Origin of the sequence: Geomicrobium sp. JCM 19039, from assembly GCF_000698145.1 — a bacterium.
Lineage (GTDB): Bacteria > Bacillota > Bacilli > Bacillales > Marinococcaceae > Geomicrobium_A.
Map to the genome: position 1 here is coordinate 1 of NZ_BAXB01000022.1, position 57,671 is coordinate 57,671.

Annotated in this window: 46 protein-coding genes, 1 tRNA gene, 11 pseudogenes and 1 other annotated feature (1 of these 59 running past the window's edge); of the genes and pseudogenes, 52 read left to right on the plus strand and 6 right to left on the minus strand. The window is 44.5% G+C overall.

Annotation, left to right across the window (positions count from 1 at the left end; all coding sequences use genetic code 11):
• Positions 1 to 758: 758 nt before the first annotated feature.
• From JCM19039_RS25895 to rsmI, 9 genes are all read left to right on the plus strand, one after another.
• Positions 759 to 938, plus strand: a complete 180-nt coding sequence (locus tag JCM19039_RS25895; protein WP_255343692.1) for a sigma factor G inhibitor Gin — start codon at positions 759 to 761, stop codon at positions 936 to 938.
• 64 nt (positions 939 to 1,002) lie between these two features.
• Positions 1,003 to 2,406, plus strand: coding sequence for an aminotransferase class I/II-fold pyridoxal phosphate-dependent enzyme (locus JCM19039_RS16930; RefSeq protein WP_042429496.1), 1,404 nt, complete (start codon positions 1,003 to 1,005; stop codon positions 2,404 to 2,406).
• Positions 2,399 to 3,034 (plus strand): dTMP kinase, encoded by a 636-nt coding sequence (tmk, locus tag JCM19039_RS16935; protein ID WP_042429421.1) that lies wholly within the window; start codon positions 2,399 to 2,401, stop codon positions 3,032 to 3,034. The genes JCM19039_RS16930 and tmk overlap by 8 nt, the downstream gene beginning before the upstream one ends.
• Before the next feature lie 63 nt (positions 3,035 to 3,097).
• Positions 3,098 to 3,427, plus strand: coding sequence for a cyclic-di-AMP receptor (locus tag JCM19039_RS16940; RefSeq protein WP_042429422.1), 330 nt, complete (start codon positions 3,098 to 3,100; stop codon positions 3,425 to 3,427).
• 21 nt (positions 3,428 to 3,448) lie between these two features.
• Positions 3,449 to 4,432 (plus strand): DNA polymerase III subunit delta' C-terminal domain-containing protein, encoded by a 984-nt coding sequence (locus JCM19039_RS16945; RefSeq protein WP_042429424.1) that lies wholly within the window; start codon positions 3,449 to 3,451, stop codon positions 4,430 to 4,432.
• Entirely contained in the window at positions 4,433 to 5,248 is an 816-nt protein-coding gene (locus JCM19039_RS16950; protein ID WP_042402348.1) for a stage 0 sporulation family protein, read from the plus strand.
• Positions 5,249 to 5,275: 27 nt separating this feature from the next.
• Positions 5,276 to 5,638 carry a DNA replication initiation control protein YabA gene (yabA, locus tag JCM19039_RS16955; RefSeq protein WP_042402351.1) on the plus strand — a complete coding sequence of 121 codons (363 nt, stop codon included), beginning with the start codon at positions 5,276 to 5,278 and terminating at the stop codon, positions 5,636 to 5,638.
• 62 nt (positions 5,639 to 5,700) lie between these two features.
• The gene (locus tag JCM19039_RS16960) at positions 5,701 to 6,762 is read left to right on the plus strand and encodes a GIY-YIG nuclease family protein (protein WP_042429426.1); all 1,062 of its coding nucleotides are present in this window, start codon (positions 5,701 to 5,703) and stop codon (positions 6,760 to 6,762) included.
• Positions 6,719 to 7,552, plus strand: a complete 834-nt coding sequence (gene rsmI, locus JCM19039_RS16965; protein ID WP_042429428.1) for a 16S rRNA (cytidine(1402)-2'-O)-methyltransferase — start codon at positions 6,719 to 6,721, stop codon at positions 7,550 to 7,552. Before JCM19039_RS16960 ends, rsmI begins: the two co-directional genes overlap by 44 nt.
• Before the next feature lie 129 nt (positions 7,553 to 7,681).
• On the opposite strand, the gene JCM19039_RS16970 is transcribed toward rsmI, so the two are convergent.
• The gene (locus tag JCM19039_RS16970) at positions 7,682 to 7,978 is read right to left on the minus strand and encodes an AbrB/MazE/SpoVT family DNA-binding domain-containing protein (RefSeq protein WP_042429430.1); all 297 of its coding nucleotides are present in this window, start codon (positions 7,976 to 7,978) and stop codon (positions 7,682 to 7,684) included.
• A 264-nt stretch (positions 7,979 to 8,242) separates the two neighbouring features.
• Positions 8,243 to 8,492 (plus strand) — a binding site (T-box leader).
• 49 nt (positions 8,493 to 8,541) lie between these two features.
• Here JCM19039_RS16970 and metG point away from each other — a divergent pair.
• From metG to treR, 11 genes and pseudogenes are all read left to right on the plus strand, one after another.
• Positions 8,542 to 10,523: pseudogene (metG, locus tag JCM19039_RS16975) on the plus strand (methionine--tRNA ligase).
• 46 nt (positions 10,524 to 10,569) lie between these two features.
• A pseudogene (locus tag JCM19039_RS16980) lies at positions 10,570 to 11,350 on the plus strand (TatD family hydrolase).
• Positions 11,340 to 11,891: a ribonuclease M5 gene (gene rnmV / locus JCM19039_RS16985; RefSeq protein ID WP_042429499.1), complete on the plus strand. Its 552-nt coding sequence runs from the start codon at positions 11,340 to 11,342 to the stop codon at positions 11,889 to 11,891. The pseudogene JCM19039_RS16980 and the gene rnmV overlap by 11 nt, the downstream one beginning before the upstream one ends.
• Positions 11,888 to 12,742, plus strand: coding sequence for a 16S rRNA (adenine(1518)-N(6)/adenine(1519)-N(6))-dimethyltransferase RsmA (gene rsmA, locus JCM19039_RS16990; protein ID WP_042429431.1), 855 nt, complete (start codon positions 11,888 to 11,890; stop codon positions 12,740 to 12,742). Before rnmV ends, rsmA begins: the two co-directional genes overlap by 4 nt.
• Positions 12,743 to 12,802: 60 nt before the next feature.
• Positions 12,803 to 13,674, plus strand: a pseudogene (gene yabG, locus JCM19039_RS28150) (sporulation peptidase YabG).
• A 237-nt stretch (positions 13,675 to 13,911) separates the two neighbouring features.
• On the plus strand, positions 13,912 to 14,166 hold the full coding sequence (veg, locus tag JCM19039_RS17000) for a biofilm formation stimulator Veg (RefSeq protein WP_042429433.1): 255 nt from the start codon (positions 13,912 to 13,914) through the stop codon (positions 14,164 to 14,166).
• 105 nt (positions 14,167 to 14,271) lie between these two features.
• Positions 14,272 to 14,454 (plus strand): small, acid-soluble spore protein, alpha/beta type, encoded by a 183-nt coding sequence (locus tag JCM19039_RS17005; RefSeq protein ID WP_042402447.1) that lies wholly within the window; start codon positions 14,272 to 14,274, stop codon positions 14,452 to 14,454.
• Positions 14,455 to 14,626: 172 nt separating this feature from the next.
• Positions 14,627 to 14,953 (plus strand): annotated as a pseudogene (locus JCM19039_RS25900) (PTS glucose transporter subunit IIA); the annotation flags it as partial.
• Between the two features lie 132 nt (positions 14,954 to 15,085).
• A pseudogene (gene treP, locus JCM19039_RS17010) lies at positions 15,086 to 16,533 on the plus strand (PTS system trehalose-specific EIIBC component).
• Between the two features lie 14 nt (positions 16,534 to 16,547).
• Positions 16,548 to 18,167 (plus strand): alpha,alpha-phosphotrehalase, encoded by a 1,620-nt coding sequence (locus tag JCM19039_RS17015; protein ID WP_052398893.1) that lies wholly within the window; start codon positions 16,548 to 16,550, stop codon positions 18,165 to 18,167.
• Between the two features lie 18 nt (positions 18,168 to 18,185).
• Positions 18,186 to 18,875, plus strand: a complete 690-nt coding sequence (gene treR / locus JCM19039_RS17020) for a trehalose operon repressor (RefSeq protein ID WP_307190288.1) — start codon at positions 18,186 to 18,188, stop codon at positions 18,873 to 18,875.
• Between the two features lie 1,178 nt (positions 18,876 to 20,053).
• Here treR and JCM19039_RS17025 read toward each other — a convergent pair.
• Positions 20,054 to 20,347, minus strand: coding sequence for a DUF3892 domain-containing protein (locus JCM19039_RS17025; protein ID WP_042429434.1), 294 nt, complete (start codon positions 20,345 to 20,347; stop codon positions 20,054 to 20,056).
• A 128-nt stretch (positions 20,348 to 20,475) separates the two neighbouring features.
• On the opposite strand from JCM19039_RS17025, the gene ispE reads away from it, so the two are divergent.
• The 3 genes from ispE (at position 20,476) to JCM19039_RS17040 (ending at position 22,611) form a co-directional block, all read left to right on the plus strand.
• The gene (gene ispE, locus JCM19039_RS17030; RefSeq protein WP_042429436.1) at positions 20,476 to 21,333 is read left to right on the plus strand and encodes a 4-(cytidine 5'-diphospho)-2-C-methyl-D-erythritol kinase; all 858 of its coding nucleotides are present in this window, start codon (positions 20,476 to 20,478) and stop codon (positions 21,331 to 21,333) included.
• Between the two features lie 67 nt (positions 21,334 to 21,400).
• Positions 21,401 to 22,225 carry a pur operon repressor gene (gene purR, locus JCM19039_RS17035; RefSeq protein ID WP_042402372.1) on the plus strand — a complete coding sequence of 275 codons (825 nt, stop codon included), beginning with the start codon at positions 21,401 to 21,403 and terminating at the stop codon, positions 22,223 to 22,225.
• 5 nt (positions 22,226 to 22,230) lie between these two features.
• Positions 22,231 to 22,611: a RidA family protein gene (locus JCM19039_RS17040; protein WP_081834582.1), complete on the plus strand. Its 381-nt coding sequence runs from the start codon at positions 22,231 to 22,233 to the stop codon at positions 22,609 to 22,611.
• A gap of 201 nt (positions 22,612 to 22,812) precedes the next feature.
• Here the strand turns inward: JCM19039_RS17040 and JCM19039_RS17045 are convergent, their stop codons facing one another.
• Positions 22,813 to 23,235 (minus strand): DUF4362 domain-containing protein, encoded by a 423-nt coding sequence (locus tag JCM19039_RS17045; protein WP_052398894.1) that lies wholly within the window; start codon positions 23,233 to 23,235, stop codon positions 22,813 to 22,815.
• A 516-nt stretch (positions 23,236 to 23,751) separates the two neighbouring features.
• Here JCM19039_RS17045 and spoVG point away from each other — a divergent pair.
• The 8 genes and pseudogenes from spoVG to spoVT all read left to right on the plus strand — a co-directional run bounded on the left by spoVG (position 23,752) and on the right by spoVT (position 32,579).
• Positions 23,752 to 24,044: pseudogene (gene spoVG, locus JCM19039_RS17050) on the plus strand (septation regulator SpoVG).
• A gap of 150 nt (positions 24,045 to 24,194) precedes the next feature.
• Positions 24,195 to 25,559 (plus strand): bifunctional UDP-N-acetylglucosamine diphosphorylase/glucosamine-1-phosphate N-acetyltransferase GlmU, encoded by a 1,365-nt coding sequence (gene glmU / locus JCM19039_RS17055; protein WP_042429439.1) that lies wholly within the window; start codon positions 24,195 to 24,197, stop codon positions 25,557 to 25,559.
• 22 nt (positions 25,560 to 25,581) lie between these two features.
• Positions 25,582 to 26,532 carry a ribose-phosphate diphosphokinase gene (locus tag JCM19039_RS17060; RefSeq protein ID WP_042429442.1) on the plus strand — a complete coding sequence of 317 codons (951 nt, stop codon included), beginning with the start codon at positions 25,582 to 25,584 and terminating at the stop codon, positions 26,530 to 26,532.
• Positions 26,533 to 26,664: 132 nt separating this feature from the next.
• Positions 26,665 to 27,309 (plus strand): 50S ribosomal protein L25/general stress protein Ctc, encoded by a 645-nt coding sequence (locus tag JCM19039_RS17065; RefSeq protein ID WP_042429444.1) that lies wholly within the window; start codon positions 26,665 to 26,667, stop codon positions 27,307 to 27,309.
• Positions 27,310 to 27,387: 78 nt separating this feature from the next.
• Positions 27,388 to 27,947 (plus strand): annotated as a pseudogene (gene pth, locus JCM19039_RS17070) (aminoacyl-tRNA hydrolase).
• Between the two features lie 63 nt (positions 27,948 to 28,010).
• The gene (locus JCM19039_RS17075; protein ID WP_042429446.1) at positions 28,011 to 28,241 is read left to right on the plus strand and encodes an anti-sigma-F factor Fin; all 231 of its coding nucleotides are present in this window, start codon (positions 28,011 to 28,013) and stop codon (positions 28,239 to 28,241) included.
• Positions 28,242 to 28,309: 68 nt separating this feature from the next.
• Positions 28,310 to 31,859: pseudogene (mfd, locus tag JCM19039_RS17080) on the plus strand (transcription-repair coupling factor).
• 180 nt (positions 31,860 to 32,039) lie between these two features.
• Positions 32,040 to 32,579 (plus strand): stage V sporulation protein T, encoded by a 540-nt coding sequence (spoVT, locus tag JCM19039_RS17085; protein ID WP_042429449.1) that lies wholly within the window; start codon positions 32,040 to 32,042, stop codon positions 32,577 to 32,579.
• A 155-nt stretch (positions 32,580 to 32,734) separates the two neighbouring features.
• Here the strand turns inward: spoVT and JCM19039_RS17090 are convergent, their stop codons facing one another.
• Complete coding sequence (locus JCM19039_RS17090; RefSeq protein WP_042429452.1) at positions 32,735 to 34,231, minus strand: methyl-accepting chemotaxis protein; 1,497 nt, start codon at positions 34,229 to 34,231, stop codon at positions 32,735 to 32,737.
• Positions 34,232 to 34,316: 85 nt separating this feature from the next.
• On the opposite strand from JCM19039_RS17090, the gene JCM19039_RS17095 reads away from it, so the two are divergent.
• Positions 34,317 to 34,988, plus strand: a complete 672-nt coding sequence (locus tag JCM19039_RS17095; protein ID WP_042429453.1) for a GntR family transcriptional regulator — start codon at positions 34,317 to 34,319, stop codon at positions 34,986 to 34,988.
• 34 nt (positions 34,989 to 35,022) lie between these two features.
• On the opposite strand, the gene JCM19039_RS17100 is transcribed toward JCM19039_RS17095, so the two are convergent.
• Together JCM19039_RS17100 and JCM19039_RS17110 are read right to left on the minus strand one after the other, a co-directional pair.
• Entirely contained in the window at positions 35,023 to 36,156 is a 1,134-nt protein-coding gene (locus JCM19039_RS17100; RefSeq protein ID WP_042429456.1) for an MFS transporter, read from the minus strand.
• Between the two features lie 1,991 nt (positions 36,157 to 38,147).
• Positions 38,148 to 39,743 carry a glutathione ABC transporter substrate-binding protein gene (locus JCM19039_RS17110; RefSeq protein ID WP_042429459.1) on the minus strand — a complete coding sequence of 532 codons (1,596 nt, stop codon included), beginning with the start codon at positions 39,741 to 39,743 and terminating at the stop codon, positions 38,148 to 38,150.
• Positions 39,744 to 39,835: 92 nt separating this feature from the next.
• Between JCM19039_RS17110 and mazG the strand changes: the two genes are divergently transcribed.
• From mazG to JCM19039_RS17210, 20 genes and pseudogenes are all read left to right on the plus strand, one after another.
• A complete protein-coding gene (gene mazG / locus JCM19039_RS17115) occupies positions 39,836 to 41,329 on the plus strand; it encodes a nucleoside triphosphate pyrophosphohydrolase (protein WP_042429461.1) in 1,494 nt (497 codons plus the stop codon).
• Complete coding sequence (locus JCM19039_RS17120; protein ID WP_042402396.1) at positions 41,326 to 41,595, plus strand: RNA-binding S4 domain-containing protein; 270 nt, start codon at positions 41,326 to 41,328, stop codon at positions 41,593 to 41,595. Before mazG ends, JCM19039_RS17120 begins: the two co-directional genes overlap by 4 nt.
• A gap of 847 nt (positions 41,596 to 42,442) precedes the next feature.
• Positions 42,443 to 42,748 (plus strand): sporulation protein YabP, encoded by a 306-nt coding sequence (gene yabP / locus JCM19039_RS17125; protein WP_042429463.1) that lies wholly within the window; start codon positions 42,443 to 42,445, stop codon positions 42,746 to 42,748.
• Between the two features lie 32 nt (positions 42,749 to 42,780).
• Positions 42,781 to 43,319: pseudogene (yabQ, locus tag JCM19039_RS22490) on the plus strand (spore cortex biosynthesis protein YabQ).
• A 42-nt stretch (positions 43,320 to 43,361) separates the two neighbouring features.
• Positions 43,362 to 43,763 carry a septum formation initiator family protein gene (locus tag JCM19039_RS17135; RefSeq protein WP_042429465.1) on the plus strand — a complete coding sequence of 134 codons (402 nt, stop codon included), beginning with the start codon at positions 43,362 to 43,364 and terminating at the stop codon, positions 43,761 to 43,763.
• Between the two features lie 102 nt (positions 43,764 to 43,865).
• The gene (locus JCM19039_RS17140) at positions 43,866 to 44,264 is read left to right on the plus strand and encodes a S1 domain-containing RNA-binding protein (RefSeq protein WP_042402405.1); all 399 of its coding nucleotides are present in this window, start codon (positions 43,866 to 43,868) and stop codon (positions 44,262 to 44,264) included.
• 141 nt (positions 44,265 to 44,405) lie between these two features.
• Positions 44,406 to 44,482, plus strand: a tRNA-Met gene (locus JCM19039_RS17145).
• Positions 44,483 to 44,768: 286 nt separating this feature from the next.
• Positions 44,769 to 47,267, plus strand: coding sequence for a stage II sporulation protein E (spoIIE, locus tag JCM19039_RS17150; protein WP_042429468.1), 2,499 nt, complete (start codon positions 44,769 to 44,771; stop codon positions 47,265 to 47,267).
• Positions 47,268 to 47,336: 69 nt separating this feature from the next.
• Entirely contained in the window at positions 47,337 to 48,077 is a 741-nt protein-coding gene (locus JCM19039_RS17155) for a VWA domain-containing protein (protein WP_042429470.1), read from the plus strand.
• Positions 48,037 to 49,026 carry a hypothetical protein gene (locus tag JCM19039_RS17160; RefSeq protein WP_042429472.1) on the plus strand — a complete coding sequence of 330 codons (990 nt, stop codon included), beginning with the start codon at positions 48,037 to 48,039 and terminating at the stop codon, positions 49,024 to 49,026. The genes JCM19039_RS17155 and JCM19039_RS17160 overlap by 41 nt, the downstream gene beginning before the upstream one ends.
• Positions 49,027 to 49,048: 22 nt before the next feature.
• Complete coding sequence (locus JCM19039_RS17165) at positions 49,049 to 49,810, plus strand: threonine/serine exporter family protein (protein ID WP_042402412.1); 762 nt, start codon at positions 49,049 to 49,051, stop codon at positions 49,808 to 49,810.
• 7 nt (positions 49,811 to 49,817) lie between these two features.
• Positions 49,818 to 50,270 carry a threonine/serine exporter family protein gene (locus JCM19039_RS17170; RefSeq protein WP_307189820.1) on the plus strand — a complete coding sequence of 151 codons (453 nt, stop codon included), beginning with the start codon at positions 49,818 to 49,820 and terminating at the stop codon, positions 50,268 to 50,270.
• Positions 50,254 to 51,645, plus strand: a complete 1,392-nt coding sequence (gene tilS, locus JCM19039_RS17175) for a tRNA lysidine(34) synthetase TilS (protein ID WP_042429475.1) — start codon at positions 50,254 to 50,256, stop codon at positions 51,643 to 51,645. Before JCM19039_RS17170 ends, tilS begins: the two co-directional genes overlap by 17 nt.
• 28 nt (positions 51,646 to 51,673) lie before the next feature.
• A pseudogene (hpt, locus tag JCM19039_RS17180) lies at positions 51,674 to 52,215 on the plus strand (hypoxanthine phosphoribosyltransferase).
• A 66-nt stretch (positions 52,216 to 52,281) separates the two neighbouring features.
• A complete protein-coding gene (locus tag JCM19039_RS28155) occupies positions 52,282 to 52,590 on the plus strand; it encodes an ATP-dependent metallopeptidase FtsH/Yme1/Tma family protein (RefSeq protein WP_042429477.1) in 309 nt (102 codons plus the stop codon).
• Positions 52,587 to 54,332 carry an ATP-dependent zinc metalloprotease FtsH gene (gene ftsH, locus JCM19039_RS17190; protein WP_081834585.1) on the plus strand — a complete coding sequence of 582 codons (1,746 nt, stop codon included), beginning with the start codon at positions 52,587 to 52,589 and terminating at the stop codon, positions 54,330 to 54,332. The genes JCM19039_RS28155 and ftsH overlap by 4 nt, the downstream gene beginning before the upstream one ends.
• Before the next feature lie 73 nt (positions 54,333 to 54,405).
• Positions 54,406 to 55,196: pseudogene (locus JCM19039_RS17195) on the plus strand (type III pantothenate kinase).
• Entirely contained in the window at positions 55,193 to 56,074 is an 882-nt protein-coding gene (hslO, locus tag JCM19039_RS17200; RefSeq protein WP_042429479.1) for an Hsp33 family molecular chaperone HslO, read from the plus strand. The pseudogene JCM19039_RS17195 and the gene hslO overlap by 4 nt, the downstream one beginning before the upstream one ends.
• Before the next feature lie 98 nt (positions 56,075 to 56,172).
• A complete protein-coding gene (gene cysK, locus JCM19039_RS17205; RefSeq protein ID WP_042429482.1) occupies positions 56,173 to 57,105 on the plus strand; it encodes a cysteine synthase A in 933 nt (310 codons plus the stop codon).
• 116 nt (positions 57,106 to 57,221) lie between these two features.
• Positions 57,222 to 57,671, plus strand: partial view of an aminodeoxychorismate/anthranilate synthase component II gene (locus JCM19039_RS17210; protein WP_042429484.1) — the 5' portion only. Its footprint extends 141 nt past the window's final position; the window shows 450 of its 591 coding nt (coding positions 1-450); it begins with the start codon at positions 57,222 to 57,224; its stop codon lies off the right edge, out of view.

Below are 57,671 nucleotides of genomic sequence, written 5' to 3' on the forward strand. Positions count from 1 at the left end.
GGCAAAAGGTCATCGATGGGGGATTCTGTTTCCAATCCAAGCGCTTTGAAAGCAAAACACGTGATCACAGGGAAATTGAATGTTCATCCATGCGAATCCCCTCGTAACACGCTTACGATGGGATTTGACATTGAATTGCGGGGGGAGATTGTCAAAAATCCCCCATTGCACTCGCACCGAGGCCGGGCGCGGTGTGAAACTTGCCCATAGCCCCTCCTATGATGATTTGTCTTCTTTTCCGCGTTTCGTGGGTGCAAATCGTACCATAGAAATCAGAAATCCTCCCATTAATGAATCTATGGTAAGATTTTAGCCAAACCGACTCTCCAATTCCAGGAAATCATCCATAGCCTACAGGCACTCACGCGTAAAAGCTTGAGCGGTGTTTTCAACGAGCAAATTCCCTGAATACTGCATGCAAGTAGGTTAGTCATGTATGAGTCTTCGAAAATAACTGTCTACACTGTGGACTGAGTAGTCATTTCAGAAACCTTCTTCGGCGTATAAAACTTCAGTGGTCAAAATTATATGTGCACGCTCCCTCGTCTAAGTGAACAACCGAATCCCCCCAAAAAATAAAATAATTATCGCAAACAGGCACATTCACGGTCATTAGCCATATGCTTAAAGAGAACGTGAAATCTCCAAAATGAATGAATTCCCAGTAAATGTCCTCAAACGATCCCGGTATAGATCTATTAAAATTGGAAACACTAAAACCGATACCAGAATTTAAGGGAGAGATGAGGATGAATACGATGGAGCATCGGTGTGGGGTTTGTGAAAGTCACGGAAAAGACGGCTTTCATCTTTTATCTATGTGGCTTTGTAAGGACTGTGAACGTGCGATAGTAACGTTAGATGTTGAGGACCTGGAATATGATTGGTATGTTCAGCAACTGAGAAAGAGTAAAATGAATGTATTGTTGGCTCATTAAGTGAGGCTGTACCCATTCTTTGTTATAATGAAACAATGATTGCATAACAAAAGGATTGACGATGATGAACACTCCAATACTCCAAAAACTTATTGAGCATGCTCATAATCAACCGGTATCACTTCACGTACCTGGTCATAAAAATGGCGAATTGGCAGAAGGGGACTATGGACGTTTTTTTGAGCAAGTGATGAAACTAGACGTAACTGAACTGCCTGGCTTTGATGATTTACATGCTCCAAGTGAGTGCATTTATGAAGCAGAACAGCTGGCAGCAGAGCAATATGGAAGTGCGCGGACGCGCTTTCTTGTTGGCGGTTCTACCGTCGGGAACCTTGCGATGCTGTTGGCGTTTTGTAATCGTGGTGATACGGTGTTTGTGCAGCGCGATTCTCACCAATCCATTGTTCATGGTTTGGAACTGGCGGGTGTACAAGCTGTGTTTTTGCGGTCTGATCTTGATGAACAAACCGATTTAAGCCGGGGTATTGGTCGAGCGACGTTGGCATCGGCTTACAAGGCTTACCCTAACGCTCGTGCACTAGTCATGACGTCCCCTAGCTATTATGGCTCTGTCGGCGAGTTAGAGGCTGTTGTGAACCTCGCAAAATCGTATGGCCTGTCTGTGCTCGTTGATGAAGCTCACGGGGCACATCTACATATTGATTCAATGTTTCCACGTTCAGCGCTTGAAGTGGGGGCAGACGCTGTTGTACAATCTGCTCACAAAACGTTGCCTGCATTAACGATGGGTGCGTATCTACATTTGCGCAGTCTAGACGATGAATGGAAGATAAATGGATGGCTAAAACGACTGCAAACGAGTAGTCCATCATACATTATCATGGCTTCATTAGACGCAGCACGTGCTTATGCACGTACGATGAAACAGCGTAAACCTGCACAAGCGCTTAGCCGCTTTCACTCGAAAGTGCAGACTAAGATCCCAGGTGCATCCGTGTCCACGGAGGACCCTCTTAAATTGCTTATGTATGTTCCAGAGGGCTATACCGGGGCAAACTGGGAAAAAGAGTTTCATAGACAAGGAATTTATCCTGAACTCAGTAACGAACAGTTTGTACTCTTGATCCTCCCGATACAGATGAGTGAATCCTATGAACATGAACTGCTTCATGTTTTGGGGAAATTGTACGATGAACAGACGCTACCTCAAAAGAAACAGCGGTTTACCCCTGATTATCCAGAAACGAGTATGATCTCGTTTGAAAGTATCGGTGAAACCGCGACAGAATATATCCATGTAGACCAAGCAGTAGGAAGAACGATTGCAGAAGAAGTTGTTCCCTATCCACCGGGAATTCCTTTATGGATTGTCGGGGAGCGTATTGATGAGAGCAGGCTAGTGTTTTTACTGGAGTGGTGTAAAAGTGGTGGTCGTGTTCAAGGTGGAAATCAGTTGCGGAACGATGAATTACTCGTGGTGAAAGAAGAGGTTACATATGAATAAAAAAGGGTTGTTTATCACATTTGAAGGTGGAGAAGGGGCAGGGAAATCAACGGTATTGAAAGCTGTAGCCGAGCGCCTTGAAACGAATGGTTATCGCGTTGTGACAACGAGAGAGCCTGGAGGTGTGAAGCTTGCAGAAAATATTCGGCATTCACTTTTGGATGACCCGTCGCTTGACATCGATCCAAAAACCGAAGCACTTTTATTTGCAGCGGCAAGAAGGCAACATCTTGTAGAGAAGATTATTCCAGCGTTAACTGAGGGAGCCGTTGTCCTCTGCGACCGCTTTGTGGATAGCAGTCTAGCCTACCAAGGAGCTGGCAGGGGGATTGGTGTAGAGGCAGTCCGTCATATTAATGAGTTTGCGGTGGAGAAGTACATGCCAGACGTCACGTTGTTATTTGACTTACCTATTCAGCTTGGACTGGACCGAATCAAAGGAAATAAAAGAGAGAGCAATCACCTCGATGAAGAGGGAGCTCTGTTTCATGAGACTGTGAGAAGAGCTTACCATCAACTTGCGTCACAAAATGAAGAACGGTATCGTATGATAAAGGCAGATGCCCCTATTGGGGCAGTCATTGAAGAAACTTATTCTGTCATTCAATCTGCACTAGACCGTGTATAGGTCAATCCAGTATGATAAGGACAAGAGATGCGCATGAGTGCATTGTAAAGGGAGGAAAACAGCGTGAAATTAATTGTATCCGTTGTTCAAGATAAAGACAGCAACCGCTTATCAACAGCTCTTGTAGAGAATGATTACCGAGCAACGAAGCTCGCTTCAACTGGCGGTTTTCTAAAAGCGGGAAACACGACGTTTCTCATTGGGGTTGAAGACGATCTTGTTGCCGATGTTTTGGATATCATTAAAGAGAACTGTGAAAGTCGGGAACAACTGGTTGCGCCTGTCTCTCCGATGGGTGGAAACGCTGATTCTTATGTACCTTACCCTGTCGAAGTACAGGTTGGCGGAGCCACTGTCTTCGTGTTGGACGTCGACCAATTTGAACAATTTTAAGTTTGGAAGGGGCGTCGACCGATGACTTGGGATCGATTGCGAAGCCGCCAGCCTGTTGTTGCAAAGCTCTTGCAGCAAGCGGTTGTACGAGAGCGGCTTCCTCACGCATATGTTTTTGAGGGCGAAGACCGTTTGGAGCATCGAGAAGCGGCTTCGCTCCTTTGTCGTGCATTTTTATGCAGGTCAACAGAAACGAAGCCTTGCGGAGTTTGCCATGATTGCAAAAGAGCGGAAAACGGAAGTCATCCAGATGTAACGACAATCCAGCCGGATGGCCTTTCCATAAAAAAGAACCAAGTAGAGCTATTGCAAAAAGAATTCGCCTATAAAGGGATGGAATCTCCTCGCAAAGTATACGTCATCGAGGACGCTGACTTAATGACGGCGAGTGCTGCTAACAGCTTACTCACCTTTTTGGAAGAACCTGAGGGGGAGACGTTAGCGATTCTTATGACACGAAATCTGCATTTTTTACTGCCGACGATTGTTTCAAGATCTCAAATTCTATCTTTCTCACCGTTATCTGATGTTGAACGACAAAAAAACCTTGAGGCTGCTGGGGAGAAACCGGTGCTTGCCGCTCTTCGAGCACGAATTGGAGACAAGCCTGTTGATCTTCCTGAAGAAGAGCGAACCGCGTGGATTGTACACGGGCGTCAGGTAGTGATACAATTGGCGGAAGAGGTTCTTCAGCGACCTCAGCAAGCAAGGTTAATCTTACAAGAAAAATGGCACAGTCATTTTAAAGATAGGAATCACATTGATACGGGACTAGACCTTTTCCTATTTTGGTACCGTGATGTACTTTACATGAAGTGGGAGAGAGAAGACTTAGCGTATCCGGATCAGGCCGAGCGTTTACGTGTAGAGAGCTTGCATCGTTCAGAAACCATGCTTGCTTCCAATATGAAAGCGGTTATGGAAGCGAAGAAATACTTGTCTGCAAACGTAAATCCGCAGCTGATTATGGAACGTCTCTTGCTTCGTATTCAGGAGGGATCATAATTGCACCAAGTGATTGGGATTCGATTTAAGAAAGCAGGGAAGATTTATTATTTCTCACCTGCAGAATTTGACATTCACGTTGGCCAATCTGTGATCGTTGAGACCGCACGAGGTGTGGAATATGGGGTTGTTGTCCTCGGGGTAAAAGAAGTAGATGATGACGATGTTGTACTTCCCCTCAAGAAAGTGCTGCGAATCGCAACGGATGAAGATACGGCCAGGGTGATCGAGAACGACACACTAGCAAAAAATGCACATGACGTATGTTCAGATAAGATTAATGAACACGAGTTAGATATGAAGCTCGTCAGTGTAGAATATACATTTGACCGTAATAAAGTGCTGTTCTATTTTACAGCGGACGGCAGAATTGACTTCCGCGAACTCGTGAAGGACCTTGCCTCGGTTTTTCGAACGCGGATTGAATTACGTCAAATCGGAGTTAGAGATGAGGCGAAGATGCTCGGTGGCGTTGGACCGTGTGGATTGGTTCTATGCTGTTCAACATTTCTTGGTGATTTTGAGCCTGTCTCCATTAAAATGGCAAAGGATCAGAATCTCTCGCTCAATCCTGCAAAGATATCTGGATTGTGCGGCCGACTCATGTGTTGTTTGAAATACGAGAATGACGAATATGAGCAGGCGAAGAAAGAGCTTCCAGATGTAGGCGAAAGAATTCATACCGTTGACGGTAAGGGCAAGGTCACGGGTTTGAATATGCTTGAGCGCATCGTTCAAGTCGAATTGTTTGATGAAGAACGCACCTTGGAATATTCCTTAGAAGAATTGATTGAACAAGGTTCACTAACCGGCTAAGCTGCCACAAGAGGGTGGGAGACGAACGTGGCGAAGAAAGAAATGTTTTCACAAGTTATCCATATGGAGAAGCAACTCCTTGCCTTCCATGAAGAATTGCGGGAATTAAAGGAGCAGCTTGCTTCATTGATTGAAGAGAATCAAGGGTTGGTTACGGAAAACCGACTGCTGCGAGAGCGGCTTGAACATGAAGGAATTAAACAGCCCTCCCAAGACGAGCAGCGACCGCCCGCAGATGATGGACAAGGGGAAACCGTCCCGCCCGGAGAAGGCTATGATAATCTTGCCCGTTTGTATCATGAAGGTTTTCATATTTGTAATTTGCATTATGGCAGCTTACGAACGGATGGAGATTGCTTGTTTTGTCTTTCATTCTTCCAAGCGAAGTAAAAATCTCTATGTAGACGACCCGACACGACATGTGCCGGGTTTTTCTTTTGAGGAGTCAAGCTATGGAGTTATTATCGAGAGAGAGAATCGATTATATTTACAGAAATCGCCTTAAAATTATTCAGAGTAAGGAACGCCTTGCGTTTAGTATTGACTCCGTATTATTAGCGCGTTTTGTTTCGGTAAAGCGAACACGAGGACGCATGCTCGATTTATGTTCAGGAAATGGCGTTGTGCCACTCGTACTCACGATGCGAAGTGAGGTACCGATTACAGCGGTGGAAATTCAAGCGGATGTGGCCGACATGGCAAAACGCAGTGTGCAAATGAACGGGCTAACGGAACAAGTTGATGTGCGTGTGTTTGACTTAAAAACGATCAAAGACGAAATGCCACATGGAACATTCGACGTAGTTACGTGCAACCCTCCATATTACCAGGACTCGCTCAAAAATGATGCCAAGCCTTTTACGATTGCTAGACACGAGGAAGCGTGTACGATTTATGATGTGGCACAAGCGGCAGCTTATGCTCTTAAACATAAAGGCAAAGCGGCATTTGTGTTTCGACCAGAACGCATTCATGAGCTTTTTCAAGCGTGTGCAACGGCAGGTTTAGAGCCGAAAAGACTACAGTTTATTCATCCCAAACAAGAGGCCCAGGCAAACATTGTCCTTTTGGAAGCGGTCAAAGGTGGTAAGCACGGGGTAACGACATTACCGCCTGTTTTTGTGTACGAAAATGGCGAGCATACGACGTCTTTTACTCGGGCATACGAGGGGCAATCGTTTGCCTATGAACGCATACAGTGCAAAGCGAAACGAAGAAGCCATTTTGTGTATATGCTGGAGTGCAAGGATGGTTCGTACTATACAGGATACGCACGTGATGTATGGGCGAGACTGAAGATGCATATCGAGGGAAAAGGGGCAAAGTATACACGTGGACGAGGTCCATTTACGTTAATTCACCAGGAAGCGTTTGATACGAAGCGAGAAGCGCTACAAGAGGAATGGCGATTAAAACAATTAACGAAGCGCGAGAAAAGGGCGTACATATTAGAAAGAAGGAGGGGTGTTTATGCACCGGGGCACATTATACCTCGTTCCTACACCGATCGGTAATTTAGAAGATATGACGTACAGAGGTGTACGTGTGTTGTCTGAAGTCGACCTCATTTGTGCAGAAGATACGAGACAGACAAGAAAATTGCTCACGCATTTCGACATTCCTACACAGACGATTAGTTTACACGAGCATAATGAACATGCTCGTATTCGCGGGTTAATTGAGCAGTTGCAAGCCGGTAAAGATGTGGCCATTGTTAGTGATGCTGGAACACCGCTTGTATCTGATCCAGGGGCTAAATTGGTTGCACAGTGTATTGAAGAAGGAATTGTTATTACTCCTCTTCCTGGAGCTAACGCAGCGCTTACAGCTTTCATTGGATCGGGCCTCGGGGGCGGCGCTTTTTATTTTCATGGATTTTTGCCTCGGAAAAAGAAAGAGATTCGAGAGCAACTTGAACATTTACGCCACTTAAAAGTACCGATTATCTTTTATGAGTCTCCTCACCGAATGAATGCGACGCTTGTAACGATGGCAGAAGTTTGGGGAGAAAGAGAAGCGGTCATCGGTCGAGAGCTCACGAAGCGTTATGAAGAGTTTGCTAGAGGTAAGGTGAAAGATCTAGGTCGTGATGAATGGCGAGGTGAGATTTGCTTTGTCGTTGCGGGTGCAGATGAATCGGAACAGGCAGAAACAACCGACTGGTGGGAAGGGCTTTCGATTCGTTTGCATGTGCAAGCCTATGAAGAGCAAGGAATGCAAAAAAATGCAGCAATGAAACAGTGTGCACTTGATCGCAACATCCGCAAAAAAGAAGTGTATAACGACTATCACGGACTTAGCTAACCGGCGTATAGACTGTTCTATGAGAAGTTCTGAGATGGAAAGCGGCTCAAAAAAGCAAAAACCACACCATACTTATTGAGCCAATAAAAAAGAGCTACCCATGGATTTGGGTAGCTCGACTTATGATATTTATAGAGCCGTTGACTTTGAATTGTCCAAGTACTCTTGAAGCGAACCAATTACTTCGCGTGCCCCGTCCGGGCTAAGTATAATCTTGCCGTCAGCAATTGAGATATTTTCGTCAGAGACTTCGCCTGTGACTTGACAAGTCATATTCGGCTTATATTTCTTTAGAATAATGCGGTCGTGATCCACATAAATCTCTAACGCATCTTTCTCTGCAATATCTAATGTACGTCGTAACTCGATTGGAATTACCACGCGGCCAAGCTCGTCAACCTTGCGAACGATGCCAGTTGATTTCATTGCTTAGAATCTCCTCCTTGCGAGCGCAAATGTATATTCGTGTCACAATTTGACACTTTTTATCTCTATGTGTGCAATCATACCAGTATAGTAAAATCAAGTCAATATAATAATCTTAAAATTCAAATGCGATAAAATGGCTATATCTCAAGTGTTTCTGCATTTTCTGAGACAGCACGAGTGTTTGATATGGTATATGTCTGTTGACTTTAGGGAATCACTGATGTATAATTATAAATTAAGTTTGTAGTTTTTCAACGAATAAACATGCCGATGAATGGATGAGTAAACAATAACGAGTGTTCAGAGAGCCGGGTTGCTGGGAACCGGTCACAAACGTATTGTTGAAGATGGTCCGCGAGGTTTTGCATTTTAAGCGTAACGCGTGAGGAATGCACGGTTCACCGACCGTTAGCAGGTGTGTAGCTAATTGTAACTGATTAGCGCTGTTGAGCTTCTCTATCAGGAGAAGAAAGCAGGGTGGTACCACGTGAGTCCAACTCTCGTCCCTTCACATAGGGACGGGAGTTTTTAGATTTGATGAATAGATGGAGGCAAATACAATGAGTAACAAACCAACGTATTATGTGACGACACCGATTTATTATCCGAGTGGAAAGCTTCATATCGGTCATGCGTATACGACTGTAGCCGCTGACACGCTTGCACGTTACAAGCGTTTGCAAGGCTATGATGTGATGTTTTTGACGGGCACTGACGAACACGGCAGAAGATTGAAAGAAAAGCGAAAGAAGAAGGGGTTACACCGATTGATTTCGTGGATGAAATTGTCGCAGGCATTCGTCAGCTTTGGGACAACCTGGACATTTCTTACGATGATTTCATTCGTACGACAGAAAACCGTCATAAACACTCCGTTCAACAAGTAGTGGAACAGTTAAAAGATCAAGGTGACATCTATTTGAGCGAATATGAAGGCTGGTACTCTGTGCCTGATGAGACGTATTACACAGAATTGCAGCTGGAAGATCCGGTAAAAGATGAAAACGGCAAAATTATCGGAGGTAAAAGTCCAGATAGCGGGCATCCGGTAGAACTTGTTCGTGAGAAATCGTACTTTTTTAAAATGAGCAATTACGCAGAGCGTCTGCTTCAATATTACGAGGACAATCAAGACTTTATTCAGCCTGAGGCTCGCAAAAAAGAAATGATCAACAACTTTATTAAACCAGGTCTTGAAGACCTTGCCATCTCTCGGACAGCATTTTCGTGGGGAGTACCGATTAAAAGTGACCCTGAACACGTCGTGTACGTTTGGATTGACGCTTTACTTAACTACATCACAGCGCTTGGTTATGGGACGGACAAAGACGAAGCTTATCACAAGTTTTGGCCAGCTGATGTGCATATTGTTGGGAAGGAAATCGTTCGTTTCCATACCATTTATTGGCCAATCATGTTAATGGCGTTAGACGTGCCATTGCCAAAGAAAGTTTTCAGTCACGGTCATTTACTCATGAAAAATGAGAAGATGTCGAAGTCCAAAGGCAACGTCGTGTATCCTGATGCGCTTATCGAACGTTACGGGCTTGATGCAGTACGTTATTACCTCTTGCGTGAAGTACCGTTCGGTTCAGACGGTGTATTCACACCAGAAGCTTTTGTTGAGAGGATTAACTATGACTTAGCCAACGACCTTGGCAACTTATTAAATCGAACGGTTGCGATGATTAATAAATATCTTGATGGTGAAATTCCAGAGTATCTAAAAGATGGCACCGGTTATGATGCTTCGTTACTTGATGTGGCTGACGCAACGATCGAAAAAGTGGAAGCGCATATCGAAACGATGGAATTCTCAGTTGCCCTCACCGCCATTTGGCAATTCATCAGTCGTACGAACAAGTACATTGATGAAACACAACCGTGGATGCTCGCTAAAGAAGAAGGAAGTGAAGAGCTTCGCGCTGTGATGTACCATTTGGCCGAATCGCTACGAATCATTTCTGTTTTGCTCAAGCCGTTCTTTACAGAAGCACCAACGGCAATTGCACAACAACTTGGATTTAGTGACCAAGAAGATCTTGGCACTTGGTCATCGCTCAAACAGTTTGGTTCTTTACCTAAAGGCACACATGTCGTGAAGAAAGGGACGCCGATTTTCCCACGTCTTGAGATTGAAAAAGAAGTGGACCATATTAGCGGGCTAATGGCAGCGCCAAAAGCCGACGAAGCGGAAGCTGAAGAGGAAAAGGGCGCGAACCTTATTACGATTGATGACTTTAAAGCGGTCGAGCTACGGGTTGCACAAGTCACAAAAGCAGAGCCGGTGAAAAAAGCAGACCGGTTGTTAAAGTTGCAATTGGATCTTGGTGGTGAGACGCGTCAAGTCGTTTCAGGTATCGCTAAAGATTACACAGCGGATGAACTTGAAGGGAAAAAGATCATTTGTGTAACAAATCTTACCCCTGTAAAGCTGCGTGGTGAGCAGTCTCAAGGGATGATTCTTGCTGGAAAAGCGGAAGACACATTAAAATTGGTCACAATCGATGGCGATCTTCCGAATGGAACACTCATATCTTAATTGATGAAAAGCCGGGCACGCCCGGCTTTTTAAAAAGGAGTTAACGATGGTTGAATTGTTTGATACACACGTGCACGTAAACGTGCACCAGTTTGATGATGATCTTGAAGACGTGCTTACCCGTGCACGAGAAGCCGGTGTGAAGTGGATGAATGTCGTCGGGTTCGATCGTGAAACCATTACCCGAGCGATGGCACTCGTAGATGAATATGAGTTTTTGTATGCGACGATTGGATGGCATCCAGTCGATAGTGTCGACTTTACCGATGAAGATCTTGAATGGATGGAATCGTTGACGGAGCATCCGAAGGTCATAGCTATCGGTGAAACGGGGCTTGATTATCATTGGGACAAATCACCGGCAGCGGTTCAGAAGGAAGCATTTATAAAACAAATCCAGCTTCATAAGCGAGTCGGACTTCCTCTTGTTATTCATGGTCGAGAAGCCCAAGCAGATATTGCTACGATTCTTGAACAAGAAGGGGTCGGTCCGGCAGGGGGGATTATGCATTGCTTTAGCGGAGATGAAGAAACAGCAAAGCGTTGTTTAGATGCGGGCATGCATATTTCTTTTGGGGGGCCGGTTACGTTTAAAAATGCGCAGCTACCGAAAGATGTTGCGCAGATGGTGCCGCTAAATCGATTGCTTATTGAGACCGATTGTCCGTTTCTCGCTCCCCACTTACCGGGGAAAACGAAATGAGCCGGCCCATGTGGCGCTCGTCGCTGAAAAAATTGCTGAACTAAAAGGTGTTACCGTAGAGGAGATCGCTGAGATTACGACAGCCAATGCAAAACGACTTTTTGGACTTACCGATGAAAATTAAAGAATGCATTGTCGTAGAAGGCAGGGACGACACGGTTGCAATCAAGCGAGCGGTCGAGGCAGATACGATTGAAACAGTAGGTTCAGCTGTGCCTGCGCAAGTGATCGAGCGAATTAAGCTTGCTATGATACGTCGAGGCATCATCGTCCTTACAGATCCCGATTATCCTGGAGAGCGAATTCGGCGGATCGTGACCGAAGCGGTACCCGGTTGCAAACATGCATTCATTAAGAAAACCGATGCGCTATCTGCAAATAAAAATAGTGTCGGGGTAGAACATGCGTCTCCAGAAACGATACGAGAAGCGTTGAGGAATGTTCAGACCATTGGTGAAATACCTGCGTATGATCCAGTGACGATGGCTGATATTCGCGAAGCTGGCTTATTAGCAGGTGAGGATGCCAGGTCTCGAAGAGAGAAAGTTGGATCGGAATTAAATATTGGTTATGCAAATGGAAAGCAATTTGTAAAGCGGCTGAATGTGTTTCAAGTCGAACGTGAGGAATTTTTGGCTGCTTTAGAAAAGGTAGGTTTACGATGAAAGAAATTGCAACCCCTACAAGAACAAAGGAGATTGTGGAACGCTACAACCTAAAAGCGAAAAAAAGTCTTGGACAGAACTTTATGGTTGATGCTCAGCTACTCGGCAAAATGGTTGATCATACAGGTTTAACAGAGAGAGACGGGGTCATTGAAGTGGGGCCTGGCATCGGAGCGTTAACCGAGCAGCTAGCAAAGCGCGCGAAGAAGGTTATCGCATATGAGATTGATCAGCGCCTTTTACCCGTTTTAGACGATACCCTGTCTTCATATGACAATGTAGACATTCGACATGAAGACTTTTTGAAGTCAGATCTTACGCAAGTGTTTAAAAAGGATTTTTCGGATGTAGACAATGTGTATGCGGCAGGCAATTTACCGTATTATGTTACAACGCCCATTCTTATGCGCTTTCTTGAGGAGAGATTGCCGATTGAAACATTAACCGTCCTCATTCAAAAAGAAGTAGGCGACCGTCTCGCCGCGAAGCCATCGACGAAAGCTTACGGATCGTTGTCGATCGCCGCGCAATATTATGCGGAGACAGAAGTCATATCAGCGGTGCCACCGCAAGCTTTTATGCCAAGACCGAATGTCGATTCTTCGATCATTACGTTTCGCATTCGCAAAGAAAAAGCTGTGCAAGTAAACGATGAAGCCTTCTTTTTCAAGTGCATTCGCGCATCGTTCGCTCAGCGCAGAAAGACGCTCCGAAATAACCTGAATCATTGGCTTGGAGACAAAGAGCGGGTAACCGAAGCTTTGGGGCGCTCAGAGATTGATGGAGCACGACGAGCTGAGACGTTAAGCATTCAGGAATTTGGTAAATTGGCAGATGCTTTAAATTCTTAACCATTCGTTTCACCTCTTTCATGGCAAATGCATAGTGTACCGTATGGAGGAGGAGTCACGATGAGCTTACAAGTTGGTGATCTTGTTACGCGAATCTCCTATGGTGAAGATGTTTTGTTTCGTGTGACGGCGGTTGATGACAAGGATAATATTGAACTAAAAGGTGAAGAGTTAAGGCTCGTAGCCGATGCCCCGCTGGCGGATTTGAAAAAGGTTGACGATGATGAGCGTTCGGAATTTGAGGAAGAAGAGAAGAAAAAAGAAGAGCAATGTTATCGGCTATTCCGACAAGATAATCGATTGATGCGTGAGAAAAATGAATATGAGTTGTCATCGGCATATGCGACCCCGAATCCCCAATATTTTGAGATGAGGGTCGTGTTCTGCACATGGATGGCGACGCTTCGTATTTGCAGAAATGCACGACGATGTATGACCGTCTCGGCATTCCGGTATACGGTGCGCATATGAGGGAGACGGATATGCCGCAACAAGTCGCGTCACTACTTGAGATGGTACAGCCGGATATCCTCGTGATCACGGGGCATGATGCCTATACGAGAACGAGGGGAGATTCGAATGATCTGAAAGCTTATCGTCACTCCAAAGCGTTTTTACAAACGGTACGTGAAGCACGAAAGGCTGTCCCTAATCTCGATGATCTCATCATTTTTGCAGGTGCGTGTCAGTCGTATTTCGAAGGGCTCATCCGCGCAGGAGCGAATTTTGCGAGTTCACCATCACGGGTGAATATTCATGCTCTTGATCCTGTTTATATTGCTTCAAGAGTGAGCATGACACCTTTTTTAAATCGCGTGCACTTAAATGAAGTGCTTCGCAACACGATTACGGGTGAAGATGGGCTCGGTGGCATCGACACAAAAGGGGTATTAAGAAGAGGCATTCCCTTGAAAGAACAACAAAATTTATAACACTAAAAACCTGTCATAGATCATTGCTTTGTGCATGAAACGGCAGGTTTTTGCTATTTTCTCAATGATTTTTGAATAATACGAGGAAATTTCGGCAAAATAAGAGGAATCTTACCGTTCGACAAATTAAACAGTTGACATGCAGGGCTTTTCACTGTTAAAATTTAATATTTTGTATCGGTTTGACGTTTCATAAAAATTGTGGTAAAATTACTACTAGTGAGGTGGGGTGACATAATGGGTAAAACGTTAGTGGAAATTAAGCAGTCGCTTGAAGAGAACGTCGGTAAGCGTATCACACTGAAAGCGAACGGCGGACGCCGCAAGATCGTCGAACGCTCAGGCATGTTAGAAGGAACGTACCCCTCAGTTTTTATTGTGAAATTAGATCGGGACAAACACAAAGTTGACCGTGTATCTTACAGTTATACAGACGTCCTGACAGAAACCGTGCAATTAACGGTTTGTGAAGACCAAGAATTACAAGCATAATATTTTTACTTAAGCTGCCATTTCTTACAGAAATGAGCAGCTATATTTTTGTCTTTTTGGCCGATGCTATGTGTGTACGGGATTATTGAAAAGGAGATGGTTCCGTTGAGCCGTCATCGTAGTATCATGTCATACGCACTCAAAGAAGAAATCGCAAAAGAATTGGGATTTTATGATACCGTCCAACAAGAAGGTTGGGGCGGAATCAAGGCTAGAGATGCTGGAAACATGGTAAAACGAGCTGTTGAAATGGCAGAAGAACAACTCGCTTCAAGGCAGCAGAAATAAACCGTACACGCCCAGTGAAATCAGCGATGATTTCACTGGGTTTTTTACGTCACGATGAATCTGATGAGTGACATTTCAAAAATAATTGTGAAAGCCCTTGCAAAGTAAACATATCCACGGTATAGTTGAGCAACTCTAACTTGTATATACAAGTTAAAAAGGAGGTTGAAACATGAGCGTACAAAAGTTAATCGCGCCACTTTCAGGTAGTATTCTCCGGTTGGAGGATGTGCCAGACCCGACATTTGCAGAAAAGATGATGGGCGAAGGAATTGCAATTGAACCGAATGAAGGAGAAGTCGTTGCACCTGTCGATGGTGAAATTGTGCAAGTATTCCCAACGAAGCACGCGGTTGGATTACGGACAACCGAAGGGTTGGAAATTCTCATACACGTCGGTATCGATTCCGTCCAGATGGATGGAGAAGGGTTTGAGGTTCATGTAAAAGCAGGCGACGCTGTTCGTGCTGGCGATCGTTTACTTACATTTAGTCTTGAGTTATTGCGAAAAAAAGCCTCGAGTACGATTACGCCGGTTGTGATCACAAACAGTGATGCGGTAGACTCAATCGAATGGAACTCTGAAGAACAACAAGCGACAAAAGGAAAAACCGAACTACTTACTGTACATGTGAAACAAAATAAATCTGAAAAGAAGAAAAAGACAAAAGGTGACTATACCGAAGAAGCAAAACGAATTGTTGAAGCGGTAGGCGGAGAGGAGAACATCATCGCCGCCACTCACTGTGTGACTCGTCTTCGATTTGCCTTAAAAGATGACGCTCATGTAGACAGAGATGCACTTGATGAGATGGATGTCGTGCAAGGGCAGTTTCTTACAAATGGTCAATATCAAGTCATTATTGGGCAAGGAACGGTAGATAAAGTTTATAAAGCCATCGTTTCTGACACGAATATTGAGGAAGCATCTAAAGATGAAGTGAAACAAGCGAGTGGAAAGAAACAAAACGTTATTCAAAGAGGCGTTCGTGTTCTTGCTGATATTTTTATTCCGATCTTACCGGCTATTGTCACTGCTGGTTTGTTAATGGGGTTAAACAACATTCTCGCCAACCCGGGTATCTTCGGTGAGCAATCGGTCGTGGAAATGTTTCCGCAATGGGCTGATTTTGCAGACATTGTGCATCTCATTGCCAACACAGCATTTACGTTCTTACCCGCACTCATAGGTTGGTCTGCCGTCAAACGTTTCGGTGGCAGTGAACTTCTGGGTATTGTTCTTGGACTAATTCTCGTTCATCCGGATCTATTAAATGCGTGGGCGTACGGAGAGGCTCAAGCGGCGGGGGACGTGCTACATGGACGATATTCGGTCTAGAAATTGAGCAGATTGGATACCAGGGCCAAGTGTTACCGGTACTTTTTGCGTCTTGGATTTTAGCAAAGATTGAGATCTTTTTACGTAAACGTGTTCTTGATTCACTGCAACTGCTCGTTGTTGCACCGATTGCACTGCTTGTAACCGGTTTTCTCACGTTTTTATTTATCGGTCCAGTAACGTTCACACTAGGGAACTTACTAACCGATGGATTAGTTACTGTATTTGACCAGCTTGAAATAGTTGGTGGTCTCGTTTATGGTGCGGTGTATGCACCACTTGTTATTACGGGGATGCACCATACATTCTTAGCAGTAGACCTTCAACTTATTGGAACGTTAGGGTTTACATTCCTTTGGCCAATTCTCGCATTGTCGAACATTGCGCAAGGATCGGCAGCACTTGCGGTCATGCTTGCGACCAAAGATGAAAAGCTAAAGGGATTAGCAGGAACATCAGGTTTATCTGCATACCTTGGGATTACAGAGCCAGCGATGTTTGGTGTGAACTTGCGTTTTCGCTATCCGTTTGTAGCGGCCGTGATCGGCTCAGCGATTGCAGCAGCTTGGATTACATCGCAAAATGTTGTCGCAAACTCCGTTGGGGTCGGTGGAGTTCCAGGATTCTTATCGATTACGAGCTCAGGTTGGATCGCTTTCTTTATTGGGATGGCAATCGTTATCGTCGTTCCTTTTACGATTACGTATTTATTAGCAAAACGAAAAGGGTTTGAAGAATAGAAAGTAGGGTTAGGATGAACGGGAATTGGTGGAAAGAAGCGGTCGTTTATCAGATTTATCCACGGAGCTTCAATGATACGACTGGCAGTGGCACTGGGGATTTAAACGGAGTAACAAAGCGGCTAGATTATCTAAAAGATCTCGGTGTTGATGTTGTTTGGCTGACCCCAGTTTATAAATCGCCACAACATGATAACGGTTATGATATTGCGAATTACTACGAGATTGATCCATTGTACGGCACGATGAAAGACTTTGATGAGTTACTCAACGAGACTCATGCACGTGGTATGAAACTGATTATGGATTTGGTCGTTAATCACACTTCAACTGAGCATGATTGGTTCCAAGAAGCAAAGAAATCAAAAGATAATCCATACCGAGATTACTATATATGGCGTGACGAACCGAACAACTGGGAATCTAAATTCGGTGGTTCTGCGTGGGAATGGCATGAAGCGACTGGACAATACTATTTGCATCTATTTGATAAAACCCAAGCAGATTTGAACTGGGAAAACCCAAAGCTACGAGAAGAAATTTATCGGATGGTTGAGTTTTGGGGCAAAAAAGGTATCAATGGATTTCGCTTGGACGTTGTTAACTTGCTATCGAAAGGCGAAACTTTTGAGGATGATCATGTTGGGGATGGTCGACGTTTTTACACCGACGGTCCGAGAATTCATGAGTACATCCATGAAATGAGCACTCGTGCATTTTTGCCTTATGGTATGATGACGGTAGGAGAAATGTCATCCACAACGCTAGAACAAGGGGTTCTTTACACGCGCCCTGACCGTCAAGAGTTGGACATGATCTTTCATTTTCACCACCTTAAAGTAGATTATCCCGACGGTGAAAAATGGACCAAAGCACCGATTAATTTCGAGCAATTAAAAGAGATTTTTACGAAGTGGCAAGAGGGAATGGATTCTGGCGGTGGTTGGAACGCGGTATTTTGGAGCAATCATGATCAACCGCGCGCGGGTTCGAGATTTGGTGACGGCTCCCCTGAAGCGGCCAAAATGTTAGCGACAACCATTCATCTTCTAAATGGGACACCGTATATATATCAAGGTGAAGAGCTCGGCATGACAAGTCCGGCATTTAAAACCATTGAGGAATATCGAGACGTGGAAACACTCAATGCGTATGATCTGCTCAGAGAACAAGGCGTTCCTGAGAAAGAGGTTCTGTCAATTCTCGCGAGTAAATCCCGTGATAACGGAAGAACGCCAATGCAATGGAGTGGCGAAAAGCCTCACGCCGGATTTACAAACGGTACGCCATGGATTGGTCTTGCAGACAACTGGGAGACGATCAATGCAGAGAATGCCATCAATGATTCTTCGTCTGTATACTATCATTTCAAGCAGCTCATTCAACTGAGAAAGAAACATCCGATCATCCAATCAGGAAGCGTTCAATTCCTCGATCATCTTCACCATGCACTGTTTGCTTATGAACGAGTGTTAGATGACAAGCGGCTCGTTGTCGTGAGTAACTTTTCTAGTGAAGCGGTGGAAGTTCCTTTACAGATACACGAGGTGCTCATCTCTCATCTGCCTATTCAGAGCGTTGATGACCAGAAGTTTGTATTACCTGGTTATGGTGCAATAGCTTTTTTTGCATAGTTGAAGGAGCGAGAAGGTATGGAGAGAAAATATATAAGCGTGTACCAAGAACTAGCGAATGCGATACGCCAAAACGTATTCGAACCAGGTACACTGCTTCCTTCCGAGCATGAGCTGACCGAACAGTTCACAACATCTCGGGAAACGGTTCGAAAGGCACTAAACTTGCTCGTTCATTATGGTCTCATACAAAAGGTTAGAGGCAAAGGTTCGGTCGTATTAGATTCACAGCCGTTTGATCTTCCGGTTTCTGGAATTACGAGTTTTAAGGAATTGACTGAAAACATGTCCATACGAGCGGTAACGAACGTCGATCGAATTGAATCGTTACCTCAAGATAACGACATGCACAAGAAAATGGACATCCCCCCGGATACGCCGGTATGGCAAGTCGTTCGAACGAGGGAAATTGCTGGAGAAGTTGTGATTGTAGACCGAGATTGTTTCATTGAGGATGTAGTTCCGAAGCTCAGCCTAGAAGTTTGCGAACAATCCATCTACGAGTATGTTGAAAATGAGCTAGGTCTCACCATTGCTTTTGCACATAAGGAGATCGTCGTCGAGTTGCCTACAGCCGAAGACCACCGGTTACTCAGCCTAAACGGTGCACCGAACGTCGTCGTCATTCGTAGCCTCGTTTATTTGGGAGACTCGAGTGTTTTTCAATATACGGAGTCGCGGCATCGCCTGACAAGTTCCGTTTCGTAGACTTTGCTAGAAGAGAAAAATGAAAAACAGAGGAAGCGGTTACCGCTTCCTCTGTTTTTCGTATTGGGTGGGCGTGATCGAACGTGAATGTTCTTACATGATTAAAACAACGCTCTATATAACTTGAACGAAAGAAATTCACTGAATCCGATGACCGAGATCGGTCTTTACAGGCAAACGACCCCCTATTGTCTGTTGAAGTTCATCTCACTCAACAACTTCGTTGCCGATCGTTGTTCGTCACTGCAAAGATTGCGGACAACACGGAAAACGTTGGCCGAAGGGTATAAAGATGTGGTCTAGAGTCACCACCTGGCGCAAGGAATATTATGACCTATCACTTATGTGACAATCCAGCCTCAAACCGGGCACTTTCGGCCCTCAACGGTCACATATATCGCGATTTGTGACCGTTGACTCCGTTTATGTGCGGATTCACGTTTAAAATGATGATATTTCTTTCCCAAGTGTCACTTAAATGAATATATGGGGCATTTGGACTTTTTTCCACACCGTAACCAGTAGGCAGAAACGTGAATCGTGTCGCCCTTATGCTCTGGAGTGCAACCATCCGCCAGCAGTGAAAAGCAACAACAAACTGTGCAATTAGGAAAATGTTTAGTTCATTCCATATAAATCATTTTATGATGATCTAAATCGTTTTTTGCGGTTTTCAGCAGCTTCGGTGGCGACGGTCGCTCATTTTTGGGAATTTCTAGGGAATTGGTGATCTAGATCACCTCCGAAACAATGGTAAGCTTGGTAAAGTGGAAACTGTGCTCGAGTTGCGACCGAACTGTTCTCAAGTTGGGGAAAATTGCAGGAAAAGCGGTATATTCTCAAAAACTAGGTAACAGAATGAGCAAACTCGGTAACAGATTACAAAGTCACGTGTGCATCCCCGCCCTTAAGTACCCAACCTCAAGAGCTAGCAACCATCGGCACCAGAGGTGCCGAACATAAACCAAACGAACGTCGGCATGACTCATGCAGACGTTCGTTAGTCTTTGTGACAAAAAGGGTCGTAGATTCTCTTACGACGAGCGAAGGGAACGGAGGTTTGATGCGATTACAACATTAAGAACTAGTTAATTTCTTTAGTACAACGGATATAGAGCGCACAATGCTGAAAATGAGTCGTTCTGTTGGAAACGGGTACTGTTTACGCCTGCTACAGTCTAAAAGGTATCCAATGAATTCAAGTTGTTGCTCTTATCGCCGTCAGGCTCACTTCGCAAGATGTCTCTGCCGTACCGTTGGAATACATCAACGTGGGCGAGAGTGCCGGCTTTTGCCTCTTGGAGTGCCGATGGGTAATCTAGTTCCCTTCCTCTGTTTGTCTTAAAGGCAATCAGGTTGCCGTCCTCATTCTTTCGCACGGCAACGATTTGCTCTTGATCCGAACCAATGTCCGGTTCGGTCGTTCGTGCTTCGTTTTTGTAACGTTCATAAGCATCTTCAAAATCTGTCATCCTTTGACCTCCTTTCACCATAGTGTGTGCTGGTTATTTTGGATTTAACCCCTGTCCTGTACATGCCCTTTATTTTCGACTAGAATAAAGGAAAACCAAGACCATCTTGTGAAAGAAGGAGAATGACGTTGAAATGTTCGTTAAAGGCACCGGCGAAAATCAACCTTTCTTTAGATGTGCTTGCCAAACGCGAAGATGGATTTCATGAAGTAGAAATGATTATGACAGAAGTTGACCTTGCTGATCGGATCGATCTTACGAGCCGGAGAGATCAGCAAATTGTCATTCAGACGCATGCAGGCTATATTCCTGCAGATCGTCGTAATCTCGCGTATCAGGCGGCAAGTCTTTTGAGAAAAAGGTATCGTATTTCAGCAGGTGTAACGATTTATATACAAAAGAATATTCCTGTAGCGGCTGGACTGGCAGGGGGAAGTAGTGATGCGGCAGCGGTGTTGCGCGGACTGAATCAGATGTGGGGATTGAAGCTTTCCAAAGAGCGTCTGGCAGAACTTGGCTCGGAAATCGGCTCGGATATTGCGTTTTGTGTTCATGGTGGCACTGCTAGAGCGACAGGGAGGGGCGAGAAGATTGAACATTTGCCTGCGCCCCCTGCTTGTTGGGTCGTTCTCGCGAAACCTCCGATCGGTGTTTCGACAGCAGATGTGTACGGCCGGGTCCGAGTGACGAACCCAGATCCCGCGAACACAGGTAGCCGAGCAATTGAACAAGCCATTCGTGATCAAGATTATGCCCAGATCTGTACGCACCTTCACAATGATCTCGAACAAGTGACGATGAAACTTTATCCTGAAGTCGGGCAGATCAAAGAACGGATGCTTGAGTCAGGAGCAGATGCGGCACTAATGAGCGGGAGTGGACCGACTGTATTTGGGCTCGTTAATAGTGAAGGGAAAGTTCATCGCGTATACAATGCATTGCGTGGTTTTTGTGACCAAGTGTATGCTGTGCGGCTAATCACGTGAGCAACTTGAGAAAATACGTATAATAATGGTAAAATAATCTTTAATATTCGTGTTTTCGGAGGTTCTGATGAAAAAATTAAAAAGAAGCGGTCGTCTTGTTGATATGACACATTTCTTGTTGCAACATCCGAATCAACTCATTCCTCTTACCTATTTCTCTGAAAGGTATCAGTCTGCGAAGTCTTCAATTAGTGAAGATTTAACGATTGTGAAGAGTATATTTGAGAGCGAAAAGACAGGGTACTTAATAACGGTACCTGGGGCGAGCGGAGGGGTTCGTTATGAACCTGCAGTACCCGCAAAAGAGGCCGAAGAACTCGTTCAGTCCCTATGCCAGAAACTTCAGGATCCAGAGCGGCTGTTGCCTGGCGGTTATTTGTATTTGATGGACATTCTCGGGCGTCCACGATTGATGAATGATATTGGACGTTTATTTGCAGGACTATATCGAGAAACACAAGTCGATGCCGTTATGACAGTAGCAACGAAAGGGATACCCCTTGCGTATGCCATTGGGAATCATCTTGATGTGCCTGTCAGCATCGTCCGTAAGGATCACCGGGTGACGGAGGGCTCGCTTGTTAGTATTAACTATGTGTCAGGCTCATCGAAGAGAATTCAAACGATGTCTCTCGGTCGCAGAAGCATCCAAGAAGGAGCAAAGGTCCTCATTGTTGATGATTTCATGAAAGGCGGCGGAACCGCTCAAGGAATGGCAGAGCTTCTAAAAGAGGTTAAAGCAGAACTTGTCGGTACAGCTGTTCTTGTAGAAGCAACGACCGATGAGCGAGTGGTTCAAGACTACATTTCATTAATCTGCCTAGAAGAAGTGAATGAACGCACGAAGAAGATTATTGCAAAGCCGGGGAATTTTGCTAAACATTTACGTTAGGGGAGATCGAAGATGAAAAAGTTTTTACAAAAGACGCACCTGAAGCGATTGGACCGTATTCTCAAGGGATGATCGTTAACAACCTTTTTTACAGTTCAGGCCAAATTCCTCTCACAAAAGAGATGGAAATTGTTGAAGGTGGTATTGAAGAGCAAACGCACCAAGTGATGGAAAACGTGCAGGCGGTTCTAAAGGAGGCCGGTTCTTCACTTAACAATGTCGTAAAGACGACGGTGTTTATTAAGGACATGAATCAATTCCCACAAATTAACGATGTGTATGGACAATATTTCAGTGACCACCAACCGGCCAGGTCTTGTGTTGAGGTCGCTCGGTTACCTAAAGATGTGCTCATTGAGATTGAAGTTATTGCCCTTGTTTCCTAAACATTAACGCCTCCATATCATAAGAATATGGAGGCTATTTATCGGTGTTAACACTTATCGTGCATAATTATTATATTATTCGGTAAATTAAAATGCAGATAATATAGAATCATCTCCAGCAATTCTATTATAAATATGAGTCAACCTATCTCCCTACGTAATATTGACGAAACGTTAATGGACTCAACTTTACCACCCGAATTAGTTTTCAGTTATTATAAGCCCGATGGTCTCTAATTCATGATCACAACCAATTACGCGATAGGATGTCTCGTTATCTTGAGTATTGGCTTCAATCTCTTCACACGTAACTGTAAAAGTACCGTACGGCTTTGCATACTCATCATGCCGATCGTTATAAGTGACTTCTAAACCATTGTTTTCATATACGAGGTCAATAAAGATTGGGTCACCCTCGTCTGTGAACTGAGTAACTCTCACTTTGTCACTTTCGCCGAGTTCCATATTTACTATAAACTCCTCTAATAAATGGACGTTTTCACCTTCTGGAGCAGCCCCCGGACCACTTACCACCTCGTTATTTTCTATTGCATCTTTTGCAGTATAACGACAGCCTCCGAGAAGTATGATAAGAAAAAATGAAAGGCCCGTCTTGTTGTTCATAATATTACCACCGACTTTTTATAGTAACATTACCATGCAAAAAAATTAATTTAGTGATTTTTAAACTTTAATTAACTAAAGATCATACCGAAAATCCTCGTACAATAACTGTAACAGTGTACGAGGATTTTCATTTAGAACGATTTTAGGTGCATTTCTAATTTCTTCAACCGCTCATGCGCACAAGTTAAAGGTACTACGGCCTACTTGCCGAAGCACAACCTGTTACGTTTTGGACCGGAGTGTTATTACTTCCCTCCTCATGGCGTAAGTAAGCTAATGCTGACTTTTAGGCAGGACTGAAATTATTTGCCTGTAGTAGAAACGTTAAAACCTACAATGTAGCTCGGTATCGTCTGTAGTTCGTCTCTTTTCGGAAATTTCTGCGAACAAATCGTGAATATTTTTTGAAAGTTAGCAGGAATTCAAGTTCCCGATGTTGAAAGGTATTGCCCAGAGCCAAAATAAAAACGCTCACAACTAGAATTTTGTGAAGTAGGAGAAGGTGGTGAAAGGATGGAAGTAACAGACGTAAGACTTCGCAGGGTTAGTACAGCTGGACGCATGAGGGCCATTGCATCGATTACTTTCGACCAGGAATTTGTTGTACACGACATTCGTGTCATTGATGGGAACAACGGATTGTTCGTTGCAATGCCAAGTAAGCGGACCCTGATGGAGAGTTTAGAGACATCGCCCACCCGATTTCTTCTCGGACACGCGAGAAAATCCAAACTGCGGTACTGGATGAATACGAGCGTCAAGGTGATTTAGAAAATGTAGAATATGAAGAAGCGGGTGCTTCTTAATCAATGAAGACTCTGTACAAGCCGTTGTACAGGGTCTTTTTTCGTGTACTGAGACTGTTCCCATCTGTTGAAAATAAAGCGCATATAGGATATATTCATACGAGATACGAGCGCGTTACATGTTAAAGATTTAAATGTGGAGGTCGTTGAATGAGTAATCGATATGCAGTTATTCTCGCTGCGGGTCAAGGCACTCGAATGAAATCGAATTTGCCAAAGGTTTTGCACACGGTGTGTGGAAAATCAATGATTAACCATGTCATTGATCAAGTACAATCGGCAGGTTTTGACCAGACAACCGTTGTGATTGGCCACAATGGGGAAGATGTGAAACAAGCGGTCGGAAATTCAAGTGAATTTGTATGGCAAAACGAGCAACTAGGAACAGGTCATGCGGTTAAGCAAGCGGCTCCCCTTCTTGCGGGAAAGAAGGGAACAACGCTTGTCATTAGTGCGGACACGCCGATGATTTCTGCAGCAACGATGCAAGCGCTAAGCGACCATCATGAGCATAGCAGTGCAAAGGTAACCGTGTTGACTGCTCGAGTTGGTGATGCAACCGGCCTCGGTCGAATTATTCGTGACCCAGAAACTGGTGATGTACAAAGGATTGTAGAACATAAAGATGCCTCTTTGAAAGAACGCGGCATTTCAGAGATTAATACAGCTACGTATTGTTTTGACAATGAAGCGCTTTTTTCCGCACTGGAAGAAGTAAAAAATAACAACGCACAGTCAGAGTATTACTTGCCTGATGTGTTAGAAATCCTTCGAAATCGTGGTGAGCGGGTCGCAGCCTGGGAAACTTATGACGGTGCAGAAGCGATGGGTGTAAACGACCGTCTTGCGTTATCGCAAGCAGAGAAAGTCATGCAAAAGCGCATCAATGAAGCGTGGATGAAACAAGGCGTGACGATGATTGATCCTGACCAAACGTATATTGCTGCTGATGTTGAGTTAAGCGCAGACATTCTTTTGGAACCAGGCACTGTAATACGAGGAAACACGGCAGTTGGAGAAGGGTGCACGATCGGTCCGCACACAGAGATTACAGACAGTCGAATCGGAATGAATACGAACATTAAACAATCGGTGATTTCGAACAGTGAAATCGGGAACGAAGTGAACATTGGACCATTCACCCACATTCGACCAGAAACGGTTGTTCATGATGAAGTGAAGCTTGGGAACTTTGTTGAAGTAAAGAAATCAACGGTCGGTAAACGCTCAAAGGCCAACCACTTAAGCTATATTGGGGACAGTCAAATCGGGCAAGATGTGAATGTTGGCTGTGGTGCGATTACCGTCAATTATGATGGGAAGAACAAACACCTCACTACCGTTGAAGATGGTGCGTTTATCGGATGCAACGCAAATTTGGTCGCACCGGTTACGGTCGGAAAAGGCGCATTTGTTGCTGCAGGATCTACCATTACAGAAGATGTGCCAGCGAGCGCTCTCGCGGTTGCAAGAAACCGTCAAACTAATAAAGAATCGTACATGGACAAAAAATAACAATTGTGGAGGACAAATTCTCATGACGACGTATGATGATTCATCGTTAAAGATTTTTACGTTAAATTCCAATCCTGCATTGGCAGAAGAGATCGCAGAACATATCGGAGTACGCATGGGAAAAAGTTCAGTCAAGCGCTTTAGTGATGGCGAAGTACAAATGAACATTGAAGAGAGTATACGTGGGGATGATGTGTACCTTGTTCAATCGACATCGAACCCTGCAAACGAACATATGATGGAGCTTCTCATTATGATTGACGCATGTAAACGAGCATCAGCGAAAACAATCAATGTCGTCATGCCGTATTACGGCTATGCTAGACAAGACCGCAAAGCGAGATCAAGAGAGCCGATTACTGCAAAGCTCATGGCGAACCTTCTAGAGACAGCCGGAGTAACGAGGTTGTTAACTTTTGATTTGCATGCATCCCAAATTCAAGGGTTTTTTGACATCCCCGTAGACCAGCTCCTCGGCTCCCGTATCCTCTCTTCTTATTTTAAAGACAAGAATTTAGATGACCTTGTCATCGTCTCACCAGATCATGGCGGTGTTGTACGTGCACGTCGTATGGCCGACATGATGGATGCCCCAATCGCCATTATTGATAAGCGGCGCCCGCGACCAAATGAAGCAGAAGTGATGAACATTGTCGGAAACATTGACGGCAAAACGGCGATTATTATCGATGACATTATAGATACTGCAGGTACACTGCAAATTGCTGGTGATGCATTGATCAAACAAGGAGCAAAAGAAGTCTATGCTTGCGCGACACACCCAGTATTCTCAGGCCCAGCCATTTCTCGTCTAGAAGATTCACAGATTAAAGAAGTCGTTGTAACGAATACAATTGTGCTCCCAGAAGAAAAGCAAATTCCTAAAATCAAGCAGTTATCCGTCGGATCATTAATGGCAGATGCGATTGTACGTGTTCATGAACAAACGTCAGTAAGCACATTGTTTGACTAAACAACTGTTCATTTGCAACAGTTCGTGAATCATGCTAGCATATAAGCTTAGAGGGATACAGTTTTAGTACACATGTTTTAGGGAAAATATAAACAGTACTAGGAAAATAAATGACGAGGTGACAATAGAACAATGGTTAAATTACAAGCACATTCTAGAGAAGACTTGCGTCGTTCTGTAACGCGGAAGCTAAGAAAAGACGGCTACGTACCAGCTGTTCTTTACGGAAAGAAAACAGAAAGCACAGCGGTTTCTGTACCAAGCATTGAATTTATGAAAACGCTCCGTGAAGCGGGTCGTAACGGTATTATCGATTTGTTCGTTGACGGAGACGGCAAGAAGCACCAAGTCATGGTTCACGACGTACAAAACGACATCTTGAAAGGTGACACGACGCATATCGACTTTTTCGAAGTGGACATGAAGTCAGAGCTTGATGCTGACGTAGCCGTTAATCTTGTTGGTGACGCACCAGGTGAAGCTGAAGGTGGCGTTCTCTCACACATGATGTTTACAATTTCTGTACGCGCATTGCCAACAGAGATTCCAGAGCAAATTGAAGTCGATATTTCTGGTCTTGGAATTGGTGACTCAATTGCAGTTGCAGACCTTAAGTCTGGTAAGAACTTCGAATTCAATAACGATGACGAAGAAACAGTTGTAGCTGTACTTGCGCCAACGATTGAAGAAGAGCCAGCTGAAGGCGAAGAGACTCAAGAAGAACCAGAGCTTGTTGACAACGATGAAGATGCTGGTGAAGGTTCTGACGAACAATAGAATTATATGCGGAGCACAAGGCATAGCCTCTTGGTTATGCCTTTTTCGCATCACAAAAAACGAGGAAGGAAGAGTGCAGTGAAACTAATCGCCGGTCTAGGAAATCCCGGACTGAAATATACGAAAACGAGACATAATGTTGGGTTTATGGCAGTAAACGATTTAGCAGCGGCGTGGAATATCAAACTAAAAAGCATACTGCTTTTCGGGGTGAATATAATGAGATCAATGTGAACGGAGAGAAGGTCGCGCTATTAAAACCGCTCACATTCATGAATCGTTCTGGCGAATCGATTAAAGCTGTCATGGATTTCTATAAACTTAGCCCAGAAGACTTGCTCGTTGTTTACGATGATTTAGATTTGCCAGGAGGCACGGTTAAATTCCGTAAATCAGGTGGACATGGGGGTCATAATGGCATCCGCTCAATTATTGACCATTTAGGTACGAAAGAATTCAATCGGGCTCGAATGGGCATCAGTCGACCTCCTGAAGGCGTCCAGGTGGTCAATTACGTGCTGTCCAAATTTAGCAAAGAGGAAAAATCGAGCATTGAAGAGGCGAAGCAAATCGTCGTTCAGGCAAGCAAAACATGGTCGGAGAATGATTTTGATCGGGTGATGAACAGCCATAATTGATGTATATCTGTCTCCTTAATCGTTGAAACTAACGATAAAACAGAAGATAAGGAGACAGCGATGATGGTTGTATATTATCGATGCCGACAGTGTTTAAAAGAAATGGGTAAAGTGTCGTCAGCAAAAGCAACGCAGTATAACTTAGGGTTTGATGCGCTAACAGAAGAAGAACAAGCGGAAATGATTTCGGCTGACCAAGACGGTCACGTACATGTAGAGTTACTCTGTGAGCATTGTCATCAGATGACGGCAAATAACCCTGATCTACACGCGCAAACGAACTGGTACCACTAGGTCGAAAGCGTGGGCGAGTGTAGATTGTATGTTGAATTGTTTGAAAGTTCAAGAGGAGGACCGGCTTCATGAAAGCGATTGAAGAAAAGCTGCGCGTAAACCAACACATCCAAAGCGTTGCAGACGGTTTGATGAAGGGATGCGCGAACAGCTATTAACAGGCCTGAGCGGTTCAGCGAAAACGTTATTGTTATCCGGTCTTTATGATCAGGGCAGCAAACCACAAATATTAATTACGTACAACTTGTTGCAAGCGCAAAAATGGCAAGAAGACTTAAGTGATCTCGTCGGTGGGGACAACGTATACTTATACCCAGTAAATGAGTTAATCTCTTCGGAAATTGCGATTGCAAGCCCAGAGATGAGAGCGCAGCGCATTGAAGTCATGAATGCGTTTTTTGCTGATTTTAAAGGAATTGTCATTGTCCCTATCGCTGGACTCAGAAGACTTCTGCCCCCTAAAGATTTATGGCAAAAAAGTCAGTACACACTCACTGTAGGCGAAGATATTGAGGTTGAATCCTTTTTGGCTCACTTACAGGCGATGGGCTACACCCGAGTTGATCTCGTTCAGACACCGGGTGAATTTAGTGTGCGCGGTGGAATTATAGATATCTATTCATTAACCGAAGAGTACCCGCTACGCATTGATTTATTTGATACAGAGATTGACTCGATGAGGTTTTTCAATGCCGAGGACCAACGGTCTCTTGAAGAGATTACGACGGTGCGTATCGGACCTGCCGAAGAGACGATTATGTTTGATGAAGAGTGGGACCGAGGCTCATAAGTTGCACAGCGAGATGCAGCAAACGATGAAAAAGGTGAAGGATGAAGAAACGCGCGACAAATTAGAGCAAAACCTTACGTACGAAATTGACCAGCTTAAGGAGCGAATTCGCTTCCAAGGGTTGTATAAGTATGTGTCTTATTTCTATGAAACGAGCAGTACGCTCATTGACTATTTGCCTGAAGACGCAACGATTTTCGTTGACGAGATTAGCCGTGTGCAAGAGACGGCTGAACGTTTAGATGGAGAAGAGTCTGGCTGGAAGCTCACGATGTTAGAGCAAGGGGAAGCTCCTCACAACTTGCACCTGTCTACCGACTTCCAAGGGCTGCTTCAAGCGATGCATCAACAAGTCGTGTACTTCTCAATATTTATGCGCAATATCCCAGGTGTGCAACCTCAAAACGTCGTGAATGTAAACTGTAAAGCCATGCAGCAGTTTCACGGACAAATGCCGGTGTTGCAAAGTGAGATGGACCGTTGGATGAAAGCGGAGTTTACCGTCGTATTTATTGCATCCGATGAGGACCGGGCAAAACGTCTACAAAGTGTGTTGAGTGATTATGACATTCACGCCTCCACGGTTTCAAGGGACACGTCACTCCAACCTTCTCAGGCGTATATTATTGAAGGGGACTTACACAACGGCTTTGAATTGCCATTTGATAAATTTGCGCTCATTACCGAACGTGAAACATTCACGAAAAAAAGTGACCAAATCGCGACGTAGACAGAAACTTTCAAACGCTGAGAGAATCAAAAGTTATTCAGAACTAAACATCGGCGACCTCGTTGTACATGTAAGCCACGGGATCGGGAAGTACCTAGGGATTGAAACTCTCGCTGTAAACAATATGAACCAAGACTACGTGCACATTTCCTATGCAGGTAACGATAAACTTTATGTACCTGTTGAGCAAATTGATCAAGTTCAAAAATATGTAGGTTCCGAAGACAAAAATCCGAAAATATATAAACTCGGTGGTCAAGATTGGAAGAAAGTAAAACGTAAAGTTCAATCGTCGGTTGAAGACATTGCCGATGACCTAATCAAACTATATGCGGAACGAGAAAGTTCTAAAGGGTATGCGTTCCAAGAGGATAGTGCGGAGCAGCGTGAGTTTGAAAATGCGTTCCCGTACGAAGAGACAGAAGACCAAGTGAAAGCCATCGGTGAGATTAAGGAAGATATGGAACTCGAACGACCGATGGATCGATTGCTTTGTGGAGATGTAGGTTACGGGAAAACTGAAGTGGCAATACGTGCAGCGTTTAAAGCAATTATGAGTGGCAAGCAAGTGGCACTACTGGTACCAACGACCATCCTTGCTCAGCAGCATTTTGACACGTTTACGGAGCGCTTTGCTGACCATCCCATTAATATTGGCTTGTTAAACCGCTTTCGAACGAGAAAACAACAAAATGAAGCAATTCGCTCGCTCAATGCAGGCGGTCTAGATTTGGTCATAGGAACTCACCGCATTCTGTCAAAAGACGTTCAGTTTAAAGATTTGGGTCTTCTCATCGTCGATGAGGAACAGCGGTTTGGGGTGACTCATAAAGAGAAGATTAAACAGATGAGGGCAAACATTGATGTGCTTACGTTAACGGCGACACCGATTCCGCGTACGCTGCACATGTCAATGCTTGGGGTGCGAGACTTGTCGCTCATTGAGACGCCACCTGAAAACCGTTTCCCGGTACAGACGTATGTGTTGGAATACAATGCATCTCTTGTAAAAGAGGCGATCGAGAGAGAAATTAGTCGGGGAGGACAAGTGTACTTCCTCTACAATCGTGTAGATAATATTGAACGAATGGCCGAAGAGATTTCAATGCTCGTGCCGGATGCGGACGTGTCTTATGCGCACGGGCAAATGAATGAACGAGAACTCGAGTCGGTCATGATTGATTTCTTGGAAGGGCATAAAGACGTGCTCATTACGACGACGATTATTGAGACGGGTGTCGACATTCCAAATGTAAATACGTTAATTATTGCTAATGCTGACCAAATGGGATTGTCACAACTGTACCAAATTCGAGGACGAGTCGGACGGTCCAATCGAGTGGCGTATGCATACTTTACGTACAAGCGCGATAAAGTGCTCACTGAAGTTGCGGAGAAGCGTTTACAAGCGATCAAAGAATTTACAGAACTTGGTTCAGGTTTTAAGATTGCGATGCGAGATTTGTCCATTCGTGGGGCGGGGAATCTGTTAGGTGCAGAACAGCATGGCTATATAGACTCGGTCGGGTTCGATATGTATTCCCAGATGTTAAAAGAGGCCATTGATGAACGCAAGTACAAAGGCTCTAAAGAAGAAGGAAAGCCAAAAGCAGATGATATGCAGCTAGATATTAAAGTGGAGGCGTATCTTCCAGAAACGTATATTAAAGATGCAAAACAAAAAATCGAAATGTATAAACGATTCCGGAGCGTCTATACATTTGATGAATTATCAGACCTTCAAGATGAAATGATCGATCGCTTCGGAGAGTATCCAGATGAGGTTCGTTCTTTATTTTCTGTTGCAACGGTCAAGTTGTATTGTTTGCAAGAAGGTGTCTCTTCTGTGACAGAGACGAATGGGAAGTGTACGATCCTTTTCTCTGAAGAAGCTTCAAATGAAATAGACGGTGCTGAACTGTTCCGTGTTGTCAATGAAATGGGCAGAGATGTTGGGGTAGGAACCGAAGGGAAAAGTATAAAGATCAATATTCAGAAGCGGAAGATGAGTTCGCTCGTCTACATTACATTACTTGAGAAGCTCATGGCGCGAATTCCAGATATTAAAAAGCGGAATACACCACAAAACGTTTCGTAACGGGAGTCGGCGGAATTTATTTCCGTCGATTTTTCCTATTATGGCAGGCTTTCTAAAGAAAAAGGGAAATTTATTTCTTTATGGGTGAATAGTTCTTTTTTGGTTACGAATACTAAAAACAGTCATGAGAGCCAAATCATCGCTGTAGTAGAGAAACCATATTGAAAGAGAGGCATTTCCATGAAAGCTACTGGTATTGTTCGTCGCATTGACGACCTTGGTAGGGTTGTAATCCCAAAAGAAATTCGGCGCACGTTGCGCATTCGTGAAGGTGATCCTTTAGAAATATTTGTTGATCGTGACGGTGAAGTCATTCTAAAGAAATACTCACCGATCTCAGAGCTAGGTGATTTTGCAAAGGAGTATGCAGAGGCGTTGTATGATAGCTTGGGGCATCCGATTCTCGTTGCTGATCGAGACTCTTATATTGCCGTATCTGGCGGATCGAAAAAAGATTATGCGAACAAGAGCATTGGGGATATTGTGGAAGATTCGATTAACAATCGCTCAACGAATGCAGCATTTGAGCCTGGGGACTATAATTTAGTAAGTGATCATCGCGATAATATGCAAGGGTATGTTGTTGCGCCAATCATTGCAAGTGGGGATCCTATCGGTGCTGTCGTTATGATTGCAAAAGAAAAGCCGCCCGAGGAAAGTGTCGCACGCATGTTAATTGAAACAGCTGCAGGCTTTCTCGCACGGCAAATGGAACAATGATACCGAACTTATTAATTTTTCAGCTGGTATCCCTTTACAGATTCGGCCTGTTCCTTTATCATTGTAAGTAACATATCGATTCACCCCAAATATCATAACCCAAGGAAGCAGGCCATTGTCATCGTGGTCTGCTTTTATCGTTCTTAGTAGAATGTTTACCCACTGTGAGAATTCTTAAACATACGATCATGAATTAAGCGCTCTAGCGCTTGGTTTTGGTCATCCAGTTCTTCGAACTGTGTCTCGATGGTTTCTACATGCCCTCTTTGTTCTTCCACGCTGGCAACAACTTCTTCCATTGCAGTGAGAGACTCATCGCTAGAAGCAGCAACTTCGGATAACTCGTCAGTAATCGTAAGAGAAGTTGATGTTAAGTGCTTCACAATTGAATTTAGCTCACTTGCATAGTCTGAGAAGGTGTGGGCATGATTAAGTAGCACCGATATGCTCTCCTCGTTTTCCGCCGTTATTGCAAGGCTTACTTGCATCGCTTTTGTACTTTCCCGCACCTCTTCTTGAACCCTCATTGTTTGCTCCTCAATTTCTGTTAACATGTTGCGAATCTCTTCGGTCGATTGTTTTGAATTGTTGGCGAGCTTTTTGATTTCGTCTGCAACGACCCCAAAGCTTTTGCCGTGTTGTTTGGCACGAGCGGCTTCTATAGCAGCATTAAGTGATAAAAGGTCGGTTTGTTCAGCGATTTGATCGACGGTTTCTAAAATGCCGCCAATGTTTCCAGACATATTGGTGAGTCGTTCCATCGATTCGGTTGTTGTATCCATTCGTCCTTGTAACTGTTGAATTTCTGTTTTTAATCTCCCGATTCGCACTCGCTGCGCTTTCGTTTCCTCCAAACTTGCTTGAGACGCTTTATTTGAACGCGCAGCTGCCCCACCTAGATGTTGCACTTGTTCGTCTTGTTTTGTCATCATGTCATTCATCGTGTTTACGCTAAGTGATTGTTGCTCGATGCCAGCAGATACCTCATTGAAAGCGGTCTCAATTTCTGAAGTGACTTCTCGGGTAGATTGAACATTCGATTTCACCCGCTGGCCAAACGTAGAAATCGCCGCTTGTGTGCGTTGAATTGATTGGAGAAGCTTTTGCATTTCAACGTTGCTATCTTTGGCGCGAGCGGCTTCTTTCGCCGTTTCTTGTTGCATCGTTGAAGCAATGTGAGCTTGGAACATTAAGATAATGGTTGTTAAAATGATGTATAAGTTTAACGAGAATAAAATGTCGAATCCCAGCCCTTGGAACATGGAGTCATTAAATGAGATAAAAAAGAAGTTGGTTAAACCAAGATTCAATACTCCCGATATTCCGATTAATGAATAACGATTGTATAATGAGACGACCGCCAAACTAATAAAAATGATGAGCAAATTCGACAGCTTCGGTGACGTGGCTGTTAAAATAAGGCTGAAGATGGAGATGAACACGACGACAAGATATGGAACGGTTCTTGGTATCCATTTTTTGTACGCACTGACGGTAATAATGAGTACGAGTATTGCTCCAGAGAAAGCATAAGCGACAATGCCTTGGACAGGGACACCGCTAATGAAATTGTTTGCGAGGCCTAATAGATATAGAATAATAAGCAGATTAGAAAGCATTCGATTGCGTGAAATGAGTGTCTCTCGATTCATACATATACCCCCGAAGTTGATCGTTTACTAGTACTTATATCGGAGAATCCCCAAATAATTCAAGTATAAATAGGAGGTAAGACCCATGAGTCCTATAAAAAAATCATTGCCTTACTACATCCAGCTGTATCATGAGATGAAACGGATGATCTATCAACAAGAGCTACCGCCAGGAGAGCGAGTGAATGAGAGTAAATTGTCGAAAGACCTTGGTGTGAGTCGTTCGCCTATTCGGGAAGCGATGCGCTTATTGGAAAAAGACGGCCTCGTTATTGATGATGAATCTGCGGGATTTATCGTTTATACGTTTAAAAGCGCAGACGTGAAACATATATATCAAATTCGTTCAGCATTGGAATCCCTTGCTGTGCAGTTGCTCATTGAACAGGCGACTGCAGCTGAGCGGATAGGAATTGGAAACTTGCTGGAAGACATTGATGATCATATTCATAAGAACGATACGGACCCGAAGATTATTGATATGAATCAGCAGTTTCATGAAATGATTGCCGCAGGGAGCCAAAATCCATACTTGGTCAAACAACTGCATTCCATTAAAGTGTTGACGTATTATTTTCGGGTATTGAATTTCGAAGGGGCAGGCAGGGCTTGTCGAATTCAACAAGAACATCGTGCAATTTATGAGAAAATCGAGCAGTCCGACGGGGCAGGTGCTGCTTATGAGATGCAAAAGCACCTCGCCCAAGATTTACAACATTTACAACGTGTGATTAATAAAGACGACAGCGGGGTGTAAGCATCCCACTGTCGTCTTTTTATGAAGCATCAAATTATTTCCCGGGAAAGGTGTATCGCCACCAGAACGCGACCGCGAACAATGTGAACGCCCCGGCGAGGTATAGAAGGCGAATGTCTACAAGTTCGGAAATAATGCCGACAAGTAGCGACCCGACGCCGAACGCCAGCATAGAAAGTGCGTGTTCGGCCGCGTAAACGTTGGCGAACAGCCCTTCCTCAACCTTCGCTTGGTAAATCGTTTGGGTGCCGACATTCTCTAGCTGTAAAAACCATCCAAGCCCAATCATGACGATGAGGGCAACAACGGGAACGGTATTTATGCTAAATAATAAGGTGAGTATTGCAGAGCCTAAAAACCCTACAAATACGATACGAGCCAAGTGGTGCTGTACAAACTGGTCGTATCGTTGCAACAAGACGCCTGCGACCATTAGTCCGATAAATAAGCTCGCATTTAGCATTCCCCACCAAGCTTCAGAAACCGCTAAAACCTCTTCGGTAAACACGTAGAGTATCGCGGCAATCCAGATGACACTAATGATCGACGAGAAAAAGGATATGCCAGTCGTGTGGCGAAGCCACCGGGTTTGTAAAATCGTTACCCACCCTTTCTTCAATGGGGCGAAAAAGGACTCCGTCGATCCTTCCTCGTTCGCGAAAACGTCGGGCAGACGTCTCATTAGAATAAAGAAACAAACCGTAGCGATCGTATAGACGGTGAGCACGATCAAAAGAACGAGTTGTGAATGAGTCATCGCCAGTAGGACGCCACCAAGAGCCCAACACCCCATTTCCGTCGTTTCATTTACAACGGCAGCTTTACTGTTTGCTGCAACACGCTTGGAAGGGTCCACGATCCGAGGGATGAGTGTGTAGCTACACGGATCTGCCCACGCATCAAAGCTTGCGAGCAAGCCGATAACAATAAACCAGACGGGTACTGGAGCGAAAGGTACCGCCCATAGCAATGCCAACATGAGAACGACTTTCGTTCCTTGCGCAATAGCTAGTAGATGAGTTAACGTGACACGTTGAAAGAGCAGAGGGACGATGAGGCTTGATAGAAAGCGCACCCCTGTAATCGTGACGGGTATAAGACTCATGATAAATGGTGACGTGGTTTCAGCATAGATGATATGCATCAAGCTAACGATGTAAAGGACCATCCCCGCTTGATTGAACCTCTGCCGCTAACAAGTAGGGCGAACGTGTGGTTACGCATGGAACGTAAGCCTCCTTTTCGTCTTCATTGTTTAGCCAATGAGTAAAAGGAAGGCTTGTTTACATCGGAACACCCCTCTCTATAAAGGCGTAGCTCAGTTCATTCATCGCATTGAATCACATTGGATTCACCTCGTCATATGTATTGCATACAGTTTAGCACGAAACACCAAGACAATTTAAGAAGAAAAAAAGTAGGAGTTGTAACTGCATCAACCCTTCTTTCCATACACTCATCGCCAGATATTCGACCCCTCTTTTTGTTCACGAAGGCCAACAAGTCGTTAGCACGAGTCATTCCGAAGACCCTTCGGTTGATCTTCGGCACCTCTGGTGCCGAGTGTGACTAGCTCTTGAAGTTTATGTAGATAAGTGAAGTTCAGTATAGAAACGAACGTTCATAGAGTGCCCTTTATTAGGTGAATTGCGGTGTTTTAAAGTGGTCTAGATCGCCACCCCCAAAGAAATTCCCAAAATGAGTGCCTGTCGCCACGGCTTGTGCAGAAAATCGTGAAAAAAAGTTCTATGTAAGTTGAACTAAAGAATTTCTTTAAGAACCAATCGTAAGCTTGGTAAAGTGGAAACTGTGCTCGAGTTGTGATCAAACTTGTTCTCAAGTTAAAAAAAATCGCAGGAAAAGCGGTGTATTCTCATAAACTCGGTAACAGATTACCGGGTCATGTGTACATCCTCGCCCCAAAGTACCCACATCCTGTCGGCGCGAGCCGCGCCGAACCGAGTGCGGTTTCGTTTCGGCCCGGCGGGGCCGATGTGTCGTTGGCACTTCAGCTGGAATCTGCGCTCCAGTTGGAACAAACTGCGCAGGAGTTTGGCGAAACCGGCGCTAAAATAAGAGAAAAGCGCAGATGGGGAAAACTTGCGCGCAGAACGGTCGTTCGTCTTGCCCGCATGTGCCGCCATCCTCTACGGGAGCGGGTTCAAAGAACCATCTTTTGCATTTCCAAGCCAAAAACCTGGCATCCTGTCGGCGCGAGCCGCGCCGAACCGAGTGCGGTTTCGCTTCGGCCCGGCGGGGCCGATGTGTCGTTGGCACTTCAGCCTGGAATCTGCATGCAAGTTGGCACCGCGCTACCCCTCCAACCCAGCAGTTCAAATCTGGAAACCCACCGTTTTAACGCGATCTATATAAGTTGAACGAAAGAAATCCACTGAATTCGATGATCGAAATCGCTGTTTGCAGGTGAATGTCTACCTATCATCTTTTGAAGTTCATCTCACCTCGACAACTTCGTTGCCGACCGTTGTTCGTCACTGCAAGGGTTGCGGGCAACACGGAAAACGTTTGCCGAAGGGTAAAAAAGTTCGGACCGACGATCACCACCTGTCACAAGCATGCGATGACCTGTCACGTATGTGACAATCCAGCCCTCAAACCGAGCACTTTCGGCCTTCGACGGTCACATATATCGCGATTTGTGACCGTTGATTCGGTTTATGGGCGCATCCACGTTTAAAATGATGATTTTTCTTTCTCAAGTGTCACGTAAATGAATATATGGGGCATTTGGACTTCTTTCCACACCGTAACCAGTAGGCGAAAAGTGAACCGTGTTGCCCTTATACTCTGGAGTGCAAGCATCCGTCTGAAGTGGAAAGCAAAAAAAACTGCGCAATTAGGAAAATGTTAAGTTCATTCTATATAGATCGTCAATCTCCTGAAATTCCCCAAATGTCGCACACCTGGAGGCTTATATGAGCAAACACCACCTTAACCGCGGTAGAGTGCAGATGCAACCGTAAAAGACTTTAATATCAAGGCTTCCCACTAGCATTGCTCGCTTATTATCTCTTCGGCCATGCGTACGACAAATCGTCGTTTGTTCATCTTTATAACACAAAATCGACCGAACTCCATGTGGAGTTCGGTCGATTTCTTAACCTATCTCAGTCGCCTCAATATAAATTATATCTCGGTTTAGTATCCGCCAGCATCTCCAGAAATAGAAACGTTACTGAAGTCATAGATGCCGTTATTTTGTAATACAAACCCATCAACAGAGTCAGAAATTCCAGTAATATAATCGTTGTGAACAGTGAAGATTTGTGGCGCGTCGTTAATGATAATTTGTTCAGCTTGTGCGTACAAGTCTTCACGAACTTCATCATCTGTTTCGCGACGTGCTTCGTCAAGAAGCTCGTCAACTTCTTCATTCACATAGAAAGAGTTATTCCCTTCAGAACCTAGGTTATCTGAGTGGAAGTTCGGGTGCATGGCATAGTCTGCATCTGCCGTTACTGTAGACCAACCAGAGATGAAGATCTCGGTATTACCAGAGTTCATCGCCTCTAGATACGTACCCCATTCCATCATTTCAATGCTAATATCGACACCAATTTGACCAAAGTAATCTTGAGCGACTTCGGCTAATTGAATACGTGAGTGGTTTTCATCGTTCGTGTACAGTGTTGCAGAGAATCCATCTTCATAACCTGCTTCAGCAAGAAGGTCTGCTGCTGCATCAAGATCGTGTTCAATGGCTTCAGTATCTTCACTATAGCCAAATGTAATCGGGCTTAAAGGTCCTTTGGCTACTTGACCGTAACCGGAGTATAAACCTTCTACAATCGCTTCACGATCAATGGCCATCGCAAGTGCACGACGTACGTCAGGGTCATCAAATGGTTCTACGTCAGTGTTAAAAGCAATCGATTGGAATCCGAGTTGTTCTTGAGACAAGAGAGATGCACCATTGATGTTATCAACACTTGCAGCATTTGCAGGTTCAATTTGGTCAATGAAATGCACTTCGCCTTGATCGAGCATTCCCATTCTCGTGCTCTGTTCAGGAACAACATTGAAAGAAACGGTGCTTACTTGTGGCTCATCGCCCCAGTAATCTTCATTTTTTCCTAAATCAATCGCGTTTCCTTGCTCCCAGTGCTCAAGTTGGAATGGGCCAGTACCATAAGCTTCAGTACCGAGCAACACGTCACCATTGTCGTGGCCTTCAATCGCTTGCGGGCTAATAATCGCAGCGGCACTATGTGTAAGGTGGTCATCAAGCGATGCAAATGGTTCACTTAATTCAAAATGAACAGTATAGTCATCAACCGCAATCACATCTTCAACGAGCTCAAACATGTTGGCGCGTGGTTTTAGCTCATCTGAATCAAACAAACGATCAAAAGAAGTAACAACCGCTTCTGCATCTAACGGTTCACCGTCATGGAATGTAACCCCTTCACGGATATTAAATTCCCAAGTAAGGTCATCAATAATTTCGAATGATTCGGCAAGTGCAGGAACAACTTCCATGTTCTCGTCATGTTCAACGAGTGTCTCATAAATATTCGTTGTGACTTGAGAAGAAGGTACGTCTGTAGCAAAGTGAGGGTCCAGTGTGTCAATATCAGAAGATACTGCCATTACAAAATTATCCCCACCTGCAACTTCCCCTTGGTCGTCACTACCTGCAGCGCTTTCGTCAACGTCACCAGGGTCTGATGTACATCCAGCAAGTAAAACTGCCGTACCAGCAATTCCGGCAAATAAGTGTTTCTTACTTGTCATTACTCATTCCTCCAATTATAGTATGGTGCATCTGAGATGATTGAGGCATTACCTATGATATAATAACACAGACAAGCAATAGAAACGAGGAGATGTCATTGGCGAAATTTCCAACAATTTGTGTATTTGGACTCGGGGCGGGAACGCTTGATCAAATGACACTTTCCACCTACCGACAACTACAAGCGACAGACCTTCTATACTTGCGTACGAAAGCACATCCTGTCGTACGTGAACTTGAGGACCTTCACATCCAAATGGAATCCTTTGATCATATATACGAAGCACATGGAACGTTTGGCCCAGTGTATGAAGCGATTGCCGAGCAGTTAATAGAGAAAGCGAAAGATACGCCTGAGAAGACGGTGTTTTATGCTGTGCCAGGTCATCCACTTGTTGCCGAAGAAACGGTCCAACGTCTGATTGACGCTGAAAGAAAAGGTGAGATCACCTTGACGATTGTGGGAGGACAAAGCTTTTTGGATCCAGTATTTAACGTCCTTCGCATTGATCCCAGTGAAGGGATGCAACTGCTTGATGGTACGCAATTTCGCGGGCGAGATTGGCAAGTAACAAACCATCTCATTGTTACACAAGTGTATGATTCAATCAGTGCTTCCAACGTAAAGCTCGAACTGATGGAGCAAGTTCCAGATGATTATATCGTCAAAGTCGTCGTGAGTGCAGGAAATGATGAAGAATCAGTCAAAGAAGTTCCCTTGTATACATTGGATCATGACTTTGAGATGACGAATCTTGCAGTTGTTTATGTTCCTCCTATAAGCGACCTAGAGGAGCGTTACCACACATTCCAAACGTTACGAGACGTCATTGCAACGTTGCGCGGACCTGGCGGTTGTCCGTGGGACCAAAAACAGACACACACATCATTGAAAAAGTATTTGCTGGAAGAGACGTACGAAGTGTTGGAAGCGATTGATGAAGAAGACGATGACCACTTAGTCGAAGAGCTAGGCGACGTTTTGCTGCAAGTGATGTTACACAGTCAAATCGGAGAAGACGAAGGTTATTTCTCTGTTGATGACGTTATCCGTACCCTCACTGAGAAGATGATTCGAAGACATCCACACGTGTTTCATGAGGATTCACACAGTGAGGACATTACGTCAGAACAAGTCGTGTCGAACTGGGAGCAGATTAAACAGCGTGAAAAAGAAACAGATCAAAAGCTGCTAGATGAGATTCCAACATCCATGCCTGCAATCATGACGTCGTATGAACTGCAGAAAAAAGCGGCCAAAGCGGGCTTTACTTGGCGTGAGGCAGAGCCGATGTGGGAAAAGCTCCAAGAAGAGATCCAGGAATGGCAAGAAGCACTAGCCACAGGGTCTGACACCGAGTCGAAGAAAGAATTAGGTGATGTGTTGTTTATCATCGTCAACCTTGCGAGATTTTACAAACTCCAGCCCGAAGAAGCTTTGCTTATGACAAATCATAAATTTAAAACCCGCTTTTCGTATATTGAAGATCGCTTAAAAGAAGAGAATAAAACGCCAAACGATAGCAATCTAGAGGAAATGGATGCCTTGTGGAGAGAGGCAAAAACCAGGGAGGATCACCGATGAGAATCGATAAATTTCTGAAGGTATCAAGAATCATTAAGCGAAGAACAGTGGCAAAAGAAGTCGCCGGTGCAGGAAGAATTCAAGTGAACGGCAATGCAGCCAAAGCTGGAACAGAAGTTATCCCTGGCGACGAAATTGCGATTCGCTTCGGTAAGAAGACGCTAACGGTGCGGGTCGAATCTACCGCATCTGCAGCACACAAAGACCAAGCCGCTCACATGTACACAACGTTAAATGAACAGTATCATGACGACAACAATAACTAACCTTTCCCCCCTCCTTTGCAGGGGGGATGAATCGACCTAGACAGAGCAAATGCAGGCGAGGTGCAGTGAGAGTTGATGTCGCCTTTGCAGGGGAAGTTAATAAACAACACTGGTCTAAGCAGATCCCTCATAAAGTTATGAAATTCACTCACGTATCAGCTAAGCGTTCCTCTGATCATTCTGGGGGCTTTGAAAAATAATACGTTTATTTCACAGATATCCCGTCATAGAGCTCTCTATGACGGGATATCGTCTTTCTATTTGAGAGATCACTGAAAAATGGCGTCCCGTTCTTAATTAATGAAATAAACAATACTTCAGTTACTCGTTAAGACAATCGTTGTAGGATTTGAATTAGGTAGTGGTCTGCTATGGGAAGATTTCCTCAAGTTTTCTAGCGTAATAGGCTGAAATCTTACCATTGGCCATTCTATGGTACAATTTCTCGTTTCTATGGGAGAATATTCAACAATATGCCTTGTAAAACAAGAAAAATCATACCATAAAACCACCTATGGGAGGATTTTCGTCCCGCGCCCCGAACCAATGCTCAGTCAGCGTATGTGGGGATCCCCTATGATATTCATGTATAACAAGGGAAACACAAGTATATGTTTATGAACGTGCTGAATTGAGTGAATTTCATTAAACAGAGAGCGAACACGAATTATTAATCTCACCAACGTCTATGTTGACGAAGTGTATAGCAATTAGAGGTGTGTACGCTCAATCGACCTCGCTCGGGCCACCACAAATTCTCCATTCCTACATAGCTTGTTCTTTTCCGTACGATTCGTGCATACATTTTGGTAACGAGAGCTGAATATTGAATGCTAGGAGGTTCTTTATGGCTGAATATACGACAAATCAACGTTATCAACCGATGGAATCAGCACATCATGAAGTGGTTATGAAAGGCAGAAAGACGCTCGAAATAAGCGGAGTAAAAGAAGTGCAGAGTTTTGACAGCGAAGAGTTTTTGCTGGAGACGGTTATGGGTTTCTTGTCAGTTCGAGGGCAAGAGCTTCATATGAAGAACTTGAGCGTAGAAGAAGGATTAGTGTCTATCGTCGGGAAGGTCGATGATCTCATTTACGTGGATGCGGGCGGTGCAGGCAAACCAAAAGGGATGCTCGGGAAGTTATTTAAGTGACACTGGCCATTCAATTCCAAACATTTTTGGCCATGTTGGCGGCAGGCTCTTTCATTGCAATTCAATTGGATGTGTATCATCGACTCCTCCCACAACGAGTAAGGTCCAAATGGCCACAGGCCATCTTGGACCTAGGTTTTGGATCGTACAGGCTGTGCTTGTCTTTTACGTATTGTTCAATATGAATGATGGCGAATTGCGGATCTATATTTTCATAGCGATCCTCTTTGGGTTCTGGGTGTATTGGTTAACGTTTCGTCCTGTTTTTCTACAACTGCTAGAGGGAATTATTACTGTTGTTGATGGTATTTATCGATTTATAAGGAAAGTCTTTTATTTGTTCTTATGGCTTCCTGTGGTATGGTTGTATCAAGGAATTGTACATCTATTGAATTTTATCTTGACAGTACTCCACTGGATTGTGGTTCAATTAAGTAAAATCTTGTTCTTTTTTCTCCGACCGATCTATGAACTTGTTCAAGGACCGAAGATCGTGAACAAGGTGAAGACATCTAGTAAACGAATCTACCGATGGTTCTCTCCAAAAGGTGATGATGAAGACGAGCGATAGCCGTCTTCTCTTCGTCTTGGAGGCTCGAAAAGGAGGTACAATATGTCTAAAGATCGCAAAAAGGTGACCGCGATTCATCGGGACAAGCATTATGAGCAAGAACAGGAACGGCTAGCTGCTCGGGAAGCGAGAAGGCGTATTGGGCTTAGGCGCAGATTGACGATGATTGGCATCGTTGGAGCCGTCGTTCTTATTTTTGCGAGTATCGGTCTCGTTTCTCAACAATCGATGATTGATGCGAATGAAAAAGAACAACAGCTATTGGATGAACAGTATGCGGAGCTTCAACTTGAACAACAACGTTTGGAGCAAGAGATTGAGAATTACAATGATATTGACTATATTGCAGAAGTTGCACGTCGTGATCTTTACTTAACTAAACCTGGGGAAACGATTTTCAAAGTTCCGGAGTACGAAGAAGATGAGGAAGACGAAGATTCATAATCACACAACTGTTTTTGCATCATAGAATAGATATCGGGTAAGCTTGGAATACATACGTGTTACGTATGATTTACAATTAATATGAGGAGGAACGTTTCGTCAATGTCGATTGAAACTGGCAATAAGTATCAAGGGAAAGTTACCGGTGTTACAAAATTCGGAGCATTTGTTGATTTGCCTGGAGGAAAGACAGGTCTCGTTCATATCAGTGAGGTTGCCGACCAGTACGTGAAGGACATTAATGAGTTCGTAAAAGTTGGTGACGAGGTTACTGTAAAGGTACTAAAAGTTGAAAATGACGGAAAGATTGGACTGTCCATCCGAAAAGCAACGGATCGCCCGAAACAAGAAGAGAAGCCCCGCAGAAATCAACCGTTTAAGAAGCGAGAACAGACGTTATCTTTTGAAGATAAAATGAATCGTTTCTTAAAAGACAGTGAAGAGAATCTTGCGACCATTCGCAAGAAGAGTGACAATCGAAAAGGCGGTGGCCGCAGGTAACGTGTCTGTTTCATTACTGAGGACGGAACTTGTTCATCTACGTGTATACAGAAGTTCTTTCGAAAGGACTTCTTTTTTTGTTGAAATAGCATTGACTTCTTAGGTCCTACTCGTTATAATTTAGCTTGTCTTGTTTTTGATGGCGGTGTAGCTCAGCTGGCTAGAGCGTACGGTTCATACCCGTGAGGTCGGGGGTTCGATCCCCTCCGCCGCTACCATTTATATTCATCCGTACCCATACACATGTATGGTTTTTTTTATGTCTTTTTTCCCTTCGTTCGAGCCCCATGCGACTGTAATTTGTCGAAACAACCCCCTCTGAATGTGTTGAATTTGCGCCTTCATCATGAAGGTAATGAGCACACATTGCCGTCTGTCTCACGTTTTTAGAATCATATAAAAATTCGTCGAACGATTATTGTCCAACTTTCTCTATTTTGACAAACACCGCGAGCCGATGCGGGTATACTCAACCCACGAATAAAAAAACGGTGGTGGGCGTCTATGTTGCAAAAAGGAACGACAGAGGGGAATTTTGGACGAGCTGTTCCTTACTCAGAGTGGCTCGGTAAGTTAAAACAATTATGGTTACGCTCGGTACAAAAGCTTGAGAAAGGAGCGAATCTTGTTTTTCTCAAGTGGGGGCTTTTGTTATTCATCGTAGGTGTGATGCTTGGCCGGGCGGCAATTCTCTCCGATTTATATCCATTCGCATTGCCGTTCTTTGCAGCTGTGTTCGTACTTCGAAAAAACAAAGCCTTACTTGCTGCGACGGCGGTGCTAATCGGAACGATTTGGGGACTAACGTTCAACGTTCCTTATGTACTGGCCGGGTTGTTCTTATTTCTTGTTTTTTATCAGCTAGTTAGTAAGTACAAAAGCAATACGCGTTGGGCGCTTCCGGCGACCGTGTTTGCCGCCTCATTTATTAGCAGGCTTGCGATTACGTACTTTACGATGGGTACAGTAAGTCAGTATCACCTATTTATGGGTGCGATTGAAGCTGGATTAGCACTTATGCTCACAATGATCTTTTTGCAAAGTTTACCTCTATTGTCACCAAGAAGAAAACAACGGGCATTAAAGAATGAAGAGATTGTTTGTTTCGTCATTCTTATTGCGTCGGTAATGACAGGAGCAATTGGTTGGGTCATCTACGGGTTAGGTGCTGAACATGTGTTAGCCAGATACTTAGTGTTGTTATTTGCTCTTGCTGGAGGAGCAGCGATCGGTTCTACTGTCGGGGTGGTGACAGGGCTAATTCTTAGTCTTGCGACAGTCGTGAATTTATATCAAATGAGCTTATTAGCGTTTGCTGGTCTATTAGGTGGTCTATTAAAAGATGGGAACAAACTCGGTGTCAGCTTCGGTCTGTTTGTTGGAACGGCACTCATTGCTCTGTATGGGCAAGGGCTTGGCAGTGCAGGCATTACCGTCATGGAATCGGTTGCGGCAATTGCGTTGTTCTTACTCACGCCTAAAAGTGCGATTCAGTACTTAGCTAAATACGTTCCTGGTACGGTTGAACACTCCCACGAACAACAACGGTACATGAGGAAAATTCGAGATGTAACGGCGGCTAGGGTAGAACGGTTTTCAGATCTTTTTTCAACGTTATCATCGAGCTTTACAAACGATCGAGAATCCTCACACCTTCAGGATAAGAACGTTGACGGTGATCGATTCCTTGCTGATATTACGTCTTCCACTTGTCAGAAGTGCTTTCGAAAGGAAACGTGTTGGGTGGAACGTTTTGATACAACCTATGATCTGATGGGCCAAGTTATGACAGATATTGAAGAAGATGAACGGGTAAGCACTCGGTCTTATGAAAAATTAAAACGGCATTGCATCTATCCTGACCGTATTGCGAAAACGATGAAAGAACAGTGGGGGCCTCATGAACTTCGAAAAGTATATGCCCGGCAATTAGAAGAGAGCCGGCGTCTCGTTGCCGACCAATTGCAAGGAGTATCGCAAGTGATGGGAGACTTTGCAAAAGAGATTCAAAAAGAAAAAGAAGCGCATGAGCAACAAGAGGAACAAATTCATACTGCGTTACACGACGCCGGCATCGATATTGGACAAGTTGAAGTGTACAACCTCACCCCGCGTGATGTTCGTATTGAAATTGAGCTTGGGGAGCATCTAGGCATTGAGGAAGCAGAGAAGCTCATCGCACCGATGTTATCGGGGATATTAAGTGATCACATTATTGTCGATGAAGAAGAACGGGAAAGGGGAGTAGATGCCTTTAGTAAAGTGAGCTTTGTATCGGCGAAAACGTATACAATTGACCGAGGTTCCGCGACGGTTGCGCAAGGGGGGGCGTGGCTTTCTGGGGACAATCATGCTGCGATGCAGCTTGGGTACGGGAAGTTTGCTGTTGCAATTAGTGATGGTATGGGGAATGGAAAGAAAGCGTACGAAGAGAGCAAAGCGACACTTAATCTTTTAGAAAACCTGTTGCAATCAGGTATTGATGAGAAAGTAGCCATCCAATCGATGAACTCCGTCTTATCGTTACGAGCGGACGAAGAAATGTTTTCGACACTCGATTTAACGATGATTGATTTGCAAACGGCAGACACGTCATTTATTAAGATTGGTTCAATGCCGAGTTTCATTAAACGAGCTGGGCATGTGTTCAGTGTGGAATCTGCAAACTTACCTATGGGCATTATCTCAGAAGCGAACTTTGATGTGGTGACCGAGACGCTACAAGATGAAGATTTATTAATTATGATGAGTGATGGGATGTTTGACGGACCGAAGTTTATTGAGAATAAAGAGCGATGGATGAAGCGCATTATTGCTGAGATGGAGACCGATGACCCGCAAGAGTTATCGGATTTACTTTTAGAAGAGGTCATTCGTGTGAGTGAAGGCACAATTGGAGATGACATGACGGTTGTCGTCACAAAAATTAAAAGAAATACCCCTAGGTGGGCAACCATCCCGATGAATAAATGGAAGCCGCCTGTGTATAAGCAAGCCCAGTAACGTATAGGCACCTCCTTTATCGTCAAAGATGGAGAAAAGACGATGACTCAGATTAGGGAGGAAAAGAGGATGAGTGCAGGCACGTTACGTCAAATTCTGTTATTAACCGATGGGTGTTCAAATGAAGGTGGAGACCCCGCTGCTGTTGCGGCACTAGCAAGGGAAGAAAATATTACGGTTAATGTGATTGGGGTATTAGAAGAAGGAACGTTGAACGAAAAAGCTAGTCGAGAAATTGAATCAATTGCAGAGTCTGGAGGCGGAATTAGCCAAATTGTCTATATGAAACAGCTTGCAAAAACAGTGCAAATGGTGACGAGACAAGCGATGACCCAGACACTTCAAGGTGTTGTGAATAAAGAATTATCACAAATTTTAGGGAAAGACCAAGAGTGGGATGAACTCCCACCAGAAAAACGGGGTGAAGTGATGGAGGTGGTTGACGAGCTCGGCGAGAGTGCCAATCTTGAAGTGGTCATTCTTGTGGATGCCAGTGCGAGCATGCGAAACAAACTACAAACCGTGCAAGAAGCACTCGTCGACCTTTCCATATCGATGGATTCAAGAAGTGGAAGCAACCAGTATACGTTGCTCACCTTCCCAGGCAAGAGAAAAGATGTTGAAACGCTCCGAGGCTGGACGACAGGCATTACAGAGATGACCGGCCTCTTCAATAAAATTGCGGCAGGTGGTATTACTCCGACAGGACCCGCACTTCGGGCAGCCGTCAATGAATTTCGTACGTTGAAAAGAAGGAGTATGATCTTTGATGGAGAAGATGAACTCGACCTCGAAGAACGAGGCTCCTAATTTACCAAAAGGTCAAAAAATCACCGGCAAATGGAACCGAAATAGCTACACAGTCATTCGTCCACTCGGTAGAGGCGCAACCGGAGCGGTATTCTTAGTCGAACAAAATCAACAATATTTTGCGCTGAAAGTCGGTCATAACAGCATGTCCATTACGTCAGAAGTGAATGTGCTCAAGCACTTTGAGAAGGTCCAAGGGCAAATACTTGGTCCTTCTTTTGTCGATGCCGATGATCTTTTCGTGTATGGTGAACGCTTCCCTTTTTATGTGATGGAATATTTGCAAGGCACAACGGTGTTTAAACATGTTGAGCGTCATGGGAAAGAGTGGGCGCCTGTGCTTATCGTTCAGTTGCTTGGGGATTTGTCCCGGTTACACCGAGCCGGTTGGGTGTTTGGAGACTTAAAACCGGACAATTTGATCGTGACAGGTCCGCCATTTCGAATCCGCTGGTTGGACGTCGGGGGAACGACAATTAAAGGTAGAGCGGTAAAAGAGTATACGGAATTCTTTGATCGGGGCTATTGGGGGATGGGTGATCGAAAAGCCGATGAGCAGTATGATCTCTTCTCTGCGGGGATGGTGTTTATCCATCTTTTAAGCAGACAACGGTTTGAGCGAGACAAAGACGGGTGGCAGACGATCTCTAAACATATTGAACAACACGCCAGGTTGCGACCGTACCGACAATGGCTAAAGCGTGCACTCACGGGGTATTATACGAACGCTGATGATATGAGGGTCGCTCTCATGAAGATGATCCAAACGGCAGAGAGCATGGAGTCAACAACCACGTCCCCCCCTAAAAAGAAAGCAAAAAAACCGGCGGCTACGAACACGCGTCGTCCGAAGAAAACCGTGCCGATGGTTGGAATTGTTGATGTAATTTTAGTCATCTCTTTCCTGATCATTACTTCTATTTTATACTTGGTGGGACAATTGATTTAAGATCCGGTAAAGGGCGGTCCAAATGACAACGAAAAATGACAGGTTAATTGAACTGTGCCTCACTGCCGGTAAGCTCATGCTTATGTACGGGGCCGAAACGTATCGTGTGGAAGATACGATGAAGCGGATGGCTGTGGCAGGTGGCATGAGAGACGTGAACAGCTTTGTAACTACGACAGGTATCTTCCTGTCGGGCATGCTTGACGATGATGACGATGTGATGCAAATGATTCGGATCGTTGATCGTTTTCAAGATTTAAGCAAAGTAACAGAAGTGAATCATCTATCTAGAGAATTTGTTTCTGGAAGTATGACAATCCAAGAAGCACGAGCAGAGTTAAAACGCATTGAAAAACAGCCGATGAATTATCCGTTATGGTTGATTTACCTTGCCTCAGCGGTAGGAGGAGGGGCGTTTTCCTACCTCATTGGCAATTCGATGTTTGATATGTTGCCCGCATCGATCGGTGGTCTCGTCTCAACGCTTGCACTCGTTTTGTTTCAGCACTACTTGCAAGCAAAATTCTTCTCTGAATATCTCGCCGCCTTCTTTGGTGGAATTACAGCATTAATTCTTGTTCATTCAGGGTTTGGTACGAATTTGGATCAAATTATTATCGGTTCGGTCATTCCCCTCGTTCCTGGTGTGCCATTAACAAACTCTGTCCGGGACTTGATGGCTGGTGACCTCATCTCGGGGCTGGCACGTGGTGCTGAAGCTGCACTAACGTCATTATCGATCGCAGCAGGTGTAGCGACTGCCGTTTCATTATTTATTTCGTAGACAAGGGGTGTGCAGTTTGATTTGGGAACTCATCATTTGCGGAGTTGCAACGATCGCGTTTGCCATTATCTTCAACATTCCTTATCAGCTGCTTTGGATGATTGGGCTTATTGGGATTACATCTTGGAGCGTGTTTAGCTTCTTACCGGTAACAGGAGTCGGTCCAGTGCCTGCAGCGGCAGTCGCCGCGTTTACTTCTGCACTCATAAGTCATTGGTGCGCACGAAAGAAGCGGGTGCCGGTCACGACATTCACCATCCCAGGCATTATCCCCCTCGTCCCCGGAGGACGTGCATATGAGACGATGTTGGCATTTGTACAAGGGGATTATGTTGAAGGATTGGCTCAAACAGCGGGTACGCTGCTTCAAGCAGGAGCAATTGCAGGTGGATTAGCGTTTGCGTTATCGATTTTTTCAATAGGAAGAGGAGTCGGGCAAAGATATGAAACGAATCGATGATTTTGTTCAGACGAACGATTTAATCACGAAAGATTCAACGATCATCGTAGCTGTTTCGACTGGCGTTGACTCTATGCTGTTGTTAGAATGGTTGCTCCGACGTGAGTCGTTATATAATATACACATTGTAGTGGCGCATGCGCATCATGGGTTAAGAGATGCTTCGAATGAAGAATTGTCATTTATTCGTCACTATTGTGAGCAGCGACACATCAAACTATATACGAAACATTTACACGTACATGAAAAACAAAAGGCAAACAACGACGCTGGCCAATCGGTTCAACCATTGGCTAGAGAGCTTCGCTATCAGTTCTTTGAGGAAGTAATGGAGAAGGAACGGGCGCATTATATTATGACGGGACACCACGGAGATGACCAAGTAGAAACCGTGCTAATGCGAGTGACGCGAGGGTATAGTGGAGGGGGGCTAGGCATTCCGAAAGTGCGTGCGTTTGGACGAGGTCAACTCGTACGACCGCTATTATGCTTAGCAAAAGAGGATATTTATGAACTCGCCCGTGCTGAACAAATTCCGTGGTGTGAAGATGCATCAAATGAGGATCAACACTATACGAGAAATCGATTCCGTCAGGCAGTTCTACCTAAGCTCAAAGATGAAAACAGGCGTTTGCATGTATCTTTCCAGCATTTTGTTGATGACTATGAAGAACAAAGGGTATACATAGAAGCTGAGGCGGAAAAAATATTACAACAATGTGTATTTAAACAAGAAGAAGGTCACATCCTTCACATTCACCCTTTTCGAATCCACCCTATTCCTTTACAACGGCGGGCGTTTCACTTACTATTGAACTATCTATACCGAAACAAAAATGTCTTGGTATCACGGGTACATAGTGATCAATGTCTCCGCCTTTTACATGCCGACCGTTCTTCTGCAGAAATTCAATTGCCGGAAGGTTTGAAAGTGTCAAGGAGCTACGATCAAATTCGATTTACGTACGGAAAGCCTTTTGCGCAACGGCCACAAGAGACCGTCCGTGTGAATGAATGGCCAACGGTCGTACAAACCTCGATTGGCGCGATTACATTTGAACAGACAGAAAAAAGGCGCTCAGCATCGTTGATGGAGTGTCATATTCCTATGGAACACGTGACGGTGCCCTTGTTTGTGCGATCAAGGTTGCCAGGAGATGTCATTCAACCGAAGGGGATGACTGGCACTCAAAAGGTCAAACAAGTATTTATTGATCAGAAGATACCGAAAGAAGAGCGAGCAAGTTGGCCGATCATAACCGATGATCACGGGCAAATTATTTGGATTCCGAAGTTGAAGAACAGCACAATCGCAGAAGAGCAATCACAATCTTCATACATTCGCATGACAATCCAACGAACCGTAAATCTTTGAGTAATGGAAACGAGGGTGTTTAAGTTCGATGAGGAATGAAATTGAAGAAGTATTAATTAGCGCTGAAGAAATTGAGGAAAAGTGCAAGGAGCTAGGTAAGGAAATTACAGAAGAATATAATGATAAGTTTCCTCTATTGATCGGTGTACTTAAAGGTGCATTGCCATTTATGGCGACCTAACCCGCTGCATCGATACACATGTCGAAATTGATTTCATGGATGTTTCTAGCTACGGAAATAAAATGAGATCTTCTGGAGAAGTTAAGATTGTAAAGGATCTAGACGCTTCAGTTGAAGGGCGCGATGTATTAATTATTGAGGACATCATTGATAGTGGTCTCACGCTTAGCTATCTCGTCAGTTTGCTAGAACACCGTGGTGCTAAGTCGGTTAAAATTGTAACGCTTCTCGATAAACCGGAAGGGCGTAAAGTTGATATTGTTCCTGAGCTAGCCGGATTTACTGTGCCGGACGCTTTTGTTGTAGGCTATGGCCTTGACTTTGCAGAGCGTTATCGCAACCTCCCCTATATCGGTATTCTAAAACCAGAAATCTATCAGGACTCTTGATTATGGCTTTTTCATTTAGTGTGATAATATTACCTGTATTGTGTGACAAGCGGGAGGAGGTCTCGAATGAGTCGGGCGGTTAGATATACATTATTTTGGGGTGTCATCGTATTGATCCTTGTTGGGGTCGTTAACATGTTCAACGATGATGTCGGCGATTCAGAAGTGCTGACAACCCAAGAGTTTTTAGAAGTTCTAGATCAAGATGAAATTGTATCAATGACGGTACAACCTGAGTTAGACGTTTACTTCATTGAAGGTGAACTCGCAGGTGGTACTGAAGATGATCCGAATACATTCCAAGCACATATTCTACAATCACAAGTGATTACAGATATGCTTGTTGAAGAGTTTCAAACGAACCTAATCTTATGATGGGGGATTCTGAGCCTGCCCAAGAATCAGGTGGGTGGCTCCAGTTCTTAACAGCAATGCTGCCGTTTATCATTATCTTTATTCTCTTCTTCTTCCTACTGAGCCAAATGCAAGGTGGCGGAAGTCGAGTCATGAACTTTGGCAAGAGTAAAGCCAAAATGTATCAAGAAGATAAAAAGAAAGCTCGGTTTAAAGATGTTGCTGGTGCCGAAGAGGAGAAGCAAGAACTCGTTGAAGTTGTTGATTTCTTAAAAGATCCTCGTAAATTCTCAAACATTGGTGCGAGAATACCAAAAGGTGTGTTGTTAGTTGGACCACCAGGTACAGGTAAAACCCTACTCGGTCGTGCTGTTGCAGGTGAGGCAGGCGTACCGTTCTTCTCGATCAGTGGTTCGGACTTTGTCGAGATGTTTGTTGGTGTTGGTGCTTCTCGTGTGCGTGATCTCTTTAGCAACGCGAAAAACAATGCGCCATGTATCATCTTTATTGATGAGATTGACGCAGTCGGCCGTCAGCGTGGAGCGGGTGTCGGTGGCGGTCACGATGAGCGTGAGCAAACGTTGAACCAGTTGCTCGTTGAGATGGATGGTTTTGATGGCAATGAAGGAATTATTATTATTGCTGCGACAAACCGTGCCGATGTATTGGACCCTGCGCTCCTGCGTCCGGGACGTTTTGACCGACAAATTACTGTCGGTGCCCCAGATGTTAAAGGACGTGCGGATGTGCTTCGTGTGCATGCGAAGAACAAACCGTTGAATGAAGATGTCAAACTTGAAGTTGTGGCTCAACGTACGCCAGGATTCTCAGGTGCTGACTTGGAGAACCTCTTAAATGAAGCAGCGCTCGTTGCTGCTCGTTCGAATCAAACCGATATTCGGATGGTTCATATTGAAGAGGCGATAGATCGTGTTGTCGCAGGACCTGCGAAGAAGACACGAGTCATTTCAAAGAAAGAACGAAACATTGTCGCGTTCCATGAAGCAGGTCATACCGTGGTCGGTGTGAAGCTAGAGAACGCAGATGCAGTTCATAAAGTAACGATTGTCCCTCGTGGGCAAGCGGGTGGTTATGCCATGATGCTTCCTAAAGAAGACCGTTATTTCATGACGAAACCCGAATTAATGGATAAGATTGTTGGTTTGCTCGGTGGGCGGGTGGCCGAAGATGTGATCTTCGGTGAAGCGAGTACAGGCGCTCATAATGACTTCCAACGAGCGACGGCCATTGCCCGTAAGATGGTTACAGAGTACGGGATGAGCGAAAAGCTTGGACCGTTGCAGTTTGGCTCATCAAGTGGCGGTCAAGTCTTCCTCGGTCGCGACATCCAAAATGAGCAAAACTACTCTGATGCGATCGCATTCGAAATCGACCGAGAAATCCAGTCGATTATTAAAGAAAGCTATGATCGTTGTAAACAGATTCTTACCGAAAACAAAGATAAACTCGAACTCGTTGCCGAGAAGTTGCTAGAGCTTGAAACATTAGATGCAGAGCAGATTTATTCTCTTGTTGAGGATGGGAAGTTGCCGGAGAACCATCACTCCAATCAAAAGCAATCTGATGCAATTGAAAGCTCATCAACACAAGATCATGTCGACGATGAGAATGTTAAGGTGAACATTCATTCGAAAGAAGAAGAGCCACCTGTTGACGAAGACGTATCTAAAGATGATGAAGCAACAAATGAATCCACTCATGAGGATGAGAAATCATCAGATGAGGATGACCGAAAGTCGTAAACGATGAAGAAGAGGGATGTCATACCGGCGTCCCTCTTTTCTTATGAATGCTTAGAGGAAACGGGGTGAACGGATGGAACTTGTCATTGATGTAGGGAATACACATATTGTGTTTGGGGTATACGAGGGTGAAGAGCTCCTTCATTATTGGCGGCTCACGACGAATCAAAATCGGACTGAAGATGAATATGGAATGCTCATGCAAACGTTGCTACAGAACGAAGGCGTGTCCTCTAAAGATATACGAGGCGTGATGATTTCTTCAGTCGTTCCTTCGCTCATGTTTGCGCTTCAACATATGACGGAGAAATATTTTCAAACAGAAGCAATGGTTGTCGGCCCTGGAATTAAGACGGGATTGAACATATTGTATGATAATCCAAAAGACGTCGGAGCCGACCGGATTGTTAATGCGGTTGCAGCCATTCGTGAATACAAAGCACCGTTAATCATCGTTGATTTTGGAACGGCGACAACGTTTTGTTATATTGATGAGCGGGAAAATTATGTAGGTGGGGCCATTGCTCCAGGGATTTCTATTTCAACCGATGCACTGTATTCTCAAGCGTCAAAACTTCCGCATATTGAAATTCAAGAACCAAAGGCAGTGGTCGGTCGGAATACGATTACGGCGATGCAATCAGGCATATATTATGGGTATGTCGGGCAAGTTGATGGCATTGTAGGTCGGATGAAAGCAGAAGCTAAACGTAAGCCGCAAGTTATTGCGACTGGAGGCTTGCCCGTATGATCGGGCGCTCCGCGTCATCGATTGACATTATTGACCCGTTCCTTACGTTAAAAGGACTCAAACACATCTATGATATAAATGTTAACCGAGACAAAAGGAGAGAAATCGATTGAAAGACTACCTTGTAAAAGCATCAGCATACGATAACCAAATCCGAATTTATGCAGCCGCAGCAACGAATATGGTAAATGAGGCAGTTGGGCGGCATGGAGTGTGGCCAACTGCAGCGGCGGCTCTCGGGCGAACCATGATCACAGGTACGATGATGGGCGCGATGCTAAAAGGGGAAGACAAAGTGACAATTAAAGTAGAAGGCGATGGACCGGTAGGGCCGATCATCGTTGATAGCGATGCTCACGGCAATACTCGTGGTTATGTATACAACCCTGCTGTTCATTTTGACTTAAATGCAAACGGAAAGCTTGATGTCGCCCGAGCTGTAGGAACAAATGGTCATATCGCGATCACGAAAAATCTTGGAATGAAAGAGCAGTTTACAGGTCATTCCCCGATCGTTTCTGGAGAGCTAGGGGAAGATTTCACGTATTACTTTGCGAAATCTGAGCAAATCCCGTCATCGGTTGGTGTCGGAGTCCTTGTGGATACCGACCATTCGATTAAAGCCGCGGGCGGCTTTATATTGCAAGTCATGCCAGGAGCGGATGATGCGACGGTGACGAAGGTGGAACAGCAAATTGGGGCGATGCCACCTGTGTCTAAGCTCATTGAACGTGGCGATTCTCCAGAGCAAATCATCGCTACCGTAACAGGTGGGGAATACAAAAAACTTGAGACGATGGATGTTGCATTTAAATGTGAGTGTTCCCGTGAACGAATTGCTAGAGCCATAGTCAGTCTTGGTTCTGATGAGATTCAATCGATGATTGAAGAAGACGGCGGGGCAGAGACGCAGTGTCATTTTTGTAATGAGAAGTATGACTTCAACGAAGTTGACTTACAAGAGCTCAAAGACGAAGCTAACGCACATTAATGGGCGCAGGAAACAATTGACAGAAAATTGCCCTTCCGTTAGAATGGAGCTAATACCAATAAAAATACTTGGGATTAATTTTGAGGAGGCTATCATTCATGAGTAAAGTTGCAAATTCTGTTACTGAGTTAATTGGCGATACACCGCTTGTAAAGATCAATCGACTCACTGGGGAAAATGATGCAGATGTGTACCTCAAACTGGAATACTTCAATCCAGGTTCTTCGGTGAAAGACCGTATTGGCTTGGCGATGATTGAAAGAGCTGAACAAGATGGTAAGATTTCACCAGGTAAAGATACAATTATTGAACCGACGAGTGGGAATACAGGAATTGGCCTTGCGATGGTCGCGGCTGCTAAAGGTTACCGGTCGTTACTCGTTATGCCGGAGACGATGAGTCAAGAGCGCCGAAACCTTCTCAAGGCTTATGGCGCTGAGCTTGTGCTTACACCTGGACCTGAAGGTATGGGTGGAGCGATTCGAAAAGCGAAAGAGCTTGCCGACGAGAAAGGTTATTTCATGCCGCAACAGTTCGAAAACCAAGCGAATGTTGATATTCATCGGGAAACGACAGGTAAAGAGCTGTTAAAGCAAGTGGACGGTCAAATTGACTCATTTGTTGCTGGTATTGGAACTGGCGGTACGATCACAGGAGCTGGTGGGTTGCTGAAAGAAAACTTCCCGAACGTAAGAATTGTCGCCGTAGAACCTGCTGATGCTCCTGTTTTATCTGGAGGTCAAAAAGGACCCCATAAGATTCAAGGAATTGGCGCCGGTTTTGTTCCTGGTATTCTAAACACAGACATTTATGATGAGATTACTCAAGTGACGACTGAACAAGCATTTGAGTTTGCGCGACGTGCAGCGAAAGAAGAAGGGGTGCTCGGGGGAATATCCTCAGGTGCGGCCCTTTACGCAGGACTTGAAGAAGCGAAGAAGCTTGGCAAAGGCAAGAAAGTAGTCGTTGTGATCCCTTCAAACGGAGAACGGTACTTGAGTACTCCGTTATATCAATTTGATGACGAGTAAAGAAACGTATCAGTAGCGGCTCCATTTAGGGGTCGCTTTTGTTTTTGTATACAAGATGATAAACTATGGAGATAGTAAGATGAGTAGAGTTTAGCTGAGCTGAGGAGGAAATTAGTATGTTACTTATGATTGATAATTATGATTCTTTCACGTACAACCTTGTACAGTATTTCGGTGAGTATGGTGAGGACTGCCGGGTATTTCGTAATGACGAAATTACACTTGAAGATATGATCGAGCTCGGGCCAGAGCGTCTTGTCATTTCTCCAGGACCGTGTTATCCCGACCAAGCAGGAATTAGCTTAAAAGCTATCGAATATTTCAGTGGTAAAATTCCTGTGTTAGGTGTCTGTCTTGGTCACCAAGCGATTGGGCAAGTGTTTGGAGGTTCTGTGAAACAAGCACCTCGGTTAATGCACGGTAAGACATCATCATTAATTCACGACAATAAAGGGTTGTATAAAGGAATACCGCAAAATACAAAAATCATGCGTTATCACTCGTTGACCGTTGATCAAGATACACTTCCCGACAGCCTGCTCCCAACGGCTTGGACTGAGGAAGGT

Excerpts from the sequence above, each read along its gene's own strand:
- glmU (WP_042429439.1), top strand. The coding sequence starts at position 24,195 with ATGAGTAATCGATATGCAGTTATTCTCGCTGCGGGTCAAGGCACTCGA.
- JCM19039_RS17065 (WP_042429444.1), top strand. The coding sequence starts at position 26,665 with ATGGTTAAATTACAAGCACATTCTAGAGAAGACTTGCGTCGTTCTGTA.
- spoIIE (WP_042429468.1), top strand. The coding sequence starts at position 44,769 with ATGTTGCAAAAAGGAACGACAGAGGGGAATTTTGGACGAGCTGTTCCT.
- JCM19039_RS17060 (WP_042429442.1), top strand. The coding sequence starts at position 25,582 with ATGACGACGTATGATGATTCATCGTTAAAGATTTTTACGTTAAATTCC.
- JCM19039_RS16960 (WP_042429426.1), top strand. The coding sequence starts at position 5,701 with ATGGAGTTATTATCGAGAGAGAGAATCGATTATATTTACAGAAATCGC.
- ftsH (WP_081834585.1), top strand. The coding sequence starts at position 52,587 with ATGATGGGGGATTCTGAGCCTGCCCAAGAATCAGGTGGGTGGCTCCAG.
- veg (WP_042429433.1), top strand. The coding sequence starts at position 13,912 with ATGGGTAAAACGTTAGTGGAAATTAAGCAGTCGCTTGAAGAGAACGTC.
- JCM19039_RS17135 (WP_042429465.1), top strand. The coding sequence starts at position 43,362 with ATGTCTAAAGATCGCAAAAAGGTGACCGCGATTCATCGGGACAAGCAT.
- JCM19039_RS17075 (WP_042429446.1), top strand. The coding sequence starts at position 28,011 with ATGGTTGTATATTATCGATGCCGACAGTGTTTAAAAGAAATGGGTAAA.
- JCM19039_RS17045 (WP_052398894.1), bottom strand. The coding sequence starts at position 23,235 with ATGAACAACAAGACGGGCCTTTCATTTTTTCTTATCATACTTCTCGGA.
- rnmV (WP_042429499.1), top strand. The coding sequence starts at position 11,340 with ATGAAAATTAAAGAATGCATTGTCGTAGAAGGCAGGGACGACACGGTT.
- mazG (WP_042429461.1), top strand. The coding sequence starts at position 39,836 with ATGTCATTGGCGAAATTTCCAACAATTTGTGTATTTGGACTCGGGGCG.
- JCM19039_RS17110 (WP_042429459.1), bottom strand. The coding sequence starts at position 39,743 with ATGACAAGTAAGAAACACTTATTTGCCGGAATTGCTGGTACGGCAGTT.
- JCM19039_RS25895 (WP_255343692.1), top strand. The coding sequence starts at position 759 with ATGGAGCATCGGTGTGGGGTTTGTGAAAGTCACGGAAAAGACGGCTTT.
- JCM19039_RS28155 (WP_042429477.1), top strand. The coding sequence starts at position 52,282 with ATGAGTCGGGCGGTTAGATATACATTATTTTGGGGTGTCATCGTATTG.
- tilS (WP_042429475.1), top strand. The coding sequence starts at position 50,254 with ATGAAACGAATCGATGATTTTGTTCAGACGAACGATTTAATCACGAAA.
- JCM19039_RS17095 (WP_042429453.1), top strand. The coding sequence starts at position 34,317 with ATGAGTCCTATAAAAAAATCATTGCCTTACTACATCCAGCTGTATCAT.
- JCM19039_RS17140 (WP_042402405.1), top strand. The coding sequence starts at position 43,866 with ATGTCGATTGAAACTGGCAATAAGTATCAAGGGAAAGTTACCGGTGTT.
- JCM19039_RS17015 (WP_052398893.1), top strand. The coding sequence starts at position 16,548 with ATGAACGGGAATTGGTGGAAAGAAGCGGTCGTTTATCAGATTTATCCA.
- spoVT (WP_042429449.1), top strand. The coding sequence starts at position 32,040 with ATGAAAGCTACTGGTATTGTTCGTCGCATTGACGACCTTGGTAGGGTT.
- JCM19039_RS17100 (WP_042429456.1), bottom strand. The coding sequence starts at position 36,156 with ATGGTCCTTTACATCGTTAGCTTGATGCATATCATCTATGCTGAAACC.
- cysK (WP_042429482.1), top strand. The coding sequence starts at position 56,173 with ATGAGTAAAGTTGCAAATTCTGTTACTGAGTTAATTGGCGATACACCG.
- JCM19039_RS17160 (WP_042429472.1), top strand. The coding sequence starts at position 48,037 with ATGGAGAAGATGAACTCGACCTCGAAGAACGAGGCTCCTAATTTACCA.
- JCM19039_RS17120 (WP_042402396.1), top strand. The coding sequence starts at position 41,326 with ATGAGAATCGATAAATTTCTGAAGGTATCAAGAATCATTAAGCGAAGA.
- purR (WP_042402372.1), top strand. The coding sequence starts at position 21,401 with ATGAAAAAATTAAAAAGAAGCGGTCGTCTTGTTGATATGACACATTTC.
- treR (WP_307190288.1), top strand. The coding sequence starts at position 18,186 with ATGGAGAGAAAATATATAAGCGTGTACCAAGAACTAGCGAATGCGATA.
- JCM19039_RS17090 (WP_042429452.1), bottom strand. The coding sequence starts at position 34,231 with ATGAATCGAGAGACACTCATTTCACGCAATCGAATGCTTTCTAATCTG.
- tmk (WP_042429421.1), top strand. The coding sequence starts at position 2,399 with ATGAATAAAAAAGGGTTGTTTATCACATTTGAAGGTGGAGAAGGGGCA.
- JCM19039_RS17025 (WP_042429434.1), bottom strand. The coding sequence starts at position 20,347 with ATGACAGATTTTGAAGATGCTTATGAACGTTACAAAAACGAAGCACGA.
- rsmI (WP_042429428.1), top strand. The coding sequence starts at position 6,719 with ATGCACCGGGGCACATTATACCTCGTTCCTACACCGATCGGTAATTTA.
- rsmA (WP_042429431.1), top strand. The coding sequence starts at position 11,888 with ATGAAAGAAATTGCAACCCCTACAAGAACAAAGGAGATTGTGGAACGC.
- yabP (WP_042429463.1), top strand. The coding sequence starts at position 42,443 with ATGGCTGAATATACGACAAATCAACGTTATCAACCGATGGAATCAGCA.
- JCM19039_RS16945 (WP_042429424.1), top strand. The coding sequence starts at position 3,449 with ATGACTTGGGATCGATTGCGAAGCCGCCAGCCTGTTGTTGCAAAGCTC.
- JCM19039_RS16970 (WP_042429430.1), bottom strand. The coding sequence starts at position 7,978 with ATGAAATCAACTGGCATCGTTCGCAAGGTTGACGAGCTTGGCCGCGTG.
- JCM19039_RS17155 (WP_042429470.1), top strand. The coding sequence starts at position 47,337 with ATGAGTGCAGGCACGTTACGTCAAATTCTGTTATTAACCGATGGGTGT.
- JCM19039_RS17165 (WP_042402412.1), top strand. The coding sequence starts at position 49,049 with ATGACAACGAAAAATGACAGGTTAATTGAACTGTGCCTCACTGCCGGT.
- JCM19039_RS16930 (WP_042429496.1), top strand. The coding sequence starts at position 1,003 with ATGAACACTCCAATACTCCAAAAACTTATTGAGCATGCTCATAATCAA.